The organism is uncultured Maribacter sp., from assembly GCF_947495965.1.
Taxonomy (GTDB): Bacteria; Bacteroidota; Bacteroidia; order Flavobacteriales; family Flavobacteriaceae; genus Maribacter_B.
This window is the reverse complement of sequence record NZ_CANMBB010000003.1, coordinates 1-57,671: the sequence shown is the minus strand read 5'-3', so window position 1 is coordinate 57,671 and position 57,671 is coordinate 1. Positions and strand designations below refer to the sequence as shown.

The 57,671-nt window shown below is 31.1% G+C and carries 61 protein-coding genes and 1 pseudogene; 15 read left to right on the top strand and 47 right to left on the bottom strand.

The genetic code is table 11. From position 1 onward, the window contains the following. Positions 1-51: 51 nt before the first annotated feature. Entirely contained in the window at positions 52-2,214 is a 2,163-nt protein-coding gene (locus tag Q0820_RS08120; RefSeq protein WP_298486825.1) for a TonB-dependent receptor, read from the top strand. A 257-nt stretch (positions 2,215-2,471) separates the two neighbouring features. Here the strand turns inward: Q0820_RS08120 and Q0820_RS08115 are convergent, their stop codons facing one another. From Q0820_RS08115 to metE, 5 genes are all read right to left on the bottom strand, one after another. Continuing rightward, the gene (locus Q0820_RS08115) at positions 2,472-3,308 is read right to left on the bottom strand and encodes a DUF4249 family protein (protein ID WP_298486823.1); all 837 of its coding nucleotides are present in this window, start codon (positions 3,306-3,308) and stop codon (positions 2,472-2,474) included. Between the two features lie 4 nt (positions 3,309-3,312). Continuing rightward, positions 3,313-5,679, bottom strand: a complete 2,367-nt coding sequence (locus Q0820_RS08110) for a TonB-dependent receptor (protein WP_298486822.1) — start codon at positions 5,677-5,679, stop codon at positions 3,313-3,315. Positions 5,680-5,859: 180 nt separating this feature from the next. Continuing rightward, positions 5,860-7,167, bottom strand: coding sequence for a DEAD/DEAH box helicase (locus Q0820_RS08105; protein WP_298486820.1), 1,308 nt, complete (start codon positions 7,165-7,167; stop codon positions 5,860-5,862). 53 nt (positions 7,168-7,220) lie between these two features. After that, positions 7,221-8,774, bottom strand: a complete 1,554-nt coding sequence (locus tag Q0820_RS08100; RefSeq protein ID WP_298486819.1) for an FAD-dependent oxidoreductase — start codon at positions 8,772-8,774, stop codon at positions 7,221-7,223. 82 nt (positions 8,775-8,856) lie between these two features. Further along, the gene (metE, locus tag Q0820_RS08095) at positions 8,857-11,181 is read right to left on the bottom strand and encodes a 5-methyltetrahydropteroyltriglutamate--homocysteine S-methyltransferase (protein WP_298486818.1); all 2,325 of its coding nucleotides are present in this window, start codon (positions 11,179-11,181) and stop codon (positions 8,857-8,859) included. Between the two features lie 155 nt (positions 11,182-11,336). Here metE and Q0820_RS08090 point away from each other — a divergent pair, with 155 nt between their 5' ends. The 12 genes from Q0820_RS08090 (at position 11,337) to Q0820_RS08035 (ending at position 18,202) form a co-directional block, all read left to right on the top strand. Continuing rightward, on the top strand, positions 11,337-11,798 hold the full coding sequence (locus Q0820_RS08090; RefSeq protein ID WP_298486816.1) for an Lrp/AsnC family transcriptional regulator: 462 nt from the start codon (positions 11,337-11,339) through the stop codon (positions 11,796-11,798). Between the two features lie 39 nt (positions 11,799-11,837). Further along, positions 11,838-12,821 carry an SDR family oxidoreductase gene (locus Q0820_RS08085; protein WP_298486815.1) on the top strand — a complete coding sequence of 328 codons (984 nt, stop codon included), beginning with the start codon at positions 11,838-11,840 and terminating at the stop codon, positions 12,819-12,821. Between the two features lie 121 nt (positions 12,822-12,942). Next, complete coding sequence (locus Q0820_RS08080) at positions 12,943-13,359, top strand: DUF2141 domain-containing protein (protein WP_298486814.1); 417 nt, start codon at positions 12,943-12,945, stop codon at positions 13,357-13,359. 34 nt (positions 13,360-13,393) lie between these two features. Further along, on the top strand, positions 13,394-14,017 hold the full coding sequence (locus tag Q0820_RS08075; RefSeq protein ID WP_298486813.1) for a hypothetical protein: 624 nt from the start codon (positions 13,394-13,396) through the stop codon (positions 14,015-14,017). A gap of 10 nt (positions 14,018-14,027) precedes the next feature. Further along, complete coding sequence (locus Q0820_RS08070; protein WP_298486812.1) at positions 14,028-15,362, top strand: 2TM domain-containing protein; 1,335 nt, start codon at positions 14,028-14,030, stop codon at positions 15,360-15,362. Positions 15,363-15,466: 104 nt separating this feature from the next. Beyond that, positions 15,467-15,745, top strand: a complete 279-nt coding sequence (locus Q0820_RS08065; protein ID WP_298486811.1) for a 2TM domain-containing protein — start codon at positions 15,467-15,469, stop codon at positions 15,743-15,745. Between the two features lie 101 nt (positions 15,746-15,846). Then, positions 15,847-16,149, top strand: a complete 303-nt coding sequence (locus Q0820_RS08060; protein WP_298481174.1) for a 2TM domain-containing protein — start codon at positions 15,847-15,849, stop codon at positions 16,147-16,149. Next, positions 16,140-16,478: a 2TM domain-containing protein gene (locus tag Q0820_RS08055; protein WP_298486810.1), complete on the top strand. Its 339-nt coding sequence runs from the start codon at positions 16,140-16,142 to the stop codon at positions 16,476-16,478. Before Q0820_RS08060 ends, Q0820_RS08055 begins: the two co-directional genes overlap by 10 nt. Next, a complete protein-coding gene (locus tag Q0820_RS08050; protein WP_298486809.1) occupies positions 16,478-16,786 on the top strand; it encodes a 2TM domain-containing protein in 309 nt (102 codons plus the stop codon). The genes Q0820_RS08055 and Q0820_RS08050 overlap by 1 nt, the downstream gene beginning before the upstream one ends. Then, positions 16,786-17,094, top strand: a complete 309-nt coding sequence (locus Q0820_RS08045) for a 2TM domain-containing protein (protein ID WP_298486808.1) — start codon at positions 16,786-16,788, stop codon at positions 17,092-17,094. Before Q0820_RS08050 ends, Q0820_RS08045 begins: the two co-directional genes overlap by 1 nt. Then, positions 17,094-17,441 (top strand): 2TM domain-containing protein, encoded by a 348-nt coding sequence (locus Q0820_RS08040; protein WP_298486807.1) that lies wholly within the window; start codon positions 17,094-17,096, stop codon positions 17,439-17,441. The genes Q0820_RS08045 and Q0820_RS08040 overlap by 1 nt, the downstream gene beginning before the upstream one ends. A gap of 5 nt (positions 17,442-17,446) precedes the next feature. Next, positions 17,447-18,202, top strand: a complete 756-nt coding sequence (locus Q0820_RS08035) for a LytTR family DNA-binding domain-containing protein (RefSeq protein WP_298486806.1) — start codon at positions 17,447-17,449, stop codon at positions 18,200-18,202. Positions 18,203-18,479: 277 nt separating this feature from the next. Here the strand turns inward: Q0820_RS08035 and Q0820_RS08030 are convergent, their stop codons facing one another. The 4 genes from Q0820_RS08030 to Q0820_RS08015 form a co-directional block, all read right to left on the bottom strand. Beyond that, entirely contained in the window at positions 18,480-19,664 is a 1,185-nt protein-coding gene (locus tag Q0820_RS08030) for an LETM1-related biofilm-associated protein (protein WP_298486805.1), read from the bottom strand. Between the two features lie 127 nt (positions 19,665-19,791). Next, positions 19,792-22,038, bottom strand: coding sequence for an MMPL family transporter (locus Q0820_RS08025; RefSeq protein WP_298486804.1), 2,247 nt, complete (start codon positions 22,036-22,038; stop codon positions 19,792-19,794). Between the two features lie 67 nt (positions 22,039-22,105). Beyond that, positions 22,106-22,732, bottom strand: coding sequence for a YceI family protein (locus Q0820_RS08020; RefSeq protein WP_298486802.1), 627 nt, complete (start codon positions 22,730-22,732; stop codon positions 22,106-22,108). 88 nt (positions 22,733-22,820) lie between these two features. Beyond that, on the bottom strand, positions 22,821-23,396 hold the full coding sequence (locus Q0820_RS08015) for a YdeI family protein (protein ID WP_298486800.1): 576 nt from the start codon (positions 23,394-23,396) through the stop codon (positions 22,821-22,823). A gap of 113 nt (positions 23,397-23,509) precedes the next feature. On the opposite strand from Q0820_RS08015, the gene Q0820_RS08010 reads away from it, so the two are divergent. Continuing rightward, entirely contained in the window at positions 23,510-26,911 is a 3,402-nt protein-coding gene (locus Q0820_RS08010) for a ThuA domain-containing protein (protein WP_298486799.1), read from the top strand. 58 nt (positions 26,912-26,969) lie between these two features. On the opposite strand, the gene Q0820_RS08005 is transcribed toward Q0820_RS08010, so the two are convergent. After that, positions 26,970-29,162, bottom strand: a complete 2,193-nt coding sequence (locus Q0820_RS08005) for a radical SAM protein (protein ID WP_298486798.1) — start codon at positions 29,160-29,162, stop codon at positions 26,970-26,972. Between the two features lie 93 nt (positions 29,163-29,255). Beyond that, positions 29,256-30,134, bottom strand: a complete 879-nt coding sequence (locus Q0820_RS08000; protein ID WP_298486795.1) for a DUF1080 domain-containing protein — start codon at positions 30,132-30,134, stop codon at positions 29,256-29,258. A 186-nt stretch (positions 30,135-30,320) separates the two neighbouring features. On the opposite strand from Q0820_RS08000, the gene meaB reads away from it, so the two are divergent. Further along, positions 30,321-31,325, top strand: a complete 1,005-nt coding sequence (gene meaB / locus Q0820_RS07995) for a methylmalonyl Co-A mutase-associated GTPase MeaB (protein WP_298486793.1) — start codon at positions 30,321-30,323, stop codon at positions 31,323-31,325. A 3-nt stretch (positions 31,326-31,328) separates the two neighbouring features. Here meaB and Q0820_RS07990 read toward each other — a convergent pair whose 3' ends face one another. The 36 genes and pseudogenes from Q0820_RS07990 to sigZ form a co-directional block, all read right to left on the bottom strand. After that, positions 31,329-32,204 carry an ATP-binding cassette domain-containing protein gene (locus Q0820_RS07990; protein WP_298486791.1) on the bottom strand — a complete coding sequence of 292 codons (876 nt, stop codon included), beginning with the start codon at positions 32,202-32,204 and terminating at the stop codon, positions 31,329-31,331. Continuing rightward, positions 32,201-32,872, bottom strand: a complete 672-nt coding sequence (gene modB / locus Q0820_RS07985; RefSeq protein ID WP_298486789.1) for a molybdate ABC transporter permease subunit — start codon at positions 32,870-32,872, stop codon at positions 32,201-32,203. The genes Q0820_RS07990 and modB overlap by 4 nt, the downstream gene beginning before the upstream one ends. Continuing rightward, on the bottom strand, positions 32,869-33,273 hold the full coding sequence (locus tag Q0820_RS07980; protein ID WP_298486787.1) for a TOBE domain-containing protein: 405 nt from the start codon (positions 33,271-33,273) through the stop codon (positions 32,869-32,871). Before Q0820_RS07980 ends, modB begins: the two co-directional genes overlap by 4 nt. Then, entirely contained in the window at positions 33,266-34,042 is a 777-nt protein-coding gene (modA, locus tag Q0820_RS07975; protein ID WP_298486786.1) for a molybdate ABC transporter substrate-binding protein, read from the bottom strand. The genes Q0820_RS07980 and modA overlap by 8 nt, the downstream gene beginning before the upstream one ends. Before the next feature lie 23 nt (positions 34,043-34,065). Then, entirely contained in the window at positions 34,066-34,746 is a 681-nt protein-coding gene (locus tag Q0820_RS07970; RefSeq protein ID WP_298486784.1) for a mutarotase, read from the bottom strand. A 235-nt stretch (positions 34,747-34,981) separates the two neighbouring features. After that, positions 34,982-35,659, bottom strand: a complete 678-nt coding sequence (locus Q0820_RS07965) for a class I SAM-dependent methyltransferase (RefSeq protein ID WP_298486782.1) — start codon at positions 35,657-35,659, stop codon at positions 34,982-34,984. A gap of 8 nt (positions 35,660-35,667) precedes the next feature. Beyond that, positions 35,668-36,060 carry a VOC family protein gene (locus Q0820_RS07960; protein ID WP_298486780.1) on the bottom strand — a complete coding sequence of 131 codons (393 nt, stop codon included), beginning with the start codon at positions 36,058-36,060 and terminating at the stop codon, positions 35,668-35,670. A gap of 136 nt (positions 36,061-36,196) precedes the next feature. After that, the gene (locus tag Q0820_RS07955) at positions 36,197-36,943 is read right to left on the bottom strand and encodes a DUF6597 domain-containing transcriptional factor (RefSeq protein ID WP_298486778.1); all 747 of its coding nucleotides are present in this window, start codon (positions 36,941-36,943) and stop codon (positions 36,197-36,199) included. 64 nt (positions 36,944-37,007) lie between these two features. Continuing rightward, on the bottom strand, positions 37,008-37,514 hold the full coding sequence (locus Q0820_RS07950) for a cupin domain-containing protein (RefSeq protein WP_298486776.1): 507 nt from the start codon (positions 37,512-37,514) through the stop codon (positions 37,008-37,010). Positions 37,515-37,517: 3 nt separating this feature from the next. After that, on the bottom strand, positions 37,518-38,135 hold the full coding sequence (locus tag Q0820_RS07945) for an NAD(P)H-dependent oxidoreductase (RefSeq protein ID WP_298486775.1): 618 nt from the start codon (positions 38,133-38,135) through the stop codon (positions 37,518-37,520). Positions 38,136-38,193: 58 nt separating this feature from the next. Further along, the gene (locus Q0820_RS07940; RefSeq protein ID WP_298486773.1) at positions 38,194-39,024 is read right to left on the bottom strand and encodes a sigma-70 family RNA polymerase sigma factor; all 831 of its coding nucleotides are present in this window, start codon (positions 39,022-39,024) and stop codon (positions 38,194-38,196) included. Positions 39,025-39,096: 72 nt separating this feature from the next. Next, positions 39,097-40,212, bottom strand: a complete 1,116-nt coding sequence (locus Q0820_RS07935; RefSeq protein WP_298486771.1) for a DNA alkylation repair protein — start codon at positions 40,210-40,212, stop codon at positions 39,097-39,099. Positions 40,213-40,217: 5 nt separating this feature from the next. Continuing rightward, positions 40,218-40,853 (bottom strand): GyrI-like domain-containing protein, encoded by a 636-nt coding sequence (locus Q0820_RS07930; protein ID WP_298486770.1) that lies wholly within the window; start codon positions 40,851-40,853, stop codon positions 40,218-40,220. Positions 40,854-40,855: 2 nt separating this feature from the next. Continuing rightward, entirely contained in the window at positions 40,856-41,530 is a 675-nt protein-coding gene (locus tag Q0820_RS07925) for a hypothetical protein (RefSeq protein WP_298486769.1), read from the bottom strand. An 89-nt stretch (positions 41,531-41,619) separates the two neighbouring features. After that, the gene (locus tag Q0820_RS07920; RefSeq protein WP_298486767.1) at positions 41,620-42,000 is read right to left on the bottom strand and encodes a nuclear transport factor 2 family protein; all 381 of its coding nucleotides are present in this window, start codon (positions 41,998-42,000) and stop codon (positions 41,620-41,622) included. Positions 42,001-42,053: 53 nt separating this feature from the next. Then, on the bottom strand, positions 42,054-42,770 hold the full coding sequence (locus tag Q0820_RS07915) for a YafY family protein (protein WP_298487281.1): 717 nt from the start codon (positions 42,768-42,770) through the stop codon (positions 42,054-42,056). A 14-nt stretch (positions 42,771-42,784) separates the two neighbouring features. Continuing rightward, the gene (locus tag Q0820_RS07910) at positions 42,785-43,090 is read right to left on the bottom strand and encodes a hypothetical protein (protein ID WP_298486765.1); all 306 of its coding nucleotides are present in this window, start codon (positions 43,088-43,090) and stop codon (positions 42,785-42,787) included. Positions 43,091-43,179: 89 nt separating this feature from the next. Beyond that, a complete protein-coding gene (locus Q0820_RS07905; RefSeq protein WP_298486763.1) occupies positions 43,180-43,764 on the bottom strand; it encodes a Crp/Fnr family transcriptional regulator in 585 nt (194 codons plus the stop codon). Positions 43,765-43,857: 93 nt separating this feature from the next. Beyond that, on the bottom strand, positions 43,858-44,430 hold the full coding sequence (locus tag Q0820_RS07900) for a nucleotidyltransferase family protein (protein WP_298486762.1): 573 nt from the start codon (positions 44,428-44,430) through the stop codon (positions 43,858-43,860). Between the two features lie 29 nt (positions 44,431-44,459). Beyond that, entirely contained in the window at positions 44,460-44,813 is a 354-nt protein-coding gene (locus Q0820_RS07895; protein WP_298486760.1) for a DoxX family membrane protein, read from the bottom strand. 25 nt (positions 44,814-44,838) lie between these two features. After that, a pseudogene (locus Q0820_RS07890) lies at positions 44,839-45,102 on the bottom strand (DUF1905 domain-containing protein); the annotation flags it as partial. A gap of 237 nt (positions 45,103-45,339) precedes the next feature. Next, entirely contained in the window at positions 45,340-45,909 is a 570-nt protein-coding gene (locus tag Q0820_RS07885; protein ID WP_298486758.1) for a TMEM175 family protein, read from the bottom strand. A 6-nt stretch (positions 45,910-45,915) separates the two neighbouring features. Continuing rightward, positions 45,916-46,638 (bottom strand): pirin family protein, encoded by a 723-nt coding sequence (locus tag Q0820_RS07880; RefSeq protein ID WP_298486756.1) that lies wholly within the window; start codon positions 46,636-46,638, stop codon positions 45,916-45,918. A gap of 18 nt (positions 46,639-46,656) precedes the next feature. Further along, positions 46,657-46,956, bottom strand: a complete 300-nt coding sequence (locus Q0820_RS07875) for a putative quinol monooxygenase (RefSeq protein WP_298486754.1) — start codon at positions 46,954-46,956, stop codon at positions 46,657-46,659. 292 nt (positions 46,957-47,248) lie between these two features. Next, entirely contained in the window at positions 47,249-47,830 is a 582-nt protein-coding gene (locus tag Q0820_RS07870) for a Crp/Fnr family transcriptional regulator (RefSeq protein WP_298486752.1), read from the bottom strand. A 429-nt stretch (positions 47,831-48,259) separates the two neighbouring features. Further along, positions 48,260-49,654 carry a serine hydrolase gene (locus tag Q0820_RS07865; RefSeq protein WP_298486750.1) on the bottom strand — a complete coding sequence of 465 codons (1,395 nt, stop codon included), beginning with the start codon at positions 49,652-49,654 and terminating at the stop codon, positions 48,260-48,262. Between the two features lie 67 nt (positions 49,655-49,721). Further along, a complete protein-coding gene (locus Q0820_RS07860) occupies positions 49,722-50,513 on the bottom strand; it encodes an AraC family transcriptional regulator (protein WP_298486748.1) in 792 nt (263 codons plus the stop codon). 135 nt (positions 50,514-50,648) lie between these two features. Continuing rightward, positions 50,649-51,821 carry an FAD-dependent monooxygenase gene (locus Q0820_RS07855; protein ID WP_298486746.1) on the bottom strand — a complete coding sequence of 391 codons (1,173 nt, stop codon included), beginning with the start codon at positions 51,819-51,821 and terminating at the stop codon, positions 50,649-50,651. A gap of 75 nt (positions 51,822-51,896) precedes the next feature. Beyond that, positions 51,897-52,361 (bottom strand): RidA family protein, encoded by a 465-nt coding sequence (locus Q0820_RS07850; protein ID WP_298486744.1) that lies wholly within the window; start codon positions 52,359-52,361, stop codon positions 51,897-51,899. A gap of 35 nt (positions 52,362-52,396) precedes the next feature. Then, entirely contained in the window at positions 52,397-52,894 is a 498-nt protein-coding gene (locus Q0820_RS07845; RefSeq protein WP_298486742.1) for a DUF2867 domain-containing protein, read from the bottom strand. Continuing rightward, on the bottom strand, positions 52,895-53,299 hold the full coding sequence (locus tag Q0820_RS07840) for a DUF6463 family protein (protein ID WP_298486740.1): 405 nt from the start codon (positions 53,297-53,299) through the stop codon (positions 52,895-52,897). An 18-nt stretch (positions 53,300-53,317) separates the two neighbouring features. Then, positions 53,318-53,896 (bottom strand): NAD(P)H-dependent oxidoreductase, encoded by a 579-nt coding sequence (locus Q0820_RS07835; protein WP_298486738.1) that lies wholly within the window; start codon positions 53,894-53,896, stop codon positions 53,318-53,320. 419 nt (positions 53,897-54,315) lie between these two features. Then, positions 54,316-54,894: a Crp/Fnr family transcriptional regulator gene (locus Q0820_RS07830; protein ID WP_298486737.1), complete on the bottom strand. Its 579-nt coding sequence runs from the start codon at positions 54,892-54,894 to the stop codon at positions 54,316-54,318. A gap of 169 nt (positions 54,895-55,063) precedes the next feature. Next, complete coding sequence (gene arsM / locus Q0820_RS07825; RefSeq protein WP_298486735.1) at positions 55,064-55,987, bottom strand: arsenite methyltransferase; 924 nt, start codon at positions 55,985-55,987, stop codon at positions 55,064-55,066. A gap of 11 nt (positions 55,988-55,998) precedes the next feature. Beyond that, positions 55,999-56,709, bottom strand: coding sequence for a PIG-L family deacetylase (locus Q0820_RS07820; protein ID WP_298486734.1), 711 nt, complete (start codon positions 56,707-56,709; stop codon positions 55,999-56,001). Positions 56,710-56,773: 64 nt separating this feature from the next. After that, positions 56,774-57,322: an RNA polymerase sigma factor SigZ gene (sigZ, locus tag Q0820_RS07815; RefSeq protein ID WP_298486733.1), complete on the bottom strand. Its 549-nt coding sequence runs from the start codon at positions 57,320-57,322 to the stop codon at positions 56,774-56,776. Positions 57,323-57,671 lie beyond the last annotated feature (349 nt).

The following is a 57,671-nucleotide window of genomic DNA, read 5'->3' as shown; positions in this document are numbered from 1 at the left end:
AGCTATGCCGTTCGCATTTTTGGAGTATCAAAATCAAAAAATCGAACAGTCATGTTAAAACTAGTAACTAATCTTATTTTATTTTTTGCAACTACAGTTGCTTTCTGTCAGACTACAATTTCTGGAAAAGTAGTAAATGAAAAAGGAAATCCTATTGTAGGTGCCAATGTATATTTAGAAGGTACCTATGATGGCGCTTCTACAAATACAGAAGGAGTTTTTTCTTTTGAAACTACATTAAAAGGCTCAAAAACCCTTATTATATCTGCGCTTTCTTATGAAACACACTATGAAATGGGAGAAGTTTCCTATTTTAAAAATATGCGTATTAAAATGCGTGAAGCCATTAATGAACTTACAGGAGTAACGTTAACTGCGGGGACTTTTAAGGCAGGCGATAATTCTAAAGTAGCGGTATTAAAGCCATTAGATGTTGTTACCACTGCAGGCGCTTTAGGAGACTTTGTTGCAGCATTACAAACCTTGCCAGGAACTAGTACAGTTAGTGAAGATGGTAGATTATTTGTTCGTGGTGGTGCCGCAGGAGAAACTCAGGTTTTTATAGATGGTTTACGAGTTTTTCAGCCTTTTAATGCTACAGCAAATAACATTCCTACAAGAGGCAGGTTTTCTCCTTTCTTATTTAAAGGAATAACGTTTAGTACTGGAGGATATTCTGCAGAATATGGGCAAGCGTTATCCAGTGTTTTGTTATTAAATACAGAAGATATGCCAAAACAAGAAAAGACTGATATTTCATTAATGTCTGTTGGAGGAGGTTTGGGGCATACCGAGATTTGGGGAAACCAATCTCTAAGTTTTAATACGTCTTATATTAATTTGGCTCCATACCAAAGTATAATTCCTAATAATCAAGGGGCACGTTGGAATAAGCCTTATGAATCTATTGCAGGTGAAGCAGTTTTTAGAAGTAAAGCAGATAAAAGTATGTTTAAATTATATACAGGGTTTAACCATAGTAATTTAGATATTGAGCAAGAGGATGTAAATTATGAAGACTATGTTCCTTTTCAATTAAAAAATAACAATTTATACGTAAATGCCTCTTACAAGCATTTTTTAGAGAACGAGTGGACCATTACTTCTGGAGCTAGTATTTCATCAGACAAAAATAAAATAGGAATTTTAACCAATAAGATAGATGCGGAGGAAACAGCATCACATGTAAAAGTAAAGGTGAAAAAGAGTTTTAGTAGTAGGTTTCAGTTACACTTTGGAGCAGAATATTTTAGTACAGATTATGAAGATATTTTTACGGAAGAAAGTGGGACTGCTTTTACTAGTGGTTTAAAAGAGAATTTATCTGGTGTGTTTTCGGAGGCCGATATTTTTTTTAGCAATAAGCTAGCAATGAAAGTAGGAGTAAGAGGAGAGTATTCTAAAACGTTGAAAGATTTTAAGGTCTCTCCAAGAGTATCCTTAGCGTATAAGAGTAGTGATAAAGGGCAATTTTCTTTGGCCTATGGCGATTTTTATCAAAACCCACAAACCAATTTTTTAAAGTTTGAGGATAATTTAAAATCTGAAAAAACGGCACATTACATATTTAATTACCAATATTTAAATGATGGAAAAACTTTTAGGGCAGAAGCATACTATAAAGACTATAAAAATTTAGTAAAGTATGATACAGATATGCCCATGTTTAATAGTACGTATAACAATTTAGGAAGTGGTTACGCTTCTGGTATAGATGTATTTTGGAGAGATAATAAGAGTATTAAAAACTTAGATTACTGGGTTTCTTATTCTTATTTAAATACGGAAAGAGATTATTTAAATTTTGAAGAAAAAGCGACCCCCAATTTTGCACCTACCCATAACTTTTCTTTAGTAACTAAATATTGGGTAGAAGATTGGCGTTCACAAATTGGTGCTTCTTATACCTATGGTTCTGGTAGGCCTTATGATAATCCTAATTCTTCTAACTTTTTAGCAGAAAAAACAAAGAGCTATAATAATTTAAGTTTTAATTGGGCGTATTTAATATCGCCTCAAAAAATCTTATATCTATCTGTAAACAATGCTCTAGGGTTTAATAATGTAAGTGGTTATCAATATGCTAACGCTCCAGATGTAAACGGAACATTTAATAGGCGTTCTATAAGGCCAACTGCAGATACATTCTTTTTTGTAGGTTTCTTTTGGACTATTAGTAAAGACAAAAAAAGTAATCAATTAGATAATCTGTAATAACTTTAACCAATAAGCGGACATTCTTTTCTGTTTTAAAATGGTAGTATTAATTACTATTTCACAATTTTTTTAAAATTATTATGTCATAATTAGCATTTTTTAAGGTGTAAAAGTAAAGAACAGCCAAACATTATATTACACATGCTAAAGGGCTAAATAAAATTTTAATTTCTTTTTTTAAGAAATAATATAAAATATAAAAAGGGAGTAGCAACTAGGCTACTCCCTTACCATTAAAAAAAACCAAAAAAATATTATTCAAATGTGTAATTGGTTTTTACAACTTGGGTTAATCTAAAATAGCCATGCGCATAGTTATCGGCATTTGTTTGGTTTATACAATTACCTTTTAAGGCTACGGGAGTAGTGCCAAATAAACCTACACCTTCAGATTGTTCTATTAAGGTTCTTATGTAATTAAAATATGCTTCAGAAATACCGTACATTTCTAATTCTACACGATCTCCAGCAGTAAATTCCCCTTGGTTATCATCTTCATCTTTTTCATACCACCAGTCTACTTCATTTCCATTAATAAACTCATCATCACCATCTTCTAATTCATAAAATAAATCTCCATCTTCTTTAAATCTAAATAGATAAAAATTGTCTTCGTCTGCTGGGTCATTAAAATATGCAACCACCTCTAGTACTTCATCATCAAACCCTTTTTCTGTAGACTGTTCTACTCTAGTAATATCGGTTACAGGTTTTAAATTTTCTGTAGCAGTGTATACTTCATTATTGTATATAACTTCTAGCGTATATGTATTCTCAATAATTGGATTAAATGTGGTAATGGTATAATCCCCATTATTTTGATTTTCAAAAATGAATTCTTCGGTGGTATTTGTATTCGTAACCTTTACCGTAGCATTAGTTACAGGGGAACTTTGGTCTTCTGCAAAATAAGTAGATGAGGTAGATAACTTTATGGTTTGGTTAGCACCTGTTGTTCCTTTTTCCCAGTCTAAAGATGCTTCAATAACCAGCCTTTCTGGAGCGTTTTGTACTTCTACATCAATTACATCTTCACATGAGATGAATAAACTTATGGTTAGTAGAGTTATGAGTTTTATATATAATTTCATCGTATTAAAATTTAAAGTTATAGGTTGCAGATGGTACCATTCCAAAGATGGCAGTTCTTGTAGCTTCATTTACACCAGTTTCTGTGTTTTGACCAAAAGAGATAGAAGCCGCATTTTTCTTATTGTAGACATTATAGATTCCAAAAACCCATTCGCCTTTCCATCTTCTATTTGGTTTTTTGTTTGGCGTATATGTAGCCGATATATCTAGGCGGTGGTACAATGGTAACCTGTCCGAGTTTCTATTAGAGTAACTTGCAATAGAAAGCCCTTCGTATTGGTATTGACCGTTAGGATAGGTAACAGGCCTTCCCGATTGTAAAGCAAAGTTAGAACTAAAAGTCCATTTGTCTGATGCTTTGTAAGATCCTGTAATAGATAAATCATGCAAACGATCGTAAGGTGTTTTGTACCACTCACCATTACTAATTCCAGGGCCTCCAGCATTGGCATCATCTGTTCTTTGTTCTGATCTAGAAAGTGTATAGGCTACCCATCCAGTAAATTTACCAGTATTTTTTCTAAATAAAACCTCTAATCCGTACGCTCTAGATTCACTATTTAAAATTTCTGTTTCTATGGTGTTGTTCCCAATTAAATCGGAACCATCTATGTAATCTATACGGTTATCGGTGGTTTTGTAATAAGACTCTACTTCTAAAGAATATGCTTCATCTTTAAAATTTTTAAAATAGCCTATAGCAAATTGGTCAGACAATTGCGGTTTTACATATTTGCCACTCGGTGTCCAAACATCTAATGGAGTAACCGAAGTTGTGTTAGATAATAAATGTATATACTGTGCAACTCTAGAATATCCTAATTTTACAGAGGAGTTTTCGTTTAACTCATAAGCCATAGAAACTCTAGGTTCTAAATTGCCATAATTTGCAATAGATTCTCCGTTATCATAATTAGTTTCTCCTATTTCCTCACCACGTTCATAAATGCCTAAAACAGGGTTGTAAGCAACAGGCTGGTTATTTGCATAATTATTTAAAGCTTGCCCTCCTAAACGGTTAAAATAGCTGTAGCGTAAACCATATTGCGCGGTTAACTTATCTGTAAGTTTGTGTTCTGCATTAATATATACACCAGTTTCTAAGGCTTTCTTTTTATCTAATTGCCTAGCATTTACAGAGGATTCACTAGAGGTAGGTTCTATGGCGCCTGGATTAAAGTCATAATAAATGGCACTAGCACCAAAGTCTAATTTAAATTTATCATTGAAGTAGTATTTTAAATCGTACTTAGCATTGTAGTTATCTATTGCAGAAATCCAGTTAAACTCGGCAACTCTTATTCCAATGTCGTAATCATAACGGCTATAGATTAAAGATAAATTAGAAAATAAACGCTCATTAAAAATATGATTCCAACGTAAGTTTCCAGAAGCATTACCATAGGTAGTTTCAAAACTACTCCCTAATTTAAATGTGTCTCTTCCAAAATATCCAGAAAGAAAAAGCTTATTATTTTCATTAAAGTTATAATGTGTTTTTAGGTTTAAATCGTAAAAACCAACTCTATTTTTGTTATTAAATGCAGCTAAAAATACATTTACATAAGAGGATCTACCAGCAACAAGAAAAGACCCTTTTTTATTAAATAAAGGTCCTTCTAATGCCAATCTACTAGAAATAAGACCAATTCCTCCAGAGGCAGCGAACCTTTTATTATTACCGTCTTTTTGTCTTACATCTAATACAGAGGAAGTTCTACCGCCAAACTTAGCAGGAATACCTCCTTTGTGTAGTTTAATGTCTTTAATAGCATCTGCATTAAAGACCGAAAAGAAACCTAACATATGCGATGTATTGTAAATAATGGCTTCATCTAGCAACACTAAATTCTGGTCTGCCGCGCCTCCACGTACGTTAAAGCCACTAGAGCCTTCTCCATTATTAGTAACTCCAGGGAGCATTTGTAGAGACTTTATAATATCTACCTCTCCTAAAACCACAGGCATACGTTTTACCGTTTTAATGTTAAGCTTGTTAACGCTCATTTCTGGTTTTCTAATGTTTACATGCTCTTTTTCATCTGCTGTTAAAACAACTTCTTCTAACTGTGTAGCATATTCTTGAATTTCAAAATTTACTTTTTGATTTTGATTTAGAGTAATTTCCTTTTTTACATCTAAAAAACCTACATAAGAGATTATTAAATTGTAATCTCCGCTAGGAGCAGTGATAGAGTAAAAGCCATACTCATTAGTAATAGCACCTATAGTAGTGCCTTCTAAAAAAACGGATGCTCCAAAGAGAGTTTCCCCATTACTGGCATCGGTAATAGACCCGCTGACCGTAAAATTTTCCTGCGCACTTAGGAGCGAAGTGAAAAATAAAAATAGTAATCCTAATTTCTTCATGATTTAATTGTTGTTTTTTGATGGATGTTTTTAATGTATATTTAGTAAAGACAAAAGAAAATAGAATAGGTTGCATATGGTCCTAAAAAAAGATAAAATATTTTTAATGGGTGTTGCTGATGCATAAAAAAAGCCCATTCTATAGGCTAGAACAGGCTTTTTTTAAATAATTATTTTTTTTTAATCTCTCTTATCAGGATTATTTCTGCTAGAGTTTCTATTGTTTTTTCCTCTATAGTTAGATTTTCGGTTTCTATTTGAATTTCTAGAAGGCCTATTATTATTATTATTATTATTTCTAGTTTTATTGTTACTAGGTTTTTGGGGTTTAACTTCGGCGTTTTCTTGTGCATCTTCCATAAAAGGATGTTCTCCCAATCTTGGAACTTGTTGCTTAATTAACTTTTCTATATCTTTTAAATAGGCACGTTCTTCTGCCATGCAAAAAGATATAGCAATACCACTGGCACTGGCACGTCCTGTTCTACCAATACGGTGTACGTAGGTTTCTGGAATATTAGGTAAATCGTAATTTATTACCAAAGAAAGGTCGTCTACATCTATACCACGTGCAGCAATATCTGTAGCAACAAGAACATTAAGTTTACCTTCTTTAAAAGCTCCTAGTGCCTTTTGTCTTGCTGTTTGTGATTTGTTACCGTGAATGGCTGCAGAATTAATATCTGCTTGCGCAAGTTTCTTAACAATTTTATTAGCACCATGCTTAGTTCTAGAAAAAACTAAAACCGATGCCTCTGGTTTTTCTTGTATTAAATGTATTAGTAATTTTGGTTTATTAGCTTTACTAACAAAATAAATACCTTGCTCAACTCTTTCTGCTGTAGCTTGTTTTGGCTTTATAGTAACACGCTCAAAATCTCCTAATATTCTTTTAGAAAGTTCTACAATATCTTTTGGCATGGTAGCAGAAAAAAATAAAGATTGTCTCTTAGCAGGTAATTTTGCAATAATCTTTTTAATATCATGAATAAACCCCATGTCTAGCATTTGGTCTGCTTCATCTAGAACTACATATTCAACATCTCTAAGTGAGATAATTTTTTGATTCATTAAATCTAATAATCTTCCAGGAGTTGCAATCAAAGCATCTACACCTGGGCGTAAAGCATTCACTTGTCTTTGTTGTTTTACGCCACCAAAAATAACCGTGTTTTTAACATTTGTATACTTACTATACGCCGTAAAATTTTCCCCAATTTGTATAGCCAACTCACGTGTTGGAGTAACTATAAGCGCTTTTACGCGTTTTTTTCCTTTTATATGTTCTTGCTTACTATGTAGGTGATGAATTATAGGAATACTAAAAGCTGCAGTTTTTCCTGTTCCAGTTTGTGCAACCCCTAAAAGGTCTTTTTTTTGAAGTAAAATAGGAATTGCTTGTTCTTGAATAGGAGTAGGGTTGGTATACCCTTGTTCGTCTATAGCTTTTAATATAGGTAAAGCTAGACCTAAATCTTTAAATGTCATGTATTGTAAATAAGCGGCGAAGATACAGTTAATGTTTGGATAAAAGGAATGTATTATAATCCAGCAATTGCAGCCTCAGCGCAACGTTCTCCATCCATAGCAGCAGATACAATACCGCCAGCATAACCACCACCTTCTCCACAAGGGAATAAACCTTCAATTTCTGGATGCTCTAATTTTTCATTTCTAGGAATATTTACTGGAGATGAGGTTCTAGATTCTACACCGACAATATTAGCTTCTGCAGTATAGTAACCTCTCATTTTTTCTCCAAAAGCTTTGAATCCGCCTCGTAACCTACTTCCTATTGCTTTTGGTAAAAGAGAATGTAGGGGAGATGATTTTAATCCCGGTTGGTAAGAAGTTGGGTTTAAGTCTGTAGATAAATTTCCTTCCACAAAATCAGTAAGTCTTTGAGATGGTGCAACTTGGCTGCGACCACCTGCAGTAAAAGCTAAGCGTTCTAAACTTTTTTGGTATTCCAAACCTTTAAGAACTCCAAATTTTTCGAACTTATACAAATCTTCCTCGGCATTAATTTCTACCACTATTCCTGAGTTTGCATATAAATTATTTCGTTTAGAGGGAGACATGCCGTTTACAACAACTTCTCCAGGAGCAGTAGCAGCAGGAACAATAAATCCGCCAGGGCACATACAAAAAGAGTATACACCTCTGTTTTTAACCTGTTCTACCAAGCTATAAGAAGCGGCTGGTAAAAGGGAATTTCTATCCCCCTTACAATGGTACTGTATAGAATCTATTATATGCTGCGGATGCTCTACACGAACACCCATAGCAAATGACTTTGCTTTTAGAGCTATCTTTTTATCATTTAGTAAATAATAAATATCGCGCGCAGAATGTCCTGTTGCTAGTATAACTCTATTAGCAATCATTTCATTACCGTTCTGTAATTGTATGGCAGTTATTTTGTTATTTTTAACTGTGAAATCGGTTACACGAGTATTAAAATGAATTTCGCCACCGTGTTCTATAATTTTTTCTCGAATATTTTGAACAATCTTTGGTAGTTTATTGGTGCCAATATGTGGGTGCGCATCTACCAAAATTTGTTCTGTAGCGCCGTGATAAACAAGGCTTTCAAAAATTTTACGAACATCTCCTCTTTTAAGGCTACGAGTATATAGTTTTCCATCGGAATAAGTTCCTGCGCCACCTTCTCCAAAGCAGTAATTACTGTCTTCATTTACTAAATGGTCTTGGTTTATGGCTTTTAAATCACGTCTACGTTCTTGCACTTTAGTACCGCGTTCTAACACAATAGGCTTGTAACCCAATTCTAAACAGCGTAAAGCAGCCCACATGCCAGCGGGTCCAAAACCAATTATATGTATTTCTTTGGCTTTAGAAACATCTTTATAATCAAACGTATAATCTGGTTTTTCTGATGGTTTTTCGCGAATATAGATTTCTAACTTATAATTAAAATAAATAGAGGGTTTACGAGCATCAATAGATTTACGTAAAACTTTTATTGTAATGTCTTTTTCGTCTTGCCCTAGATGTTTTGCAACCTTTTTTAAAAGCATTCCGGGTTGGCCTTCTTCTTTAAGAGATAGTCTATATTGTATATTCCTTACCATAGCGCAAAGCTAAACTACTTTAAGGTATAAAAAAATGCATCTTACAATTTGTAAGATGCATTTTTTAAAAAACTTGATTGTATTATGCTAAAACAGAAATACTTTCTCTACATTCTTGTGCCGCAGCAACCATTTCTATTAATGCCTTTTTGGTTTCTTCCCAATGTCTTGTTTTTAAACCGCAATCTGGATTAATCCATAATTGTTCCAGAGGAATGTATTTGGAAGCTTTATTAATTAAAGAAACCATTTCTTCTTTTTCTGGTACTCTAGGGGAGTGAATATCATACACACCAGGACCAATTTCATTAGGATATTTAAAAGCGGCAAAAACGTCTAAAAGTTCCATTTGTGATCTAGAACATTCAATGGTAATTACATCGGCATCCATATCTGCAATATCGGTTATAATATCATTAAATTCAGAATAACACATATGGGTATGTATTTGGGTTTCGTCTTTTACGCCACTAGCAGAAATTCTAAAGGCTTTTATTGCCCAGTTTAAATATGTTTTCCAATCTTCTTTTCGTAATGGTAACCCTTCTCTTATAGCAGGTTCATCTATCTGTATAATTTGTAAGCCAGCTTTTTCTAAGTCTACCACTTCATCTCTAATAGCTAATGCAATTTGTGTAGCCGTTTTGGAACGAGCTTGGTCATTACGAACAAAAGACCATTGTAGTATAGTAACTGGGCCTGTAAGCATCCCTTTTACTGGCTTTTTGGTTAAAGATTGTGCATAAGAAGACCATTTTACTGTCATTGGGTTTTCTCTAGAAACATCGCCATAAATAATAGGGGGTTTTACACAACGGCTACCATAACTTTGTACCCAGCCAAATTGTGTAAAAGCAAAACCATTTAGTTGTTCTCCAAAATACTCCACCATATCATTGCGTTCAAACTCGCCATGCACTAGAACATCTAAGCCTGCTTCTTCTTGGAATTGTATGGTTTCTTTAGTTTCTTTTTCTAGTAAATTTTGATATTCTTTAGCATTAATAGTTCCTTTTTTATGCTTTGCTCTCCAGCTACGTACCTCTTTTGTTTGCGGAAAAGACCCAATGGTAGTTGTAGGGAATAAAGGTAATTTTAATGCGGTTTTCTGAAGTTTTTGACGAACAGAAAAAGGATTCTCTCTTTTCGAGTCTTTTTCTGTAAGTGCTTTTACACGCTCTTTTACAATAGGATTATGAATTAAAGAAGTGGTTTTTTTAAACTCATGAATTTTAGTGTTTTCATGTAGTTTTACTAAACTTATTTCTAAATTTTCTTGATTTGCTAACTGTTTTAATATGGTAACTTCTTCCAGTTTTTGTTTTGCAAATGCTAGCCATTGTTTTACCTCTTTGCTTAGATTTTTTGAATTTGTTTCTACATCTAAATCGCATGGGGAGTGGAGTAGGGAACAGGAAGGAGAAATAAGAATACGCTCCTTACCAATAGCATCTATTGCTTTTTGAATAAGATTTAAAGAGGCGTCAAAATTATTTTTCCAAATATTCCTGCCATCTACAACTCCTAAAGATAAGTGCGTTTTTTCTTGTAGTTTTCCAGATTGCAAAATGTCATCAAGTTGCAGCGGGCAACGTACCAAATCTATTTGTAAGGTATGTACAGGTAAAGAAAGTGCAGTTTCTAAATTATCGCCATAACAATCAAAATAATTGGCAATAACTATTTTTAAGTTAGGAAAAGCACTTGTAAATCTTTGATATGTGTTTTGTATCGCTTCTTGTTCTTTATTAGATAAATTTGTAGCTAAGTAAGGCTCATCCAACTGTATGTATTCTACTCCTAAATTTACCAATTCTTGTATAATAGTTTCATAAACAGGAAGTAACTTCTCTAGTAAATTTATCCTATGAAAACCATCTTCTTTTTCTTTACCAGATAGCAAAAAAGATACAGGGCTAAGAATAACAGGCTTTGTTTTTATACCTATTTCTAAGGCTTCTTTGTATTCATCCACTATTTTAGAATCATAAACTAAAAAAGTTTGGTCTTTTGTAAACTCCGGTACTAGGTAATGGTAATTTGTATCAAACCATTTTGTCATTTCTAAAGCAGTAACATCAATATTATTTTTTTGATGCCCTCTTGCCATTGCAAAATAAAGGTCCTGTTTAGCAAAGTTTGGGTTGTTTTTAATGGCAGAATACCTTTCTGGGATACAGCCTAAAGTAAAGCTAAGGTCTAATACTTGATCGTATAGAGAAAAGTCGTTAGAGGGAATAATATCTATCCCTTTTTCTTTTTGTAAAATCCAATTTTGATGTCTAATGTTTTTTGCAGTTAATAAGAGAGAACCTAAAGAAGATTTGCCAGACCAGTAATTTTCTAAAGACTTTTTTAATTCTCTTTTACTTCCTATTCTTGGGTATCCTAAATTTGTAGTTTTCATTATGTGTAGATATAAATTCTTTGCAAATCTATAAGTAAAGATTATTTATCCTTTATAATGTTTTTAAATAAGATTATTTAACTACAAAGTGGTATTTTTGAAGATGTAATTTTTATTATTAAGATAAAATATAAACCTTCAAAGAGAATTTATCTATGGAAAATTTAGATGTAACCGATATTCAATTGTTAAAACACCTTCAAGAAAATTCTAATGTTACCACAAAAGAGCTAGCAGCTTTGGTAAATTTGTCTCCTACACCAGTGTATGAACGTGTTAGGAAATTGGAAAAGGAAGGATATATTAAGCAATATGTAGCTTTATTAAATGCTGATAAATTGAATAGAGAACTCATTGTTTTTTGTAATATTACACTAAAGCAGCATACCAAGGCAATTGGTAATAAATTTGTGGAAGATATTGTTGCATTAAAAGAGGTAACAGAGTGTTATAATATTTCTGGCGACTATGACTTTAAGTTAAAGATAATGGTAAAGGACATGAAACATTATCAAGATTTTGTTATTAATAGTTTGGGAGATATAGAAAATATAGGAAGTGCTCATAGTACTTTTGTTATAGGAGTTATAAAACAATCTTATGCGGTTCCTATGTAATCACTGAAAAGAAAATAGTAAAAATAAAGTAGTTAGGGTATGAAAGTTTTGTTTATAGGGGGTACAGGGAATATTAGTAAAGAATCTAGTAAACTAGCTACATGTAGAGGAATAGATTTATATGTTCTAAACAGAGGGAATTCTAAAGTAGATATTGCGGGAGTAAAATCTATTATTGGAGATATAAATAAACCAGATGAATTATTAGAATTACAAAAACACGAATGGGATGTTGTTGTAAATTGGATAGCCTTTACCCCAGAAGACATAGAAAGAGACATAGCTCTTTTTAAAGGTAAAACAAAACAATATATTTTTATTAGCTCTGCATCTTGTTACCAAACCCCTTTAAGTTACCCTGTAATAACAGAGTCTACACCACTTTCTAACAGTTCATGGGAGTATTCTCGTAATAAAATATTGTGCGAAGACCGTTTGCAAAAAGCATATAGAGAAGAAGACTTTCCTATGACTATAGTACGCCCTTCTTTAACCTATGACACTGTATTTCCTATTGCTATAGGAGGTTTTAGACATTATAATACTGTGGATAGAATTTTAAAAGGGAAAGAAATTATTGTACATGGCGATGGTACATCTATCTGGACGGTAACCCATGCCAGTGATTTTGCAAAAGGTTTTGTTGGTCTTTTGGGTTTAATGCCAGCTATAGGGCATGCTTTTCATATAACTTCGGATGAAATACTAAGTTGGAATATGATTTATAAGATTTTGGCAAATGCATTAGGGAAAGAAGCTAATATTGTTCATATAGCTTCGGACTTTATTTGTAAAGTAGAGCCTTCTTTTACTGGAACTTTGTTAGCAGATAAAGCAGAAAGTGTAATATTTGATAATAGTAAAATAAAAATGTTTGTTCCTGGTTTTAAAGCAACTATTCCTTTCTCAGAAGGTATTGTAAAAACTATTAATTGGTTTCATGCTAATCCAGAGCATAAAGTAATTAGTCCAGAAGAAGAACAAAAAATAGAAAACATACTACAGGCATATCATAAGCTATAAGTTTCTAGTAATTCTTTAAGTTATACAATTGGGTACTGTAATATAACAGTTCAGTCTTTCTTTTTTATGTATGGTGTAGGATTGCTTCATCTTTGAAGTGTTAATCAAAAAAACATGCATCATGAAAAAAATTATTACCATCGTATTCGTATTAGTGGCAACAATAGTTGTTGCTCAAGAGAAACTCACTACAATAGAGGTAGAGATACAAGATATTAATAGTTCTAACGGCCAAGTACTTGTTGGGCTATATAACTCAGAAGAGTTGTGGCTTAAAAAAACGTACAAAGGAGCAGTTGCCAAAATTTTGGAAGGAAAGAGTGTAGCAACTTTTATAGATATTCCAGAAGGAATATATGCTATATCGGTTTTTCATGATGAAGATATGGATGGAATATTAAAGACTAATTTTTTAGGAATCCCTTCAGAGGATACAGGAAGTTCTAATAACGCTCCTGCTATGTTTGGCCCTCCAAAATGGGAAGATGCAAAATTTGAAGTAAAAGAGAATACAGTAAAGCAAATCATCAATTTATAATTAATAAAAATCAACAATTAAAAAACGAACAATCATGAAAAAATTAATTACAATTTTAGCAGTATTTATTTCGGCACTAACTTTTGCACAAGACCAATATACGGCAGGAATGCAAAAAGCTTTTGGATTTTGGGGAGAAGGTAAAATTACCGAGGCTTCTAATCTTTTTGAGCGTATTTCTACAGCAGAAATGGATAACTGGTTGCCGGCTTATTACGCTGCACAAGTAAATACAGTAGCGTCTTTTGGGGAAAAGGATAAAGAAAAGCTGGTAAAGCAGTTAGAAAAAGCACAAGAGTTTGTAGATATTGCCAAAGCAATATCACCAAATAATCCAGAAATTATAATACAACAAGCTATGATACATACTGCATATGTAGTTTTTGATGGCGCTAGTTATGGAATGACATTGTCTCCAGAAATAGTTGCTTTATACCAAAAAGCATTAGCCATTGCTCCAGATAATCCAAGAGTTGTTTTTTCTAAAGCAGAATGGGATATGGGATCTGCAAAATATTTTGGACAAGATACTGCGCCTTACTGTAAAGAAGTAGAACGTGCTTTGGAACTTTTTGCTAACTTTAAGCCAGAGTCAGAGTTTCATCCTAATTGGGGAAAAGACAGAGCAGAAATAGTAGCTAAAAATTGTGGAAAATAAAGAAAAATAGATGCAAAATTTTTTAAAACACCTTGGAAGAGCTATTCTTATTGGTACTCTAATATATATAGTTTTTATTGCTATATATTATATTACGGGTTCCATTTCTCCAGAATTTAATGTAGAAATGGCTTGGAGAATGTATTGGCAAAATATGATTTTTTCCTTGGTGCTTTATTTTGCTAATGCTTATTGGATAGAATACCATATTAAAGCTTTTAAAAATAACCTTTTTACTATAAAAAGATTTTTGATAGCTATTTTAGGAAACGTTGTATTTTCTTTATTGGGAGTGTTTGTTTCTGACTTAATTATAGAAGTTGGCATTTATAAGTTGTCTTTTTGGAACTTTTTTGGAGGACAACATCTAGAAGAGTATAGAATGTCTATGTTAATTTCTATAGTTATTTCATTGGTTTTTTATGCTATTTGGTATTATAAGAATAGGCAAGAAAATAAAGTAAAAGAACAAAAAATAATTGCTGGAACGGCATCAGCAAAATTCGATGCTTTAAAAAACCAGTTAGATCCGCATTTTCTGTTTAATAGTTTAAATGTATTAACTAGTTTAATAGAAGAAGACCCTTACCAAGCACAAAAATTTACAACATCACTTTCTAAAGTGTATAGATATGTATTAGAGCAGAAAAATAAAGATTTAGTTTCTGTAGATGAAGAACTACAATTTGCCAAAACATATATAAAGCTTCTAAAAATGCGATTTGAGGATAGTATTATTTTAGAAATTCCTGATAATTGTACAAACCCAGAAGCAAAGATAATTCCTTTGTCTCTACAGTTATTATTAGAAAATGCGGTTAAACATAATATAGTAACTACAGAAAAACCCTTATCTATTAGTGTATATGAAGAAGATGGTAACTTATGTGTTACAAATAATATACAGGAGAAAAGAGTAGTTAAGAAAAGTAGCGGTGTAGGTTTAAAAAATATTCAAGAACGCTATGCTATTTTAACGGATAGAAATGTAGAAATATCTAAAGAAACTATGGAGTTTACGGTAAGACTTCCTATGCTAACTAAAAAGGTTACAACTATGGAAGTACAGGAGTCTTATATAGAGGATAAGCGCTACCAAAAAGCAAAAGAAAGAGTAGAAGCTATAAAAGGCTTTTACGGTAATTTAATAGCATATTGTATTGTAATTCCTATGCTTGTAGTTTTAAATTACAGGACTACAAATTTTCCTTGGGCTATTTTCCCAACATTAGGTTGGGGTTTTGGTTTAGTTGTGCATGGTATGGAAGCTTTTGGTTATAACCCTTTATGGGGTAAAAGCTGGGAAGAGCGTAAGCTTAAGGAGTATATGGGAGATGAGGAATAATGTAATTTTTACAGTTCGTCCTAAGAACTTAACAACTGGGTAAAGCCTATTTAGAAAACAAGCTGTTTTTATAGAAATTTGATGTAAATAAAAAAACAAAAATTATGAAAACATTACATCAAGAGGGTAGGTATTTAAGAGCCAAAGAAAGAGTACAAGAAGAAAAAAGTTTTTACTCTAACCTAACAGCATATTGTTTGGTGATACCAATGTTAGGGTTAGTAAACTTTTATACATCAGGATTTTATTGGGTTGTTTTTCCAGCTTTGGGTTGGGGGTTAGGTCTTATTTTACATGCGATGAAGATTTTTGGATTTAATCTTTTTTTAGGTAGAAATTGGGAAGAGAGAAAAATTGCTGAATATATGAAAGATGATATTTAGTATGTTTTACAACTCAGAGACAAACAACAACAATTCAGTAATTAATATTTAAATTTCAAAGTCTTTATTTAGAATTTAGATGTAATTAAAAAACCAACCTTATGAATGATTTAGATAAAGAAAATAGATATTTAAAAGCAAAAGAGAGAGTTGCAGCGGAGAAGAAATTCTACACTAGTCTAATGTCTTATTTTGTTTTTATACTTTTCCTTGCAGGAATTAATTATTATACAGACAAATTGAATTACCCCTGGTTTTTATGGGCTGCTTTTGGTTGGGGTATTGGGCTGGTTTTTCAGGCTATTAAAGTTTTTGGTTATGGCACTTTTTTCAGCACTAGTTGGGAAGAGCGCAAGATCAAAGAATACATGAATGAAGATAAAAAAAATGACTTATGGAAATAAAAGAGGGAAGTCAAAGAGAAAAGCTACGCAAAGCTAAAAAACGAGTAGCCGATTTAAAAGGATATTACGGGCATCTAACAGCATATATAGGAGTAAATATCTTTATATCGGTAGCTAAGGTAATAGGAGGTATAAATAACGGAGAAACCTTTAGTGAAGCTTTCTTTGACTTTGGAACTTTTGCTACATGGATATTTTGGGGAATAGGGTTGTTTTTTCATACCATAAAAGTATTTTCTCTAAATCCTTTGTTTGGTAAAGATTGGGAAGAAAAGCAAATTAAAAAGTTTATGGACGAAGACCGTAGACAATCTGAAAAATTTAGATAATGGAAAATCAAAAACTACAATTAGCCAAGAAAAAGGTGAAGGCTGTTAAGCATTGGTATATTCTTATTGTATTTGCAATATTAGGTACCATTTGTTTGTCTTGGTTTAGAGTTTATTTAATAAACATTGGAACGCCAGAAAAATGGAGTTGGTTAGTAATGATCGGGCCAGTTATTTGGGTATTTATTATACTTTTTAAAGGATTAATTATTTTTAATAAACTCCCAAGGTTCTTTAAAAATTGGGAAGAACGTCAGTTAAAAAAAATATTAGAAGACGAAGAAAACAAAATTGCAAAATATAAGTAATGGAAAATAATAAAGTTAATAGAGCAAGAAAGAAAGTCAAGAATCTTAAAAATTGGTATTATTTTATAGCTTTATCTACTGTAGGTAGCTTTGTTATGCTATGGTTTTCTTTTAAAATGCAAGATTTTGCAGCTCCAGAGTTTGTTGGGTGGATTTATAGGTTAATTCCAATAGTTTGGTGGTTAATTATTGTTTTGCAGGGATTAGGAATAAGAACTTTGCTTCCTTGGCCTTTTAGAAACTGGGAAGAACGTCAGATTAGGAAGTTTATGAAAGAAGAAGGCGAGAGGCTAGAAAAATATAAGTAATGGAGCGTAGAAGTATAAAAGAAGAAAAGTATGAGAAAGCTATGGATAGGGTTAAAACCGAACGAAAGTTTTACCTTGCTATAGTACGTTTATTAATTTTTTCAATTCTTTTATTTTTCTTGAATGATAGTATTTTACAATTGTTTATTGATAGAGGTTTAGATAATGAGCATATTTTGTATTGGGTAAATTGGAGTTTATGGTGTACACCAGTTATCATTTCTATTATTTTATTAATAAAGGGGTTGTGGTTATTTGTTTTTAAAAATAAACCTCTAAGAAAGTGGGAAGAGCGCAGAATTAAAAAGATAATGAAAGAAGAAGATTCTTTTGAAAAATATAATTAGAACGTATGAATGTAATTATTATAGAAGATGAAAAACCTGCAGCAAGAAGATTATCTAGGCTGTTAAGTGATTTAGGTGTAGAGGTTTCTACCATGTTACATTCTGTAGAAGAGTCAATTTTATGGTTTAATGAAAATGAACATCCCGATTTAATTTTTTTAGATATTCAACTATCGGACGGATTGTCTTTTGAAATTTTTGAAACTATAGAAATTAAGAGTGCTATAATTTTTACAACGGCTTATGATGAATATGCATTACAAGCATTTAAATTAAATAGCATAGATTATTTGCTAAAACCAATTGATGATGAAGAGTTAGAGGTTGCAGTAAAAAAATATAGAAACCTAAAACCAGAACCCGAAAAATTAGCTTTAGATTTTGAGGATATTAAAAAGCTTTTGGTAAACCCATTAGAGCGTGAATATAAAAAAAGATTTACCGCTAGAGTAGGGCAACATTTAAAGATTATAAATGCCGATGAGGTAGAGTGTTTCTATAGCGAAAATAAAGGAACCTATGCTGCAACTTTAGACGGTAGAAATTATCTCTTAGATATTACCTTGGAAAATTTGGAAAACGAACTAGAACCAAAAATATTTTTTAGAGTTAGTAGAAAGTTTTATGTAAACATAAATCATATAAAAGATATTGTTTCTTATACAAATTCAAGACTTCAAATCAAGGTAAATAGGTATAATGAGCAAGAAATTATAGTAAGTAGAGAAAAAGTAAAAGACTTTAAGCTTTGGTTAGAGTAATTTTTGTTAATATTCTGGAAACGTGATTTTTAACAATAACTATAGTTTTTTCTTATAGTGCCTTTTTTTACTGTTTTTTAGGGAAAAAACGTCTTTTTTAAGAAGTTTAAATATACAATTAATTACCTTATAAAAAACAAAGATTTTTAAGCCCTTTTTTTTATGCTTTTTAAAAGGCAAATAAATTAATTTACTGTTAATAATAAATTTATAAACCTTTCTTTTTTTGTGAAATATTGGCAGGTAAAAAAAGGTCTTTTAAAGTAAAAAAGCAATGTTATTCCACTCTGTTTTCATCAAAAGAAGAAGGTAATAATTTAGGTATTAATTTAATAAAAATGGGCAACAAAACCGCTCCTCCAGGAAGCATGAAAATGGCTAAAGATGGTACGCTTTTACAAATGTCTAATAGTTGATTTTGTACCTTTTTCTTCTCTTCTGGACTTAAATCTTTAATGGTAGATTTGGATAATAAAGCAACTAATTCTTTGCTTTCAGAAAGCTCTTTTTGGAGTCTTTTGCTATTTCTAATAATTAATTTATTTACAATTTTAGACATGCTATCATAAAATTGTACCGCTAAATTATTGTCTTTTAAGAAAGGAATTGTACTTGCATTTTTATCAAAAAAAGAGGTAATTTCTTCAATAGATCTAGAAATTTGTTTGTCAGTAAAACCTAGGTCTTTACCAATTCCGTATATAAAAACAGATTCTTTATACTCTAAAGATTTATCTTCCCAAACCGTAAGGCAAGCCATTTCTAAATAATATCTATTCTCCCATTCTATAAAATTATTTAGAATTTGGTCTCTATAAGAGCCGTCAAAATTGTGTTGTTCACCATCAATAAATGTCAAAGAGTTTTTAAATAGTGAGGCTAATTTTTCATCAGATTTGTTTTTTTCTTTAGAATTTAAAGCGTGGTAAATAATATTTATTGCTACATATTCTATGTTCTGAGCATAAATTCTTATGCTATCTGTATTGTTTAAATACCTTTTAAAAGTTAATACATCAATATATAAGAAAGAGTTGGTAATAATACTATTAAATGTTTTGCTAATAACATTATCATCTATATAAACCCTAGAGTCTATTATTTTTTCTAGTTTAGTAGACTCCTTATTGGTGTTTAAAAACTTATCCCAGAAAGAAACATGATTTATCTCTAAATCTTTATAAAACGCATTAATGGTTGTAATAAATAGTGCTGTATCAGTGCTTTTTTTTTCTAATACATAAGTGTAATAGAGGGCATTTAGGAGGTTGATTTTAGCGCACTCATCCTCCGTGAGCTTATGTTCGGCCTCTATTTTTCTAGGTATGCGGATGTTAATACCGTATACAAATCCTGTTTTTTTAAGAACGCCGTACAAATCTCTAAAAGTAGTAAACGGCATAGCATCATCTTTAATAAGATGAAAATACTTGTCTATCCAGCCAACTGAAGATGGGTTCATTCGTTTTTATTGAAATAAAAAGCCAAATTACTATATTTTATAAGACTTTTCTTATAATTAATCTAGCTTTTAAATTTAATGCAATAGATTGTGAAGTATATTTTATTATTGTTAAATCTAATGCGATTTAATTCTTAATCCATTTTCTAATTAGCACCGGTAATAGTAATAAATCTAAAATTAATGCTGTTAGTAGTGTTGCACTTAATAGAAGCCCTATGGTAATACTTGGTAAATGCACAGAAAAAACTAAAACCATAAAGCCAAAAAATAGCAAAACAGTTGTTATTATTAAAGCTCTACCAGTTTCTTTAAAGGTTTTTTCTATTGCTTTTTCCTTATTAAGTCCGTTGTGTCTGCATAGTTTATAGCGCCCTAGAAAGTGTATGGTATCATCCACGGCAATACCAAATACAATTGCAAAAATGATAGATATAGTTGCTTCTAAAGGTATTTCTAAAAAGCCTAGTAATGCGCCAGCAAAAAGTAAAGGCAATATATTAGGAATTAAAGAAATTAAGAGCAATTTTATGTCTTTAAATAAAATAACCATTATAATACCAACAAGCAATAGTCCAATACCAAGACCTTGTAGCAAACTGTTTCTTATGTAGACAGAGTTTTTATCTAATAATAATCCTTTTCCAGTAAGTCTAAATTTTACTAATGAGGTGTCTGTTTTTGTGGCAATAAAGTTATTTAAACTGCCGTATACTCTAATAAGACTATCGGTACCAATATCTAATACTTTTGCAGAAATACGGCCTTTCGTTTCGCTCTCATTCACAAACTTTTTAAGCTGTTTACGAGCAATTTTTTTAATATCTTTCTTATAAGATAAATAAGTTTTATTGTCTTTTGGAAGTGTGAAAAACTCTTTTTTATTTAAGTTGTGAGCTTTGTTAATACCTTTAAATAAGAGGTTTACAGAGGTTACTTCTCCAATGTCTTTAAAGGAGTTTAGTTGCGCTTCCATTTTATCTATTTCTTGAAGCACTTTAAAATCAGTTATCTTATTTTCTCCTTTGGCAATTATTGCAACTTCTAATGGTCTAAAACCAGCGTATTTTTCTTGGTAAAAAGAAAAATCATCGGCAAGTTTACTATTCTTAGGAAAACTAGCCTGAAACTCATAATTAGTGTTTATCATAGATACTCCCCAAAAACATAGGATACCAAATAGAGCTGCGCTATATAGTATAGTTTTGGGTTTTTTACGCGTAAATACATTAATTCGTTGTAGGTAAGAGTCCCATTTTTCTATAGAATTCTTTTTAGATAAAAGGTGTTTTTTATTAATAAGTAACAGTAACGCACTTGTAAAAAATATAACAGTTACATACGCTACCATTACCCCAATGGCAGAGTTTAAACCAAAATCTTTAATAGGCATTAGTTTAGAGGTTACAAGCGATAAAAAACCAATGGCGGTAGTTACGGAGGTTAATAAGGTGGTAAGGCCAACTTCTTTTAAAGTGCTTATTATTGCACTATTTTTATCCATATTTAGGTTTAGTTTCTCTAGATAACTATCCATTATATGGATAACATCTGCAGAACCTACAATTAAAAGTAAAATAGGGTAGAAGGAGGAAAGTGTATTTAATTCTTTTCCTAATATAGATAATACGCCTAAGAATAAAAGTAATGCCATTACAATAGAAGAAAAAGCAAGAGCAACCACCGCTATTTTTCTGTAAATAACTAATAAAACTAGTAAAACCAATAGAGCAGAAAGAGCACTTGTTACTAATAACTCTCTTTTTTGCATGGCTACGAAGGACTCATAAAAATAAGCTCTTCCTAAAAAATGATATTCTTCTATATGGTTGTTTTTTAGAGATGCACGAACTTCTTTTAAAAATAACAGGCAGTTGTCATAATCTAAATTGTCTTCGGTTTCTATTGCAACTACTAAAGATGTGCCTTTGGTATCTATAAGACTATTGGTAAAAATACTATCGTTTTTTATTTTATCCCAATCTTTAGCATATTTTGTACTATCCTTAATATGTATTACGGGCAGTTTTGTATACCCAAAAGAAGTTTTTAATGGGTAAAACATAGTGGTTAAAGAAGAGCTGTTTTTTGTGTAGCTAAACTTTTCTGCATCTAAAGAAAATTGATGAAAGCGCTCTAAGAACTCTTTTTTAAATACTGTGGAGTCATTTTCAACGGCAATTAGTAAAAAATTGTCATCGGTACCAAACTCTTCCATAAACTCTTGATAGAATAATAAATCGGGATCTCCGATAGGAAAAAATTGGTCAAAATCGAACGTAAACTTAAGGTTGCCAAGCAAAAAGGCCGAAATTGCCGCTAAAGCAATAAATACAGTAACAATACTTTTTTTTGCAGCAATTAACTTATGCATAGTTTTTAATTACAACAAAAGGCTACTTTAATAAAGCAGCCTTTTGTTACTAGGATAAATACGTTATTTATTTTTTTTCTAAAAGAACTTGCGCCTGTACAGCAACATCATTCCAAGTTTTGCTAACACCGTCTGCTCCTGTATGTAAAGCTTCACAAGCTTTGTTTATAGAGGCAACAGCATCTAAAGCATTCCAGTTTTCTAAATTCATAACTCCTTTAAAAGTATAAGCATTGCCTGTATTTTCATAGGTTAAAGGGATATTTGCAGTTTCGCCATTTAAAGTAACATCTATAGAGCAAGTATTGTCTGCCGTAGCTTTAAATTCACCTGAAATTAGTTCTGTATTTTTCATTACTCCAAAAAAGAACTCTAATAATTTAGGGTCTCTTGTTCCGGTAGCATCATTAGTAAATAAACTACTTACAGGAATACTAAATTTTGTTCCGTTTAAAGCTTCTAAAGCTGTTTCGCCAGTAGTAGCATTAGTTATATTAATAGAAGTGAATTTACCACCTACAGGCTTTTTTTCTGTAGTTTTGTAGGCCGTAAAACTAACTTTAGTAGAATCTGCTACCAAGCTATACTGTTCTACTTGGGCTTCTTCAGTTTGTTCTTTTTCCTTCTTAGCATCTTTGCAGCTAAATCCTGCAAATACTAATAAACTTAATGTAATAAGAGCTATTTTTTTCATGGACTGTATTTTGACCATAAAAATACATATTATTTGTGCACCTAACAATAAGAGAACAAGTATTCTCTAGGATAAAATGGAAAAATAATTATCTATTTTCTCTAGATTTTATATTGTTCTCACAAAGATTAATAATTTCAGATATTCTTTTAAGTCTTGTAGTCTCTCTTTTTGCTTGGTGTAACCAGTATAGATAGTTTTTTCTATAACTTTTACTAAAAGCGGTGTAGTTTTTAAAAGCAATTTCATTTTGGTTAAAGGCAATTCGTAAATCTTTAGGGATAATTCCGTTTTCCACATTATCTAAGACATTCCAGGATCCATCTTTCTTTGCTTGTTTAATTTTTACTAAGCCACTATCGTGCATTAATTCATTTTTAATAAGCAATTTTATATATGTCTTATTTAGTTTACTCCAAACACTTTTTTGTTTTCTAGGCGAAAAGTATTGTTGTCTTTTGCCATTACCAAGACTCTTTACAGTACTATCTATCCAACCATAACATAAAGCCACTTTTACAGCTTCTTCCCAGCGCATACTTTCCATAGCATGGTCTACTTTATAAAAAATTAAATAAACGCCTTCTGTTCTTGTATAATTTACTTGTAGCCAGGTACGCCATTCTGTGTCATTTTTAAAATAAAGAACTAATTTCTCGGACATAATTTTTTCTAAGTTGTAGTAGTTTTTCGTAAAAAAGCACGAAAATGCACCTTTTTATATGCAATGTTTAAAGTTTTAGATTTATTTTGAGTGATTCAATAATTTAATAAGATATGAAAAAAATTGTAGTTGTCATTTTTATGATTTTAGGACTCCTAGTAACTTCCTGTGCTAAGAAACGAGAAGGGGCGCCAAAAATTTTAGTTTTTTCTAAAACAATGGGATTTAAGCATGCATCTATACCAACAGGTGTTGCTGCACTTCAAAAATTAGGATTAGAAAATGGTATACAGGTAGATACTACAAAAAATGCAGAATTATTTACTGAAGAAAACTTAAAGCAATATGCAGCTGTTGTATTTTTAAGTACAACCGGTAATGTTTTAGACCATTATCAAGAAGCAGCTTTTGAAAGGTATATACAAGCTGGGGGCGGTTATGTTGGGATACATGCTGCAACAGATACAGAGTATGATTGGGGTTGGTATAACAAATTAGCAGGGGCTTATTTTCATAGTCACCCAAAAGGAACTCCAGAAGCAGATTTTATAATAAAAGACCCAAATTTTATAGCAACAAATTTTTTTAAAGATTCTATTTGGCATAGAAAAGATGAGCTATATAATTATAGAAAAATTAATCCTGATGTTAATGTTATTCTTACTGTAGATGAAAGCACGTACGAAGGAGGAATAAACGGAAAGAATCATCCAATGGCGTGGTACCATGCCTATGATGGTGGTAGAGCTTTTTATACAGCAGGTGGGCATACCAACGAAAGTTTTACAGAGGAAATGTTTTTAAAACATGTTTTAGGAGGTATACAATATGCAATAGGGGATAATGAAGTTTTAGATTATAGTAAAGCAACAAGTCAAATTCCACCAGAGATAAATCGTTTTTCTAAAGTAACTTTAAGCTTAGGGAAGTTTTTTGAACCTACCGAGATGGCAATTTTACCTAATAATGATGTTTTAATAGCGCAACGTAGAGGAGAAATATTGTTGTATAAAGAAGCTACCAAAGAGCTTAAGCAAGTAGCTTTGTTAGATGTATATTATAAAGCACTACATACACCAGGGGTTAACGCAGAGGAAGGCCTTATGGGATTACAGAAAGACCCAGATTTTGCAACTAATAATTGGGTGTATGTTTATTATAGCCCTACGGGAGATAAGTGGGTTAATCGTTTATCTAGATTTAAATTTAAGAATGATGTTTTTGATCTAAAGTCCGAACAAATTATTCTAGATGTAGAAAGCCAAAGAGAAATATGTTGCCACACTGGAGGTTCCATAACCTTTGGACCAGATAAACTTTTATATTTATCTACAGGAGATAATTCAACACCTTTTAATGAAAAAGGAGTAAAATATACAAATAATGGTTTTGCTCCATTAAACAATATAAAAGGTAAACAGCAGTATGATGCTCGTCGTTCTTCAGGAAATACCAATGATTTAAGAGGGAAAATTATTAGAATTAAAGTTAATGAAAACGGAACGTATTCTATACCAGAAGGTAATTTATTTCCAGAAGGAACTGCTAAAACAAGGCCAGAAATTTATACCATGGGGCATAGAAACCCGTACAGAATATCTGTAGACCAAAAGAGAAAGTATTTATACTGGGGAGAAGTTGGTCCTGATGCAGGAAATAATCAATATGCAACAAGAGGACCACGAGGATATGATGAAGTAAACCAAGCAAAAAAGGCGGGAAATTTTGGATGGCCATTTTTTGTAGGTAACAATGAAGCGTATAGAGAGTATAATTATGCTACAGGAGAAAGCGGAGACTTTTTTGATTCTAAAAAACCTATAAATAATTCTATTAATAATACGGGGTTAAGAGAATTGCCAGAAGCAATGCCTGCTTTTGTTTACTATCCTTATGTAGAATCTAGTGATTTTCCGCAATTAGGCAGCGGAGGCCGTAATGCTATGGCAGGCCCTACGTATTATTCTGATATGTATGAAGGAGAAAATGAACTACCAAGCTATTATGATGGTAAAGTTATTATTTACGATTGGATGCGTGGATGGATGAAAGCTGTAACACTGTTTGATGATGGAGATTTTAATAAAATGGAACCTTTTGCCTCTGATGTAGAAGTTAATAGTTTAATAGATATGGAAGTAGGACCAAACGGACGACTGTATTTATTAGAGTATGGTAGTGGTTGGTTTTCTCAAAATAAAAACTCTTCATTGGGGTATATAGACTATAATGGGGGTAATAGACCACCATTAGTAGAAGGGTTACATATAGATAAAACATCTGGTAAAACACCATTAGAGATAAATGCAACCGTAAGTGCTAAAGATTTAGAAAAAGATGCACTTACTTATTTATGGAGTTTTGGAGATGGGCAAACAAAAGAAACAAAAGAACCTAAGATTAATTATACCTATTCTAATGTTGGCGACTATAAACTTTCTGTAAAAGTAAAAGATACTAGTAATGAAATTGCAAATAGTGAAGAAATTATCATTGTTGCAGGAAATACAAGACCAGAAGTAACCATAGATTTATTGGAAAGCAATACTACTTTTTATACTCCAGGAAAAAAAATAGCATATAATGTAACGGTAACAGATGAAGATGGTAATGAAGAAATAAACCCAGAGAATATATTTGTTTCTGTAGATTATCTTGAAGGGTTAGATAAGGTGGCAATGTCCTTAGGGCACCAGCAAGTATCTGCGGCAGTTACCGGTAAAGCACTAACACAGTCTATGGATTGTAAAGCATGCCATAAAGAAGCAGAAGCCTCTATAGGACCAATGTATATAGACGTAGCCAAGAAGTATAAAGACGATGAAAATGCAATGGCATATTTGCAAGAAAAAATGAAAAGTGGTGGTACCGGTGTATGGGGTGAAGTAACCATGCCAGCACACCCAAACATAACTAGTGATGAAACAAGCCAAATAGCGCAGTATATTTTATCCTTAGCTAATAATAATGTAAAAAAACAATCTTTACCATCTAAAGGTGCTATAAAAGCAGAAAATAGGAAGCCAGGAAATATGCTAGTTTTAACGGCTAGTTATACAGATGATGGTAAGAATGGAGCAATACCACTAACAGGAACAAAAGCTGTAGTATTAGAAAATAATACCTTTTTAATACATAATAAAATTGTAAATAAAGATTTTAGAAATGTAAAATTTAAAGGAGATGAAGGAATAAGATTAGAAAAAAATAAAGGTTGGTTTATGCTAGAAAATATAGACCTAAAAAACATAAAAAACATAGTAATATCTACTGCTTGGAGAGCAATACCAAAGAATGAGTATACTTTTGAAGTTCATGCAAATACTCCAGACGGAGAACTATTGGGAGAAGCGGTAATGGCACAACCTAATAAAGCACAATCTTATGGTAGTGTTCCTATTCCTTTACAACAGAAGAATAACATAGTAAAGAAGTTATACATTGTGTGTAAAAGAAAAACCAATGGTAATAAGCCAGATGGTTTTATGGCAACTATGGGAGTAACTTTTAAATAAAAATTGGTAATATAAAAAACAGGGTTACTTTAATTAGTAGCTCTGTTTTTTATTAAAACTATATTAATAACAACCCTTTATTTCGTAATTTTTTTATTGGTTTAGAAGCCCAAAATAGTTCAAAATCACTAAAAATAGTTTCGTAATTAGCTTTTAAATCTTTAAAAGTTATGGGTTTGTTGGTATTAGGTTTAAAAAAAGGTAGTTGCTTAGAAAGCCATTCTCCTTCTGGTTTATCTAGGGTTATAGAAAAAGATTCCTCGTGATTATGAAAACCTAAAGTTGCCAATTTCCAGGTTTGTCCTCTTTTTGTTTTAGAACTATATTCTAGAGTAGGTATGCTCCCTAACCAATAAGTTTTGTGCTGTGGTTTAGGTATAATTGGCAGCTCATTTTCTAGACAATTATAAATAAAATCAGGGGGTATTGTAGTGTTTGGAATTTTAAAATTAAACCAATCTTGTAGCGGTAATTCAAAACTAACTCCGTGCATATAATTAAATAAAGATTTTTTTAATCCAAAGCTAAATTTAGAATGATCTATGCCAGTTTGGTCCGTAAAATCGATGTCATTATTAGCAAATGTAATTTCTTTATACTTTGGCGTAATTGCATAGTCTTTTGGATTTATACCAACAGGGCTATGTGCTGTTAATGCAAATTGGTGCCAAAAACCAGATTGTAGAACTCCAATTTCAAAAAGCTGACGTACCATTTCTAAACTATCTATAGTTTCTTGAAGGCTTTGGGTTGGGTAGCCATACATTAAATAGGAATGCACCATAATATTTGCTTCGGTAAAATTGCGGGTTACTTGTGCCACTTGTTCTACGGTTACTCCTTTATCTATTAATTGTAATAACCGGTCCGATGCTACTTCTAGTCCGCCAGAAACAGCAATGCAACCAGACGCTTGTAATAACAAACATAAATCTTTAGTAAAGTTCTTTTCAAAACGTATGTTTGTCCACCAGGTAACGGTAAGTTCTCTTTTAAGTATTTCTAACGCAAGACTTTTCATTAAAGAGGGCGGTGCGGCTTCATCTACAAAATGAAAACCAGTTTCTCCAGTTTGTGTTATTATTTCTTCCATACGGTCTACTAAAATAGTAGCTGTAATGGGTTCGTATAGTTTTATATAATCTAATGAAATATCGCAAAAAGTACATTTTCCCCAATAGCAGCCATGTGCCATGGTAAGTTTGTTCCATCGGCCATCGCTCCAAAGGCTATGCATTGGGTTTGCAATTTCTATAACAGAAATATATTGGTCTAATAATAAATTAGAATAGTCTGGAGTACCTAATTGGTTTTGTTTATAGTCTTGTTGTTTGGTGTCGTTTTTATATGTAACCGTATTGTTTTCTAATAGAAATGTACGTTTGTATTCTCTTTTACTAGTGTCCGTATTTTTTAAATTTTCAAAAAGTAACTCAATAGGTAATTCGCCATCATCTAGAGTTATATAATCAAAGAACTCAAAAACACGAACATCGGTAAGTTGTCTTAACTCGGTATTAGGGAAACCACCGCCCATAGCGGTTTTTATATCTGGAAAATGCGTTTTTATATATTGAGCACAACGAAAGGCACTATACAAATTACCAGGAAAAGGAACGGAAAAGCATACTAATTTAGGGTTTGTTTTTTGTAATAAATCTTCCAGCAGGTCTAAAGTAATACTATCAATAAAAGTTATATGTTGCTGTAATTCATCATAAATTTCATCAAAGTCGTTAGCACTACGACCTAGGCGTTCTGCATATCTGCTAAAACCAAAATTAGAATCTATACATTCTATAATAAAGTCTGATAAATCTTCTAAAAACAAAGTGCATAAATGTTTTGCTTTGTCTTGTAATCCCATGGAACCAAAGGCCCAATCTAAATCGTCTAGTTGTTGAAATCTTGATGCCCTTGGAAGAAATCCTTGGGTGCATACTTGCCTTGCAAAAGTTTGATTTTTCCCTTGTAGAAACAGAATTACATCGTCAATGTTTTTAATATAAGATGCTTTTAATGCATATATGCGCTTTGCGTTATCAGAAACAATAGTGTTATTCTCTTGGGCGGTATTAAAAACTAATTGCAAATATTCTTTTGAAAAGAGTTTAAGGATGACTTCTATCCCTAAATCGGACTGATAACTAGGGATATTTTTAGTGTTTAAAAACCCTTTTAAATAAGCCGTAGCTGGATAAGGCGTATTAAGTTGGGTAAAAGGAGGTGTAATAAGTAAAACGTTTTCCAAATGGCCTATGTACTATTAATATTAGGCGTAAAGGTAATAGAAAATAAGGGGTAATTAAAGAGGAGCAAAGTTACTCCTCTTTTTAAAAAGCGTTTATAGTTGCGCAGCTATTTTCTTAGGAAGTTTCGTAATACTTCTAATTTTTATGTTTTTATAATATACTTCTGCAGCTTCCGACTGAAATTGTATTTTTCCTTTTGTTAGGGGAGTAGCGTTTCCTTCTTTATCATATTCTAAAGAATTTTCTAAAGCCATTACTACTTTTCCATTTACAATGTGGTATGCCTTATCTCCTAAGCAAATTAATTCTAATTTATTCCAATCTCCATGGGGCTTTTCAAAATCTTCTATTCTTCTGCAACGACCATTTGCTCCTGTTTTAAAAGTTTTTAATTCTCCTTTAGGATCATAAAACCAAAACTCTTTACCATTTTCCTCTCGTTTAGTAGCTTTAACTTCCATACTAACACCAGCTAAAGGAAAAAAGTCGCCAGAATCTGTTTCTTGTACTTGCATTTCTGGAGCTTTCATCCAAACATTCCAGAATTGGCCATGAGGTTCTTGCGCATGGTATAAAACGCCACTATCTCTTTTGTCCTTTAAACGTGGTTCCCATTGTTTAGTTCCCCATTTTACATAAAAGACCAAATGGTAATTTTCATATTCTTTTTTAGTACTTAATCCTCCATATATTTCCCCAGAAACATTAAGTACAGGTACATCTTTTTTTGTTTTAGTAACAGTGAAAACATGTAAGGGGTCTTTGTTTAAACCTACAGGAGTACCGTGCATACCATCTCCTTTTTCATAACCATCTAAATTAACGGTAGTATGTGGTACGCCTATAAAAATATCCCATTTACTCAAATCTTTGTCTAATAAAAATTCCCAGTCTTTCTGTTTTTTTTGAGCATTAGTTATAAAACTTATAGAAAGGAGTAGAGTAAATAAAAAAAGGATTTTGGTTTTCATGTGACGTAAATTAAAGTATGGTTTTAAATGTGTTTTAAAAGTAATAAATTAATAGTAAAAATATGGGATTGTGTATTTTAATAGCATAACAATCTAGCTAATTAGTATTACATATGTTCTTATCTATTTCTCCTGTATTATAATAACCAATTGTTATTGCTTATTTTTATATTTAGAAAGGATAGTATGAATAATTATAAACTAAAAAAAAGGTTAACTGCAGCTGCATATATTGAAGGGGTTTTAGCAGGAGATCGCGTTATTTTATCTAGAGCAATTACGATAATAGAGAGTAATTTAGAGAGTGATAAAGCAATTGCAAAAGAGATTATACAAGCTATTTTACCTAAATCTGGAAATTCTATTCGTATAGGTGTTACAGGAGTTCCTGGAGTTGGGAAAAGTACTTTTATAGAAACCTTTGGAAAGCATTTAGTTGCCGAAGGAAATAAAGTTGCCATATTATCTATAGACCCTAGTAGTCAACGTTCTAGAGGCAGTATTCTTGGCGATAAAACAAGAATGGAAGAATTGGCCAATTTAAAAGAAGCCTATATAAGACCATCTGCATCTGGAGATACTTTGGGAGGTGTAGCGAATAAAACAGGAGAAACCATGTTGCTTTGCGAGGCAGCTGGCTATAATGTTATTTTAATTGAAACAGTAGGAGTAGGGCAATCGGAAACTGCGGTACACGGAATGACCGATTTTTTTCTTTTGTTAATGCTGGCTGGTGCAGGAGATGAGTTGCAAGGTATAAAGAAAGGCATTATGGAAATGGCAGATATGGTGGTTATAAATAAAGCCGACGGAGATAATGTTGCCTTAAGTAAAATTGCAAAAAGACAATACCAGAATGCATTACATATTTTTCCAATGCCAAATTCTGGATGGAGCCCAATAGTTAGCACAGCTTCTTCTATACAAAATATAGGTATAGACACAGTTTGGGATAAAATATTAGAATTTAAAAAGCTAGTCAATGATAATGGTTATTTTATAAACAATAGAAAAGAACAGCAAATACAGTGGATGTATAATACCATAAATGAAGAATTAAAGCAATTGTTTTATGGTTCTGATGTGGTTACCAAACAAATAAAGCAATTAGAGAAAGATATTTTAGATTCAAAAGTATCGCCTGTAAATGCAGCACATAGTATTATTGAAGAATATAAAAAAGGGTTTTAATAGCTATTCTATCCTATAAATAATAGGATTAAAGGCTTTAGAAGCAACAATAACTTTGTCTCCCGGATTTAAGTTTTTTACCTCAGATTCTTGGGCTATTATTTTTACTACATCATTAAAAATAAGAATACTAATTACATAAACAATTTCTTCTTTTTCAATTTTTAAAATCTCCCCTTTAAATTTAAACTTACCACTGAGTTTTTTATTTATAAAAACTTCGGTTGGGTTTCCCATTTTTTCAACTACACCATTTTTAAGAACAAAAACCCAGTCCGACAGTTTGTGAATTTCACCAATATCATGACTAATTAAAATAGTGGTTAAGTTGTATTTTTTATGAACCTTTAATAAGTAGTCCTGTAATTTTAATCTAATTTTTATATCTAATGCAGATAAAGGCTCATCTAATAATAGTATTTCTGGTTTTTGCACTAGAGCTCTAGCAAGCGCAACCCGTTGTTTTTGTCCGCCAGAAAGTGTATCCGGTTTTCGGTCTTTTAAAGCATCTAGTTCTATAATTTGTAGTAGCTCTTGAATAATAGCTTTGGATTGATTTTTTTCTAAAGCAAATTCTAAATTTTGAACAACAGTCATATGCGGAAACAAGGCATAATCTTGAAAAACATATCCTATATTTCTTTTTTGTGGCGTCTTATTTATTTTTGTATTGCTATTAAACCAAGTTTCATTAGCAACAGTAATGAGGCCTTTTTCTGCTTGTAGTAAACCCGAAAGTATTTTTAAGGTAGATGTTTTTCCTGCTCCAGATTCTCCATACAAAGTAACTAATTGCCCTTTCTTAATATGTATATCTAAATTAAGAAGCATATCTCCATGCGCTGCTTTTAGTTTTTTTTCAATGTTTATATGTATCATTTCCAAAAACGTTTTAAATACCCTCCATTAACTAAATAAACTACTAACAGAATAGAAAAGGTGATTGCAAAAAGTACTAAAGAATAAAAATTTGCAGCACTATAATTTAAAGCTTCTACTTCATCATAAATAGCAATAGAGGCTACTTTTGTACTTCCAGGAATGTTACCTCCAATCATTAAAACAACACCAAATTCTCCTACCGTATGCGCAAAAGAAAGTACAATACCTGTTAATAATGCTGGTTTTATATTTGGTAAAAGTACTTTGGTTAAAGTTCTAAATTTAGATTTACCCATAACATAAGCAGCATCTTTTAAATTAGAAGAAATACTATTAAATCCAGACTGTATTGGGTGTACCATAAAAGGTAAACTATAAATAATAGATGCAATAACAAGACCTGTAAAGGAAAATACAAGTTTAATCCCTAAGACGGAATTTAACCAATTACCAAAACTATTATTAGGGCTAAAAACAATTAAGAAATAGAAACCTAAAACTGTAGGAGGTAAAACTAAAGGCATACTTACCAAAGTTTCTATAATGGGCTTTATTTTAGATTTAGAAAAAGCCAACCAATAGGCCAAAGGAATAGCCACTAGTAATAACAAAATAGTTGTTACTAATGCAAGTTTAAAGGTAAGTAGTAGCGGTTCCCAAGTCATACTTTAGAAAGCATTATTTCATTTAGTTTCACCATTGCGGTTACGTTTAAACCTTCTTTGAGTAGCAATTGTTCTATAACTTCTGTAGCTAGTATAGCAGAAATATCTCCATGGGGAGTATTTATAAGTACATTACTTAATAAAGTTCCTTTTTTTAACTGTTTAATGGTACCATTAATTCTATTCTGGATACTTACATTAGGTAGGTCTCCAGTGCCTATAATTACTTCTGTTTCTTTAAATAAAAGTGTTATTTTTTTATTAATAACTAGATAAGGAGAAGTCTCTGGAGTTTCTATAACAATTACTTTCCAGATTAGGTTTTTGGCAATTGTAACAGATACAATAGACATCGTTCCGCTTACTTGAACTGCACTTATATGTCCCTTTAGGTTATTCATTTACCGAATATCCGTATTTCTTTATAATTTCTTGTCCTTCTTTAGAAAAAAGATAGTTATAAAAAGCTGTTGCGTTTTTATTTTCTTTAGCATTTTGTTTAATTACAATAATGCTTTGAGCAATAGGGGAGTAGGTAGTAGTATCTACAGCAACCCATTTACCAATATTTTTCATTTTTTTATCTAATACAACAGATAAGGCTGTAAAACCAATAGATGCAGATTTAGATGTTATAAATTGATTGGTTTGGGAAATACTCTCCCCAAACACTAATTTACTCTCTATTGCATTGTATAAGTTATAATTTTTTAAAGATTCTATAGCAGCAGCTCCGTATGGTGCTGTTTTAGGATTGGCAATAGCAATATGTTTTATGTTAGCGTTTTTTAAAATAGATGTTGATGGTGTTATAGTATCTATAGCAGACCAAAGAACCAATTTTCCATACGCATATATTTTTGGAATTGTAAGTCCTAATTTGTGATCATATATTTCTTGAGGATATTTTCTATTCGCAGAAATAAAAATATTGTAAGGAGCTCCTTCTTTAATTTGAGCAGTTAATTTACCAGAAGAGCTTACTACAGTTTTGCATTTTATACCAGATTTTTTAGAAAATGAATTAGAAATTTCGGCTATAGCAGGCTGCATATTTGCTGCAGTAGCTATTATAATTTTGGTATTAGAGGTATTAGAGTTACATGAAGAAATTAAAATGAACAGGAACCAACTTTTAAAAAGTATATAAATGTTTTTTATGGATAACATAAGATTTTAGATAACAAGACTAATTAAAGCGGGAAGGTATAAAGTTTTTGAATTTTTTCTGCTTTCTGATACCAATCATTATACACAAGTTCTAAAGAATCTACAGTAAAAGTACCAAAATCAAAGTCTTTATATGTTTTAAGTAAATTAATGAAGGCAATTTTATCTTTCAGCGGTTTTTGTATTCTAAAAATTGTAGCATGTGCAGTTTGTATCGTATAGCGTTTATCTAAAGATTGTTCTAGAGTTGTATTTTTAAAATTTGTACGTAAAGAATTTCTAATATTATCTAGTGTTTCGTCATTAAAAAAACCTTGTAACATAACACAAGACGTAGAAGCAGTTATGCCTTTAAAGGAAATGTTGAATTTATTTTTTTGATGTAGACTTTGCTTAATTATAGATTGATACTCTGTAGGGTTTATTTGCGAAAGTGTAAAACCATCATAACAAGAAATGATAGACATAACAGTTATATGAATATCGGAACTAGGATAAAAATATTGGTCGGGTTCAAGGACTTTAAGTTCTGAGATAAACTCTTGAATTTTATTTTTTACAGTAGCACTTGGTCGTATTAAAAGCGTTATTCCAAACCTGTTGTCTAACGGAGAATTTATTAATGTATCTACACTATAGTTATTGTTTTTAAGTTTTTTAATTGTACTGTTATACAATAGGTTATAGTGTTCTTTTAAATTCATTACTGTTTTATTAAATCAAAAAAATATGTAATAGATCACGTAGTAGTCTTGCACTTTTTTTATAACTTCTAAATTCGACAAATAATTGTTAGTTAGGTTTTATTTATAAAAGAATTTAAAGTATAATTAATATTTATACTTTATGTTAATCTGAAATAGGTTGACTATTTTATGCTTTGTTTAAATAGCTTTAAATTTAGTTTTTTTCTATAAATCTTGTTCTGTATTTAAGGTTTTAAATAGACAAGGATAAGTTTTTTCTCATTCCTAGTTTTTTTAAAGTAAAATATTGAGAAGATAGATTCTGAATTTGCCCATTAAAAACAATTGAGGGTTCAATTTTATCAATCTTTCCAATTATTTTAAAATCTGTTTGTTGCATTAAAGCCTCAAAATCTTCTGCTCTATATTCTTTAAATCCATATTTAGTAAAGTCAAGTGTTTGCCCTTCAATAAAAGGTCTGAATGAAACAATTAATATGCCATTTGGTTTTAATACTCTGTACATTTCTTTTAGTGCAATAGATGGATTTTTCCAAAAGTAAATGGTATTAATGGTACATATCTTGTCAAATGTTTCATCCCAAAATGACATTTTTTCAACATCTGCCTTAAATAAATCAATATGATTTGTGTCTAATAAATGCCTGTTAATTTTTTTAGCTTCAGTTATCATAATTTCTGAAATATCAATACCAGTATATGAAATACTATTTCCATAAGCTAAAATGCTTTCAATGAATTTACCATTACCCAATCCAATTTCTAGAACACTTTCGGCATCTTTAATTTGTAATAAATCATAAGTTGTTTTACTTATAAATGCATTCATTGTATTCATTCCTAATGCTACATTTACCCCAAATTTACCTGATGGATTTGCTAGCTGCTTAGCAATTTTTTCAAAATCCATTTTCAGATTTATTCTGGAGTTTCAGAAAAGGTTAAAACAAACCCATTTATATCCAGTATAGCAAATTCATTGGTGCCGTAGAAAGTTTTGTTTATTGGTTTTATTACCGTAACCTTATCAGAGATTTTACTATAATAATCCTGTATGTTTTTTACCCGAATGTAAAAGGTTAACGCACCTCCAACATGCATTGGTTCTATTTCTTTATATTCATTTTTTAGTGATTTTTCTTCTTGGAACATAAGGCCTACATTATCTAACATAACATAACCCCATTCATATTCTCCTTTTTCAGGATTCGTATCAATCAATTTAAAACCTAGTTTATCTATGTAATACCCCAGTGTTGTATTTACATCCTTAACCATTATATTAGGTGTAAGAGACTCTAATTTTGACATTTTTTTGTTTTTAGTTTGTGAATGAAGATTGTATGAGAAACCAATAAAAATAAGTATTAAAAAGTATTTTCTCATTTTGTTTTCAAACAAAAGTAAAAACAACCAAAGCTCTATACTTTGTAAAAAAACGACAGCATTAAATTTCTGATGGATTTAAGCCCGACATTTTGTTAATCTCTTTAGTGAGATGAGAATGATCAAAATACCCCATATCAAATGCAACATGTAGTAAACTTGTATTAGGGTTTGTAGAAATGTATTTCATTGTTTTGTTAAATCGGGTTATGGCATGATATTCCTTCATGGTAACTCCAACTATTGCTTTAAAACGTCTTTCTAACTGCCTTAAACTTATAAGATGTTCTTTTGCAATTTTAGCAAGGTCAATATCTTGAAAATTAGTTTCAATAGACTTACAAACAGAAAGTTCTAACTTGTTTTTGTTTACCTTATTCCATTGAATAATATTTGTTATAAAATCATTGACAAGCATTATTTTTCCAAATTGATTTTTACATTCAATGAGCTTGTCTAAAATAGAATAATTAAAGTGCGGAAAGATATCTGAAGCGCTCAATGTTTCATTCTTTAACTCTGAAACAGGAATGTTTGAAATTGTATTAAATTGACCAGCTTTAAAACGTACTCCTATGGTTTTTGAGTTTTTTTTTGAGGTTACTTTTTTATAAGTGGTCATCATTCCTGAAACTCTAATTTTATTCTTTGAATAATTGTAAGTTTCTTTATCTAGCTCAAAAATAACGTCGATATGACCATCAGGAATTATTCTTGATTCAATTTCTTGATTAAAATTTGTGGCTAGCCAAATTGTATCAACAATAGAATTTAAATTATTATATGGTATGTATTCTTTATATTCCAATTAACAACTAAAATAGGAAAAGCAACTTTAGTCCCCAGTTAAAGCTGCTTTGATTTTTTAAAAATTATTTCCTTATTGGGATCATATTAGAAGTATCTACAGGGAAACTATCATATTTATTGTATAGTTTTAAATATTTTTCGGGGTTAATAGGTACTTCATTTAAGGTTTCGTGTAAGCCTTTAAAAAAACCTTCTCGTTTTTGAGATGGATTAAAAATTAAGGTTAGTTTTACAGTTTTATCCGTGTCATTTTTAAATCCGTGGGGTGTAAATCTTGGAACATAAGCAACAGTTCCTGGTTTGGCTTTGTATTCTTCTTTGCCAACTTGCATGGTTAACTCTCCTTGGTTTACAATAAAAGTTTCGTCCATAAATCTATGGTAATGCAATTTTGCACCAATTGCCATTGGCGGAAGTGTAATTTCATAAACACCTAATTGGTCATTAGACATTTCACTAGTTACTTTAAATGTTATTGCAATGGTACTTAACTCTAATTTTTCTCCTTCATTAGGCTGTATAATAGATGCTTTATTTTCAAGCTTGTCATTAAAGTAATCTGGTTTCATAGATTAAATATTTTGTAAGGTCATTAAAATTTTTTCCTGTTGTATTTTATTATTCTTTTCTAGAAGCTCCGGATAAGCTGTTCCTTCAAGAGAAAAAATAGCTTTAAGCTCTAAATTGATAAAACCGAAAATTGTTTTGAGGTATGGTTCTTGAAAATCTAAAGAAGCCATTGTTGTACCTTTATATGTTTCGCCTTTAGTTGTAATTACATATGCTTTAGTGTTTTTGAGTAAACCTTGATAACTACCATCTTTATTTACTCTAAATGTATGTCCAGATCTAATGATGTGATCTAAGTACGATTTTAAAGTGGATGGGATATTTAAATTATACAAAGGACTACTAATAAGTACATAGTCTGCAGATTTTAGTTCCGAAATAAGTTTGTCAGATAAACTTGTAGCTTGTTTATTAATCTTGTTTTGCTCTTTTAGAGGAATATGGAATGCTTCTACTGTTTCATTCTGCAAGTGAGGTATTTCAGTTTTTGTTAAGTCTTTATAAATCACTTTTCCTGTAGGATGGGCTTTTAGCCAATTTTTTTCAAAATAATTAGCTAAGTGTCTGGAGTGCGAACCTTCTTTTCTTAAGCTGGCATCTATTCGTAATAATTTTTTCATCTATTGCGTATTTATGTTCAATAGTATGACAAAACCAAAAGAGAAAACGTGACAAATTTTAAAAGGAAAGTGATTTTAGTTTATTTGGATCAACAATAGAGTAAATATTTACAATCTTATTTTTTTCTATTTCAAATATCTGACAATTTTTAAGTACCTCATTTTGATAAAATAGAATAGCAGGTTGGTGATTTATGATGGAGTGTTTAATCTCTAAACCAGTTAAAAAGGCTTTGTAAACATATAGCAATAGCTTAGAAGTGTTTGTTATACCGCTTGTTAATTCTCTAACTACTTTAATGTTTTTCCCTCCATCTGCGGCTAGTAGTATGTCTTTAGATAGTAGTTTTTCTAAAGCAGACAAGTTTCCATTTTGCATTGCTTCAATGTATTGCTTCAATTTTTGGGATTCATTTTTGGGAATACTATTGTTTTTTGTTTTGCTATTATTCAGTTTAATTTTTGCTCTACTTAATAATTTTCTTGAATTTTCAATTGTAAAACCAATGGTTTCAGCAATTTCTTTATGAGAATAATCAAAAGCTACTTTTAAAATAAAAACAGCACGTTCTTTTGCTGTTAATTTCTCCAGAAGCGTAAGCATTGAATAAGATAAAACCTCATTGTGATTGATGTTGTCATCTGCATTTTCAGTGGAAAGTGGCTCTGGAAGCCAAATACTATCAGTTCCTATTGCTTTTTTCTTCTTTTTTACATTAATTGATTGATTGATAACAGACTTGATTAAATATCCAATTTCATTCTTAATATGCTCTTTGTCAATTATCAAGTACTTTACAAGAATATCTTGAATAGTATCTTTTGCATCTTCAGAAGAACCAAGAATGTTATATGCGAATGGAAACAATATGTCGTGATAATTTTTCAAAATCTAATTATTATGTTTTGAAGGTATGACAATTTGAAAAGTGAAAACGTGACATTTTGTAATGGCATTTTTCTATTCAATTAGTTCAAAATTTCTTTTTTCTAATTCGCTTCCATTTATTATAACGGATACTTGATGTTTTCCGGTGTGAAATTTCCTAGTAGTGATCCGTTTAAAAGATTGTTTTCTATTAATACTGGTTGTCGATTTTGGAGAATATTCTTTCTCACTTATCTTAAACACTTTTTTCGATAAGGTGCCATTGAGTTTTTGATAGTATAAGCCATATTCTAATCTAATTTTTGATGTTGTATTATTTGTGTTTATTAAATCAAACGAAAAATCTAGATGAGTTCCAATTTTAACCTTAGTTGTATTAATTTTAAAATTAGAAAGTTTAAACTTGTCCACTTTCCCAAAGCCAAACAATGCCATAATTTCTTGATTGCCTTGTTTTAATAAGGTACGACAAGCGTGTTTAACCACCCAATCGGTTTCTTTTGAAATACCTTTCCATTGTTTAGCTATTTTAATAACTACTTCTGGGTTGTCCTTAGCAATATCGTTTAGGTTATTAGCAACACTTCTACGGACATATTCTGACGGGTCTGTTTTTAGTTTTTCCAATATAGGCAAAATAGGAGCAGGGTCTTTCTTTAAAACAGGAAGTGCCATTGCCCAAGGTAAGCGTGGTCTTGAACCTTCTGATGCCAATCGTCTAACATGCAAATTATTATGTGACGCCCATTGAAGCATTTGTACCATGCTTTTTTCTGGGTATTTTATAATAAAAGGGCGTATTGAAAATTCACAACTCGCAAATGCTGTAATCGCTTCTGTGGCATTCATCGCCAGAGTATAGTGTTCTATGCCATATTGCTCTAAATAGTCGGGTAAAAAGATAAACGCTAAACCATCATTTGGGCTAACTTTGGTTTCTCTGCCTTTCCACAAGGTGATAAAACGAAGAATATCTGCAACATCCTTTTCAAAGTTACCTGAAAGTTGCCGATGTAGAGTATTTGTGGTATGGCGCATCCGCTGTTTTAACTCTCGATTTTCCCATTCATCATCAAAAATGTCATTTAAAAATTCTTTGGTATTGAATGAGGGTACTACCTCTTTAAAAATTGAGGTAAAGACTTCAAAAAAAGTGTGATTGTATATGTGTTTAAATAAGTCTGCCATACCTACTAATTTTTTAATTGAAATCGTAAAACCGTTTTTAGTTTTTCAGGTGCTACTTTTCTAAAATCGGATAAATAGATTTCCCTATGTGCTTTCGACAACCTTTCTACGCCTTGTTCTAATGCAAATTGCTCCATTAGTTTAAAACTTTTGGGTTCATCATCGTAATGCCCTATATGCATCATTTGTATGCATTTCCCATCTGTAATGGTTTCAAACTTTAAGTTTTCCAAAAGCGAGTGTGGTTTTTTCTTTTTGGTAAGAGCTAGCATTTCACTAAAAAAATCTTGAGATACGAAATCTGGCTGACGAATCATAAGTTTAAATACCAAATCATCTTTATTTAATGTGCCGTTATATCGTTTTTTTGCTTCTTCATTTAAATCCCAAAGACCTTCTAAGGGATATACAGTATAATCAAAATACCCAATAGATGGTTGTTTCATTTTTTTAGCGTTCATTTTAATTGCATACGAGATTGGGTATAATACCGACACACAATTTGCAAAATGTTGACTATTCGGGTTTCCTGCTCCTGAAATAGTAATGAATTTTTGCGCCGAAACCTCTATTAATTCGGGTTTAGTTTTGGGTAAATACAGTGCTTTTTCGGCTTTTCGCCATTCGTGTTTTGTTGGCATATCTATTGTTCTGTGTCAATTGCTATATCAAAATGTATAAATTCTGAGTTAGCCTCATCGGTCATCTCGAAGAAAGTTTTGCAAACTTCGCTTTTCATTACTACTGCTAATGCACTTTTTGCTTTTTCTAGGCTTGACCAATACAAAATATCCATCCATTGTCCATCTGTAGTAACTGCTAGTTTACGACTTATAAAACCATCTAATTTCTTTAATATTGGGTTAATAGCAATAGCGCTTTTTGTTATCTCTTCTTTGGTAAATTCTGGTTTTGCCTTGAATAGAGCCACTTCTACAACTCCTACTTTTTCCTGTTTTTTAGGGCTTATGTATACAGGAGAGCCTATTAACATTTTTGTTAAATTAGATTCTGGTAGCATGGTGGCAAAAAACTTTAGACATGTTTCACTTTTAAGTTCTATTTCAGTTGCTTTTTCAAAGGATTCAATATCTCTGTAATAAACGGCATCACCCATCAATTTTGGGTTTTCAATTCCAAAAATCATCTTTCGTCCATAATAGCCATCAAAAGTATCTACCATAGGGTCTATAGCTCTGGATAGTTCCAACACTTGTTCTTTAGAATATTCTGGGTTTTGTTCGCCTAATACTAATACAACTGTCCCTATTTTAGGCGCTATTTCTGCTTTAGAATTTACTGTGTTTGCTTCGTTCATTTTTTTTGTTTTATGTTGGTTACAACCAAATATGAATATTACACCTATAACTATTAAAATATTTTTCATCATCATTTTGTTTTCTAGTTTTAAATAATACTTTGATAGTATATTTTGTCAATTAGCCATTCATTCCCTTTTTTAACAAGCAATATATAATCGCTTCCTTTTATGTTTTTTATCCATTCTAACTCAATTTTTACAAGTGCTATTTTATCTTGGATATCAATTATTTGAGATTTTATATGAATATCGGGCATACTATTTTCCTTATTATGAACGGTTACCCATTTTTTGATTTCTTCAATATTAGCATTAGTTAATTCACCCCATTTCTTTGTTTCGTAATCGTATAAGACCCCTGTTTTAGAGGCGTTTTTAGTAAAATTTTTGTCAATTAAAGAGGTGTCCATTAATTTAAAAGCTTCAGGATATGACTTTACCACAGTCATAATTTTGTTTTGTTCCATTGTATAGTTTTTTTAATAAAACAAAAATATAATGAAGGGGTGACAACCCTATGTCAACTTATATTATAAAGATTTTGAAAATATTTGGTTAGATTAAAAACTTCCTGATATTCAGGTATTTGACTAGTTGTATTTGACTCTAAAAATCGGTCTAATCTAAATTCTCGTAATTCTTTTCTCAATCTACAATACGCAATAACCACCCAAGCTTTCTCTGTAAAATATATTCCTAAAGGTTCTATTTTTCTTAGGGTTGTTTCATCTTTATATAGCGAATGATATTTAATTTGTACAACTACATTATTGGTTATTGCTTTTTGAATTACGGATAATGAATTACTTTTAAACGTATCTTTTTTATAAGAAGGAGAGATTCTATTTTCAAGTTTCGTAATCTTATCTTTTTCAAGGTTTCTTAATACTGATTTGATCTTAAATAGTACGGAGTTGAAATCTTTTTTTAACGAAATATCTCCTTGGTTTAAAATGAATTTTTCAGAAATAATTAATGCATTAGCTTCTTCTTCTGTAATCATAACAGGAGGCAAAGAATATCCATCAACAATAAAATAACCAACTCCGTTTTCTGAACCTATTGGAATACCAGCATCTTGTAACGTTTTTATATCTCTGTAAACAGTACGTAAACTAATTTCAAATCTACTAGCAATTTCTTTCGCGGTTACAACCTTTTTAGATTGTAATTGAATTAAAATAGCTGTGATTCGTGTAAGTCTGTTCATTTTAATAAGTACTATTGTATGAGTTATATATTGTAAAAATATTAATTATTAAAAATAGAAGTTTCTAAGACCTCATAGTTTTTCATTGTTAAACTATTTGCGTCTGTTAAACTGGCAAATTTCATGGCATCTGTATCTTGCATAAATGTTTCTTGAACTTGTTCAACTGCCTCTTTGCTTTTCCAAACAAAGATATCCATGTAACCGTCTGCTGTTTTTAAGAATTGTCTACTAATTAGACCTTTACATTTAGAACAATACTCTTTATTAAATGCTTTTGAAGCTATTAAAAGCTCTTTGTGAGTTACATTTTCTGCTGCTTTGTAAGTGGTAATTTCTACTATCATTTTTTAACTATTTATTTTAAATTATTGATTGCAAAATTACTTTTAGAATTTTGCGCACAACAATAAGATAGTTTAAGAAATTACCTTTTTTACAGCTGTTTTTTTCTTATGGTGCTTAAAAATTCAGGGGTAACACCAATATATGAAGCAATCTGGATATTTGAGATACGGTTTGATAAGTCTGGATACTTTTTTAAAAAATATAAGTATCTCTCATGTGCTGTAGAGCTGATATGCTGTAAAACTCTTTCTTGTTGTTCTATAAAGGCTTCTTCAGTAACAATTCTCATGTTTCTATCAAAAAGTGGGGAGTTGTCATATAAATGAAAAAGGTCTTCATTTTTAATTTGTAGAATAGTTGCAGGTGTCATAGCTTGAATATAAAGTTTGCTAGGAATGTTATTATACAAACTATTAAAATCAGTTAACCAGTTATTTTCTGCAGTAAATTTTAAGTTATGTTGGTTTCCTTTTCTGTTCACATGATAAGTCTTTAAAATTCCTTTTGTAACAAAGGTTAAGTGGTTACATTTTTCTCCTTCTGTTAAGATGTTTTCTTTTCTCTTAAGTTTCCTTTTAGTTACGCATTTATCAAGCATTTTTACGGTTAATTCTTCAACAGCCCAATAATTGTCAAAATAATTTAGAAGATGTTGTATTTTAGTAGAACTCAATTTTTAGTAATTTAAAATGTTTTTTATTAGATATAACGTTATACACGCAAAAGGTATAATAAAGTAAAGATTTTAGGTTAAAAAGTAATGAATCTATTTATCAAATTTATCGTTATATCTAGTTTCTATTTCTAATTTACTCCATTTCTCTTTCCACCTCTTATTTTTTATTCTAGCATGGTATATAGTCAAATTAAATTTAGGTGTTGGTCTAACCAAAAGATTAAATAAGTCTTCTAAACCATAAGGAGCTATAAATTCAACTTTATTTTTATTATTAAGCCTTACAGCTATTGCAGTTGCTGTTTCAGGCCAAAAAGAAATAGCATGTTTACAATTAGTATAGGGTTGGTGCCCATTTCTAATATGCATTCTTGCCTGATTTTTAACAGACCAGTTTAGATTAGAATTAAGTTTTTTTAATTTGTTTTCTATTTGCAAGTCATATTTTTTACTCGGGTTTAATTTGTCAAAATGTATTACATCAATATCATTAAGTTCCGTTCTGTATTTCCCATGTTTTTTATCCCAAATTTTGTTTCTAACAAAACCAGCTCCAATCCAACAATCATTTAAGTTTAAATCTCTAACAATTTTCAAAATGTTAGTCATCCAAATATCATTTTCAATGATTTCTATTAGGTTGTTTTCTAACTCTTGGGGCATTTTTTCTATAACTATTTTTAGATTGAGTTTTATGAAAAAGCAATATAAATAAGTTCTGTAAGAATGGCCATGTTTTTCGCAAAATGCATACTTTCTAGTAATTTTGATTGACTATCCTTTTCTTTCCAGAACTTATGAAGACTAAAAGACGCAATTATAAGAAAAATAGAAAGCCCAATTACCCCATAGAATATTAAAAAGTTAAACATTAGGGTAGTGCCACCAAAAATAAGAACAACACTACTTAGTTGAACCATTAAGCGAGGAGAAACGAGCCCTCTTTTTAGAGAGTATTCTTCATAGATATGTGTATTTATTAAATGGTTAATACCATTGAGAATAAAGAAAAGACCTAAAAGAATTAGTAAAATAGTTTTTAACATAGTTACATTTTTTATAGAGGTTTAGTTACACTAATAGGGTTACTTGTAGTGTTTGGTCTTTTTTAATATTTGTTTTTCTTCTAATTTCTGCTTTTACGGGTAAAATGTAGCAGTTTATTTTGGTGTCAAACCAAATGGAAGTATTCCAAGTTATATTTTTTACTATAACAGAAGCTTTCATTCTTCCCCAACCTTCCTCTTGCCATTGAAGGTTTTTTCTAATTTCTTTAGAAAACGCTTTAGGGATAGTTATAAAATGCCAGCCCCCTTCAGAGTTGTGTTTCCATAAGTTTGCAGAGAATTCATATTTTACCTTTCAATGGATTTGAATTTATTATATATTGCTAAAAATAATAAGAATAGAGTAAAACCTTACTACTCCTTTTTAGTATCTATTTTCCATGGCTGGTTTAGTCTGTTTTCTCTACTGTAAAAAGGTATTAATTGGTTCCAATCAAATCTTTTAATTTTGCCTCTATCCAAGGCAGAGAGGGCATAGTAATTTGGTTAAATTCATTTTTTTAATTTAAAATATACGTTCAATTCTTTTTTCTGGAATTAACCATATTAAAGCAACAATAAAATAAATGCCTAAGCTTACTTTAGGAAAGTATAGAGAAATTCCTATTCCTGCAATATATAGAAACAATGAGAAATTACCTTTAGGGTCTTTTTTTAAGGCTTTATGTACAATAGAGTTTTTGTTTTCATTCTTTAGAATGCAATATATTAACAGTTTATATGCTAATGAGGCTAATAATAGTATAATTCCATATAAGGCTACTGGGTTTTTATTAAAATTATTTTCTCCCATCCAACCAGTTACAAACGGAAATAAAGACAACCAAAATAAAAGGTTTAGATTAGCCCACAATATTTTTCCGTTTACGCCATTCGCGGCTTGAAATAAATGATGGTGGTTGTTCCAATAAATTCCTAGATAAAAAAAGCTTAATACATATGATAAAAACAATGGCACTAATGGTTTTAGAGTATCTAAACTTGCTCCTTGAGGAATTTTCATTTCTAAAACCATTATGGTAATTATAATGGCCAATACACCATCACTAAAAGCTTCAAGCCTTCCTGTTTTCATTGTTACTTATTTTGGAAGTTCCATTGGTACTTCCATTAATAAGAATTCTGAATCGCTATTTGCTTTAATAACTACCTCACTGATATCCCAAATACCAAGACCATCTCTAGTTGTTAATTCTTGTCCATTTACTTCAATATCTCCTTTTAGGTTAAAAAGGTATAATCCGTTTCCTTTAGATTTAAACTTGTATTCTGATGAAAATCCACTTTCAAAATTTGCTAAATGAAACCAAGCGTTTTGATGTATCCATACACCTTCATCATTAGAATTAGGAGATAAAATTTGCTGGAAAGTATTTAATCTATCTTTTTTATCAAGAGAAATTTGATCGTACCTAGGAGTAACATTTTCTTTATTTGGAATAACCCAAATTTGTAAAAATTTTACTTGGCTGTCCTTATTTTTATTAAACTCGCTATGTTGTACACCTGTTCCGGCACTCATTACTTGTACATCTCCATAGTGTATTGTAGTTGTATTACCCATACTATCTTTATGCTCTAGATCTCCTTCTAATGGAATAGATATAATTTCCATATTTCTATGCGGGTGTTTACCAAATCCCATTCCTGGAGCCACAGTATCATCATTAAGAACTCTTAGTACACCAAAATTCATACGTTCAGCGTTATGGTAACTTGCAAAACTAAATGTGTGATAGCTCTCTAACCAACCGTGGTTTGCATGTCCTCTAGTTTCTGCTTTGTGTAATACTATGTTTTCCATTTAATTTAATTTTGTTTGTTATAATTTTGTTTGTTTATTGGTGTTGTAAACTGTAATTATTGGTGCCGATTCAAGCATTTTCTCAGATGCTTTCATAAATGCTTTAAAATAATCTTGAGAAACGTGAAAATCTATGGCTTCTTGATCTTTCCATTCTTCAAAAAACATAAAAGTATTTTCCTCTATTTTTATTTCAGAAAAGCGAAAGCTAATATTCCCAACTTCTTTTCTTGATTGAGCAACTGCTTGTTTTCCTAATACAATAAAATCATTATAATAGTTTTCTTTTATTTTCCAGATGCCAGATATTATTTTCATGTTTTTATAAGGTTATATTATGTTGTTGATTTTTTATTTCTGTTTAGTACCTTTTGTAACACCTTTTAAAGTGGTTGAATTTGTAATTTGACCAATGAAAAATTCATCAACCAAATCAAACAGGTTTTTCTGCTTTTTTTTCGTATTAATATCCGTACCAAAAGTCTCTTTTTTAGCTCTTTTACATGATATTGACCTAAATAACCAGTTGCTCCTGCAACTAAAGCCTTCTTTTGCATATTTATTTTTTTACAAATTTATATGCTATCTATATGGTTTCTCTTGACTATCGTCAAGAAAGACTTTTATGGTATACTCGTTTTTTAATTCTACTAAGTGTTTCGGGTGAAACCCCTAAATAAGAAGCTATATATTGTTGTGGTACCTGTTGAAATAACTCCCTTTGAGTGTTTAATAAATCCAAATACCTTTCTTCTGGGGATTTTGTAATAAAACAAGCAATTAGTTTTTGACAAGTAATAAGTTCGTTTTCGGTAGCAATTCTTGCAATAACCTCCATTTTAGGCACTTGTTTTAGTAATTTTTCAATTTTCGATTTGGTAAGTATAAATATTTCTGTTTGACTAATTGCCTGATAATTTTCTGCTGCTGGAATATTATAGGTATAACTTTCCCCAGCGCATATGTATTGTTCAGCACTATAGAAAAAAGCTGTTTTATCTTTACCATCAACATTATAAAAAAGTCTAACACATCCTTTATTTACAAAATAAATTTCATTAGCTATTTTACCTTCAGAGAAAATTATTTCATTTTTATGATATTCTTTTTTAGTTATAGCGTCTTTTAAGTATTCTATTTCTTGTTCGGAAAGTGAGATATAGGTGTTGATTGTGTTTATTATTCTATCCATTTTTTGTTTAGTCGTTAATGAATTATCCTGATATAGGTTTATAAAATGAAGCTTTTAGGGCTACATTCTTACCCATTAAAAGGAGCGCTGATGTAAGAGTAAAACTCTTACAAATCACTGAATATTATATGTTTTATGCCTTGTTGTATTACTTATTATTTTTATATGAAAGGGAATTTCTGACTTTTATCAAGAATGCTTTTGACGGATTAACGCTTATCAATACTTTGAACTTATCCTCTGTAAATACATGTGATTTTAGCTTTGGATAGAGTTTTTTAAAAATATTTGTATATAGTTTTGTGTGTTTTAAGTACCTAATATAGCAAATACAAGCCGAATAGACTTTCAAAACGCGAGTTCCTAAGCCTCAGGATTCCTAAGTAGGTTCTAAATTGCGATGAATTATATACGCCGTTACCATTAGTTTTATTCTACCTTCTCAAATGCGTTCACATTTCCTAAAGACATATATTTTATTTTTCCGCTTTCATCTTTCTTAAATCCCATGATTCTTTTACCATCATAACTTTTGAATAGTAAAGCATCTACTTGATAAAATTTTCTGCCAAATCCAGATAATGTGTTATCATCATTTGCGGTAAGTTTATAAGTTGGTTGCTTTTCAATATTTGTACAAGTATAACAAGTAGACATCCATTTATAATTACCAGAAAATATGGAAATGTCATTGTGTAACCTTTTTGGGTTGAGATTACTTATGTTTTTAGTTCCAAAATGTTCTAAAACTAGAGATATAACTTTAGTTCTCAAATTTGTATTCTCGTGATGGTGTACAACAAAAACCCCCAAATTAATTTCTGGAACTAACGTTATGAAAGAACTATAGCCTAACATATCTCCTCCATGATTAAATGCTTTAAGTCCAAATTGATTTTTTTCGTAAAAACCATATGCGAAACCAAAAACTTCTTTGTTGATAGAAAGTTGTTGCGTTTGCATTGACAATGCAGATTCTGATTTTAAAATTCTATTGTCATTAAATTCGCCCAGATTAAGATGCATTTGTAGATACTTTCCCATATCTGCGGTTGTACTATTAATTGAAGATGCAGGATAAGTATGATACCATTCCCAAGATTGTGGTACATTAATACCATTTTTATATTCATAACCAATTGATAAACTATTTTCTTGGTTTTGGGGTAATTCTATACTCGTCATTGACATACCAAGCGGTTGCCAAATATTCTTTTTCATATATTCTTCTAGGGTTAGTTCGCTAATGTCTTGAACTAATAATCCAGCAAGTGCAACTCCGAAAGTTGAATATGCTGCGACTGTACCAGGTTTTCTTAGTCTTATTAATTTACCATCAAGAAAATTATCTAAAGGTAATTGTTGTTTTTTTTTATAAACCACTCTACCTCTTAATTCATCAAATCCCGCACTATGAGTTAAAAGGTTAGAAGCTGTTACTGGTTCATCATAAGTTGTTGGAACTTTTACGGATTTTAAATATATATTGACATCTTTATTTAAGTTAATTAAGTTTTTATCTTTAAGTTGAAGAAGTGCAGTAGCAGTAAAGGTTTTTGTTATTGAACCAATTCTAAAAACTGTAGAATCAGGATTAACAGGTTTTGAATCTTTTCCTAAAGTCGTATATCCATAACCTTTTTTTAGTAATGTTTTTTTATCTTTTATAATGATATATGAAGCACCAGGAATATGTTCGGATTCCATTGTATTTATAATCAAAGAATCGAGTTTGATCTCTAAATCTTCAACATCATATTCTTTTTTTTGTGAGAATGTAATAATTGATATTAGTACAAATATTATTGAAAGATAAATTTTCATTTTTTTTGGTTTTAATATAAGCAAAGATGAAAATTTAAAATTCGTTTCCATTGTAAAATATTGCAAACTAAACTATAAGAACAGCATTTTGGAATTCCAAAGGGTTAACCCCAATGAATCGCTTAAAATTTTTGTAAAAATGCGAATTATCGTAAAATCCACAGTCGATAGCAACATCAAATATTGAGTTGCCGTTTTTCAGCATCTCTTTACTTTTTTCTATTTTTTTTAAGAGAATAAAATTATTGGGTGTTAATCCTGTTTCTTGTTTAAATAGTCGTATAAACTTGTATTTGCTCATTCCAAATTGCGAAGCTGTTTTACTTAAAGAGAAAGTATTAATAGGTGTATTACTGACAAAACTTTGAAAATGATGTTTTGTTACGTTATTAATTTCTTTGTGGGATGAATATTCTGAAATTAAAGAGGTTAATACTGATTTTAACCTTTTTTCAAACTGAATATTACTTTTTTTGAAGTTGAGTGATAAAAAATAGAGTTCGCCAAATATTTTTTGGTTATAGATTATGTTGTCTTTAAAAAAAAGCACTTGCCCATTGTTTATTTTTTTAATTACATCTAGCGAAACATAGAAAGTGAAAAATGAATTTCCAATATAATTATCGCAAGGTGTAGCGTGGATTTCATTGGCATTAGTAATGCAAATTGTTCCAACAGGCGCTTTTAAAAATCTATCAATAAGTTTGGTATTAAAAGTATTTTTTAAAATTAATGAAATGTTTAATGTTTCGTGAGCGTGAAAAGGAAAGTCAAGTGTACAAGAATTCGCATTTAGTAACTCTATTCCGTCCAGAATAGGAAGACGATAGTATTTATTTATGTTTGTTTTTTTATTCAACCTATTTCAAGACGGGTTAGCTTGCTCACAACAGTTGGTTTATAGTTTGTTGTGTTGGTAGTAAAATTAACAAAAAGGGACGAACCTGAGAAAAAATTGTAGAATTTCCGATTTAGTACAAACGCCCTATGTTTTTTATACCTTGTTGGCAATAGTTTTATCCAAAGAATACAATTCAATCATTTGCTTTTTCATATAAGATTCAGGTGTTTTTTTGAGAATAAAATTCCTTATTTTTTCTATAAATTTATTTGTTATTGCAATTTTTGATGTAAGTCTAGATTGTTTAACTAATTTTTCAATTTTAGGCTTTCTATAATTATAGAATTTATAATATGCCGTTTCTAAGTTATCATATTGGGGTATGAAATTAGATAAATAATATGCATCTTCTATTGCCTGAGCTCCACCTTGTCCTAAATCTGGAGTCATACTATGCGCAGCATCTCCAATTAGACAAATGTTTATGGAGTTCCATTTATTAAGTAATTCTAAATCGGAAAGATCTCCTCTGAAAATTTTATTTTCAGGTGTATTTACAATTAGATTATTTACAAGAGGATGAAATTCTGAAAACATATTAGTTAGCTCTTCTTTTAATCTTTCTTTATCATCAATTAAATTTGGTTCACTCAATTTTACAGCAAACCAGTATACTTTTCCTTCTGAAATTTTTGATACACCAAACTGTAATTTTTTACCCCATAGCGTAAAGCCAACCGATGCTAATTCATTTTCGATATTATAATCTGAAATCCCTCTCCAGCAAGTTTGTCCAGAATACCTAATCTTACTTTTAGGGAATAATTGTTTTCTCACATTAGAATTTATGCCATCAGCACCGATGATAGAATTTGTGTTTACAAAAGATCCATCTGTAAAATTTATTTTTAGCGATTTGTCTTTATTCTTGGAATAAGCTTTAAAAGTTCTATTCAACTCAATTTTTTCTTGTGCTACATATTTATATAAGATTTGTTGTAGTTTCCCTCTATGAATTGCCATTGTTGTGTAACCAAATTTTTCTTGAACAAAACTTTGACTAGAATCAGAAATTGGGTTTAGTCTATGGTCAGCTACTAAAATCCGGTTGAAAATATTTCCAGCATCTTGAATTTCCTTTAACATTTTAGGATTAATCCATTCTAAAACCTGAAGTGCATTTGGTGATAACCATATTCCGGCCCCCACTTCTTTTAAAGATTCTGCTCTCTCATATAATCTATAAGGTATATTTAGTTTATCAAAAGATAGTGCTGTAACTAGCCCTCCAATTCCCCCTCCAATTATTGAAATATTATTTGTCATATTTTTATGATTATTAGCGATTAGATTATCCTTATTTATTGCTGCGTTTCCGTATTGAAATTTACTAATATTATGTTAAATGTCGTGTTTTATTGTAAATGTAGTTGTCAATCCAACACTAAAATTTCTCGGTAATTTTTCAACCCCGAAAATAGCTCTCGAATGTTTACCTTTTTCTTCTAATACTTTCACAAATAAATCCGAAGCTCCGTTTACAATAATAGGAGAGTCGTCCCAATTTTCTTCTGATTGAAAATAAGCATCAATATGATTTAGTCCTACAATTTTATCAAATCCAATTTTATTTTCCACTTGGGATAAAACATTCAATGCACATAATTCCATAGCTTTATAGCCTTGTTCTGTTAAGATTTCATTTCCTAATCTTCCTTGATAAAGGAACTCTTCATTTAATATTGGAAATTGGATTGCTATATATGCAATATTTTCTCGAATATTGACTGAAACATAATTTCCTCCTGGCATTGATACTTTTGGAAGCTTAAGGTTTAGATTTTTAAGATTTTCTTTGGGAGTCATATTTTCAAATTCTGTTTTGTCTACTGTCTGTTCATTTATTTACTTTCTCTAAATGCGTTTTTAACCATTCTTTTGAGAACTTGTTTATGAAATGGTTTTATTATTTTCATATATATTTTTCCCTTAAGATTATTGTATTCGACTAAAGTAATTACTTTAATGTTGTTTGAATTAGATTTATCATTATTAATCACCGCTCGAAAGTTTAAATGCGAGTCATCTATTCCCAGAATAACTTCGCTATCTGATATTGAGAATATCTTAAAGAATTTAATATATCCTCCTACTTTGTATTGCTCATTGTAATCATTTGGAATTTCCATTTTTAAACCAAACAAGCCTACAATTTTATTCCGTAGAGCAAATAATGAATTAATCCATTTTGGAGTTATGTTAAAAACAAGCTTTGTAATTTCTTCAATATTGTTTATGTGATTAGTTGTGGAAAAAGTGTCCGAAAAATCAATTTTTGGAAGTATTGTTTTTTGATTATCATTTAACTCCGTTTTTTCTTCTTTTACTTTTTTCTTCATTTAGGACTCTTTTTGTTTATTTCTCCGAATTAACATATAGATTGCTTGAGGTAACATTAAAAACGTCATTCCAGAAAGAGGTATCATGTAAACACCAATGAGTACCACAAATAAATAGGTGTATAATAAATGCCGTGGTATATAATTATTTGTTTTTTCAATATGGTTAATTGCCATGCCAAACGGAATGAGTAATAAACCAAAATATACGAACCAAAAAGCCGCAAAATATTCATAGTTCATTTGGCCGTTAAAAAAGGGGAATTCCAAGAGCCCCTCACTAATTCTAAAGAAAAATTTGGAGTAAAATACGTTAAATTGTTTTCCAAAAGCCAATGGAGATATTCCTAATAGAAAATGTGAAATACCAAGAAATATTAGAATTTTACCGTTGTTAATTTTCATAATATAAAAATATTAATTCTACCTGTTTTTTTGTCCAAGTTTTTCTACTTTATTCAACCATTTTGTCCTAAATTTTTCTTTAGATAATCGGATAGGACCAATAGTAGTAATTCGTACTTTTTTTACACCTATATAATGTAATGTACCTTTCTTTATAGCATTATGACTTGGGCTTTTGTAAACCAAACTATAGTACCAAGGCGGTTGATCAAGAGTACAAATTATTCTAGCAGATTTGCCAGTCAAGAATTTGTCTGATAATAATGAATTTTCTCTCTTTTTAAATGCAAACCCTGGGAGCAGAATACGGTCTAAAAAACCTTTCATAATTGCGGGTACAGAACTCCACCAAACAGGGTAAACCCATACTATGTGATTTGCCCAAATTAATTTTTCTTGAGCAGCTATTAAATCAGGTTCTAGTTCCATTCTTTTTCGATATCCGAACTGAAGATTAGGGTTAAAATTCAATTCTCTGATATTTATTTCCTTAACATCTGCACCTGAACTGATTGCTCCTTTTTTATAAGCATCCGATAAAGCATAATTGAAACTCTCTTTATCAGGATGGCCGTTTATGATGAGTGTTTTTTTCATTTTTAACACGATTTATACAATGCCACTACAATATCCGTTTCAATTTTTGCTCAAAACTTGTATTGGTTAGATTATTGACACTAAAGAATTTGAATAAAATAAAAATGATAGGGACAGTCAGGAAAATAACACAAATTAAAAATGTACCTACGCTGCAAAATACATTGAGAATTTGGGTGCCTATATTTCCGATATATGATGAAATAGTATTCTGTTGTTCTGTAAAATATTGCTGGACCGAAATAAAATATTCGTAAAATCGAATAGTGGTTTCATAGGTGAACCATATGCTGTAAAACCATTTTCTTATGGGTTCCCACCATTTCCCCCAAATAGAGTATTGCTGATTAGTATTTTCTTTCATTGTATTTCTTTTTCACAAAGGTCTATCAATAAAAAAGAGTGTCATTTGATATAAATCAAATTCGGTTCTTTATGTTGCGAATTCTACTTAATGTTTCAAGTGTAATTCCTAAATAAGAAGCAATATGAGTTAGTGGTATTCGGTTAGTTATATTTGGATATATGTTTAAAAGATAGTCGTAACGCTGTTCTGCCTTGTTAAACTGGATACTATGTAATCTTTCACATAAACCTAACATAGTTTCGGTAACGACCTTGCTGATGAAATGCTCAAAATCATGATGCTTTTTAGAAAGCATATTTACGGTTGATTCGTTAAATTCATATACTGTAGAATCTTCAATAAACTCAATATAATGTGGACTTGGTGCTTCACTAAAAAAGCTCACAATAGATGCCATAAATTGATTTTCAAAGGTAAACCAATCCGAAATGTCTTTTCCATCTTTTAAGTAGTATGCCCTAGCACAGCCTTTCTCAATTAAATAGGCTTTTTTTGCTAACTGCCCTTCACGAACAACAATTTCTCCTTTTTTAAACACTTTAATTGTAGAATGTTTAAAGAAATCTTGTTGACATTCAGATGATAGAGGTGTATAGAAATTACTTATTGTATCTAGGATGTTTTCGTTCATTTTTTAATTGTTGCCAAAGGTATTGTATATGAAAAGTTGCGTGTAAATAAACGCAACTTTTCGGTTTAATACTGACTATAAATATATGAAAAGCCAATGAATTAAGTACTTGATAGTAATTTTTATATACGTCTTTGTTAGCTGCTGAGCTTTCCGCACTCTTTTTTAATCAACAACAACCTGTTCCTCCGCTTGATTCCGTTCCACAACAACTTACACTTTCCAATGTCTCACTTTCCTCACTTCCACAACATCCGTTATCTGTTGTTTCGCAACAACTGCCTTCGTCCAACTTGTCGGCATAGATAGTTACGCTATAAATTCCAGAATTTGATTCTTTGAATTCTGTTAATTCTTTCGGATTTAGATATTTGGACAACAAGTCGTCTGACAGGTCTATTTTGCGTTCTTTCTTAATTTGGATATTCTTAAATCCTGCCGATTTGATAATTCCTAAATATTCACCCTTTTCACTTGCTCCTGCTACGCAACCTGAATAGAGTTCCGCTGCCTCCAAAATTTCTTTTGGAAGTGAACCAATTGAAACTATGTCGGAAATACTGAAATGTCCGCCAGTTTTCAAAGTCCTGAAAACTTCGTTAAATGCTTTTTGCTTGTTCGGTACAAGGTTCATTACGCAGTTACTTATTATTACATCTGCAACTGAACTCGAAATAGTCTTCATATTTTCGATTTCGCCTAATACGAATTCTACATTTTGATAGCCTAAATTTTGGTTGTTTTGTAAGGCTTTAATAACCATTTCAGGTGTCATATCAATTCCGATTACTTTTCCTGTTTTGCCAACAATTCTACGAGCAACAAATGCATCATTTCCAGCACCTGAACCAAGGTCGATAACCGTATCGCCTTTGTTTATGTTTGCGGTTTCGGTCGGAATTCCGCAACCTAAGGATAAATCCGATTTTTTTTCGTAGCCTTCAATGTAATTATAGCTTTCAGCCATTGAAGTGCTAAATTTGTCTGTGGTGCAACACGCTGTATCTGTTGAACAGCAACCTACTTGAATATCGCCTTTAGCAATGTCTCCATAGGATTTTTTGATTTCTTCTTTAATTGTTTCTGTTTTCATTTTTTTGAAATTTAAATTGTTATGGATTCAGTTATCGAGGAAAGTACTTTTTTATAGTTTTCATCTTCAAGTTCAAAATGCGTTTTGCTTCCAATTCTTTCGATAACATTTGTGGTTTTTACCATTTCTTGATAGGTGTCGTAACAAAGCAATGCGTTTTTCATTGCCATTATGTTAGATTCGTCCAATTGAACGGTAACTGCAATATCTTTTTCTTTTGTCCAAGTTACTCTTGGAATACCGCCTTCAAAGAACATTGGTTTTCCAGTATCGATTACAGTAAAATAAGCCAGTCGTTTCCAAAATTTCAGCGTGTCTTTTTTATCGAAATAAAGCCTTTTAATTATGTGGTGTAAGGCAATATGGTCGTGATGCCCACTACCTCCGTGAACGGGATATGTAATGACTACATTGGGTTGGTAGTGTTGCAACCATTTTAGTATTTCGCCTTCAAGATATAGAGGGTTGACTTTTGCAAGTCCGCCATCTTTATAATCTAAAATGTTCATTTCCGAAATACCTAAACTTTTTTGTACTTTCTGCATTTCTTTTTCTCGTACTGCTCCCATTTCTTGAATGGAAAGACCAAGATTATGTCTTACTTTGGTAGCTCCACCTTTTGTAAGTGTTAAAAGAATAACCTCATTGCCTTCTTTAATTTGTTTGTCAATTGCTCCAGCAGGTCCAAATGATTCATCATCTGGATGCGGAAAGATGTACATAATTTTCATATCGTCTTTTGATTTGTTTATATAAACACGCAAAACAGATAAAAAAGACGCAAAATTAGGAACAACCACAATTTTTATCTTCTGTGTCTCTCAAGTTTCCATAACTGTCGCTTGGAAAATTGCAACAGGCTAATATGAGTTCTTTAAGCTTTTCTTTACCTCTCTGAACTCTCGATTTTGCACCTGAATATGAAATGTCCAGTTGTTCTGCCAATTCTTTTTGGCTGACGTTTTCAAATTCCGTTTTAGTCAATGCTGCTTGATATTTATCTGGTAGTTGCTTGATAAACGGTTTGATGCAGCAATTTGCAATTGTGGTATTTAAAGATTGTGTTTCTCCTTCTGTAAAAGGCAAGAAGTCGTTTTGAATACCCGCGTTTTTTGCTATGTTTCTAAAGTGGTCGTTTGTTACATTTCGGGCAATCGCATAAATGTAATTCTGTAGACTTGTCGCTTTCTCTATTTTGTCCGAGTTGTCGATTATTTTAATAAAAACATCTTGCAAAATGTCATTGGCGATATTTTCGTCCTTTACCTTTTTTTGGATGAAGTTTTTTAATTCTTTGTGGAAGTCGTTCCAAATATTTTCGATTAATTCATTCATTCAATTTGTAAATTTTGTTCCTTTCTTTTCCTAATGACGCAGAAAAGTTTAAAAGGACGCAAAATAGCAGCATTCATAATTAATGGCAACGGCTTTGGCTATGATTAGTGTGGAGGCAAGGAATCTGTAAAGATTCCGTCTTCGCGCTAAGGCAAAGCTTATTGTTTTGCTTTTTCTTTTTTTGTTCCAAAGCTAAATCCATAAGATTTAGCGACAATATAAATATACGCAGACCATTCGATTTAGCCCAAAAGTCCGCATTACGTTTAGGTATTGTGTGTGCCCAGCATGGGCATCTTTAATTTATCGAAAGATAACTAATTCATCTAGAGGGTGCAAGTCCCTTATG

What these genes read in the sequence shown, in the direction of transcription:
- Q0820_RS08120 (WP_298486825.1), top strand. Translation starts at nt 52, where the DNA reads ATGTTAAAACTAGTAACTAATCTTATTTTATTTTTTGCAACTACAGTT.
- Q0820_RS08115 (WP_298486823.1), bottom strand. Translation starts at nt 3,308, where the DNA reads ATGAAATTATATATAAAACTCATAACTCTACTAACCATAAGTTTATTC.
- Q0820_RS08110 (WP_298486822.1), bottom strand. Translation starts at nt 5,679, where the DNA reads ATGAAGAAATTAGGATTACTATTTTTATTTTTCACTTCGCTCCTAAGT.
- Q0820_RS08105 (WP_298486820.1), bottom strand. Translation starts at nt 7,167, where the DNA reads ATGACATTTAAAGATTTAGGTCTAGCTTTACCTATATTAAAAGCTATA.
- Q0820_RS08100 (WP_298486819.1), bottom strand. Translation starts at nt 8,774, where the DNA reads ATGGTAAGGAATATACAATATAGACTATCTCTTAAAGAAGAAGGCCAA.
- metE (WP_298486818.1), bottom strand. Translation starts at nt 11,181, where the DNA reads ATGAAAACTACAAATTTAGGATACCCAAGAATAGGAAGTAAAAGAGAA.
- Q0820_RS08090 (WP_298486816.1), top strand. Translation starts at nt 11,337, where the DNA reads ATGGAAAATTTAGATGTAACCGATATTCAATTGTTAAAACACCTTCAA.
- Q0820_RS08085 (WP_298486815.1), top strand. Translation starts at nt 11,838, where the DNA reads ATGAAAGTTTTGTTTATAGGGGGTACAGGGAATATTAGTAAAGAATCT.
- Q0820_RS08080 (WP_298486814.1), top strand. Translation starts at nt 12,943, where the DNA reads ATGAAAAAAATTATTACCATCGTATTCGTATTAGTGGCAACAATAGTT.
- Q0820_RS08075 (WP_298486813.1), top strand. Translation starts at nt 13,394, where the DNA reads ATGAAAAAATTAATTACAATTTTAGCAGTATTTATTTCGGCACTAACT.
- Q0820_RS08070 (WP_298486812.1), top strand. Translation starts at nt 14,028, where the DNA reads ATGCAAAATTTTTTAAAACACCTTGGAAGAGCTATTCTTATTGGTACT.
- Q0820_RS08065 (WP_298486811.1), top strand. Translation starts at nt 15,467, where the DNA reads ATGAAAACATTACATCAAGAGGGTAGGTATTTAAGAGCCAAAGAAAGA.
- Q0820_RS08060 (WP_298481174.1), top strand. Translation starts at nt 15,847, where the DNA reads ATGAATGATTTAGATAAAGAAAATAGATATTTAAAAGCAAAAGAGAGA.
- Q0820_RS08055 (WP_298486810.1), top strand. Translation starts at nt 16,140, where the DNA reads ATGGAAATAAAAGAGGGAAGTCAAAGAGAAAAGCTACGCAAAGCTAAA.
- Q0820_RS08050 (WP_298486809.1), top strand. Translation starts at nt 16,478, where the DNA reads ATGGAAAATCAAAAACTACAATTAGCCAAGAAAAAGGTGAAGGCTGTT.
- Q0820_RS08045 (WP_298486808.1), top strand. Translation starts at nt 16,786, where the DNA reads ATGGAAAATAATAAAGTTAATAGAGCAAGAAAGAAAGTCAAGAATCTT.
- Q0820_RS08040 (WP_298486807.1), top strand. Translation starts at nt 17,094, where the DNA reads ATGGAGCGTAGAAGTATAAAAGAAGAAAAGTATGAGAAAGCTATGGAT.
- Q0820_RS08035 (WP_298486806.1), top strand. Translation starts at nt 17,447, where the DNA reads ATGAATGTAATTATTATAGAAGATGAAAAACCTGCAGCAAGAAGATTA.
- Q0820_RS08030 (WP_298486805.1), bottom strand. Translation starts at nt 19,664, where the DNA reads ATGAACCCATCTTCAGTTGGCTGGATAGACAAGTATTTTCATCTTATT.
- Q0820_RS08025 (WP_298486804.1), bottom strand. Translation starts at nt 22,038, where the DNA reads ATGCATAAGTTAATTGCTGCAAAAAAAAGTATTGTTACTGTATTTATT.
- Q0820_RS08020 (WP_298486802.1), bottom strand. Translation starts at nt 22,732, where the DNA reads ATGAAAAAAATAGCTCTTATTACATTAAGTTTATTAGTATTTGCAGGA.
- Q0820_RS08015 (WP_298486800.1), bottom strand. Translation starts at nt 23,396, where the DNA reads ATGTCCGAGAAATTAGTTCTTTATTTTAAAAATGACACAGAATGGCGT.
- Q0820_RS08010 (WP_298486799.1), top strand. Translation starts at nt 23,510, where the DNA reads ATGAAAAAAATTGTAGTTGTCATTTTTATGATTTTAGGACTCCTAGTA.
- Q0820_RS08000 (WP_298486795.1), bottom strand. Translation starts at nt 30,134, where the DNA reads ATGAAAACCAAAATCCTTTTTTTATTTACTCTACTCCTTTCTATAAGT.
- meaB (WP_298486793.1), top strand. Translation starts at nt 30,321, where the DNA reads ATGAATAATTATAAACTAAAAAAAAGGTTAACTGCAGCTGCATATATT.
- Q0820_RS07990 (WP_298486791.1), bottom strand. Translation starts at nt 32,204, where the DNA reads ATGATACATATAAACATTGAAAAAAAACTAAAAGCAGCGCATGGAGAT.
- modB (WP_298486789.1), bottom strand. Translation starts at nt 32,872, where the DNA reads ATGACTTGGGAACCGCTACTACTTACCTTTAAACTTGCATTAGTAACA.
- Q0820_RS07980 (WP_298486787.1), bottom strand. Translation starts at nt 33,273, where the DNA reads ATGAATAACCTAAAGGGACATATAAGTGCAGTTCAAGTAAGCGGAACG.
- modA (WP_298486786.1), bottom strand. Translation starts at nt 34,042, where the DNA reads ATGTTATCCATAAAAAACATTTATATACTTTTTAAAAGTTGGTTCCTG.
- Q0820_RS07970 (WP_298486784.1), bottom strand. Translation starts at nt 34,746, where the DNA reads ATGAATTTAAAAGAACACTATAACCTATTGTATAACAGTACAATTAAA.
- Q0820_RS07965 (WP_298486782.1), bottom strand. Translation starts at nt 35,659, where the DNA reads ATGGATTTTGAAAAAATTGCTAAGCAGCTAGCAAATCCATCAGGTAAA.
- Q0820_RS07960 (WP_298486780.1), bottom strand. Translation starts at nt 36,060, where the DNA reads ATGTCAAAATTAGAGTCTCTTACACCTAATATAATGGTTAAGGATGTA.
- Q0820_RS07950 (WP_298486776.1), bottom strand. Translation starts at nt 37,514, where the DNA reads ATGAAACCAGATTACTTTAATGACAAGCTTGAAAATAAAGCATCTATT.
- Q0820_RS07945 (WP_298486775.1), bottom strand. Translation starts at nt 38,135, where the DNA reads ATGAAAAAATTATTACGAATAGATGCCAGCTTAAGAAAAGAAGGTTCG.
- Q0820_RS07935 (WP_298486771.1), bottom strand. Translation starts at nt 40,212, where the DNA reads ATGGCAGACTTATTTAAACACATATACAATCACACTTTTTTTGAAGTC.
- Q0820_RS07930 (WP_298486770.1), bottom strand. Translation starts at nt 40,853, where the DNA reads ATGCCAACAAAACACGAATGGCGAAAAGCCGAAAAAGCACTGTATTTA.
- Q0820_RS07925 (WP_298486769.1), bottom strand. Translation starts at nt 41,530, where the DNA reads ATGAACGAAGCAAACACAGTAAATTCTAAAGCAGAAATAGCGCCTAAA.
- Q0820_RS07920 (WP_298486767.1), bottom strand. Translation starts at nt 42,000, where the DNA reads ATGGAACAAAACAAAATTATGACTGTGGTAAAGTCATATCCTGAAGCT.
- Q0820_RS07910 (WP_298486765.1), bottom strand. Translation starts at nt 43,090, where the DNA reads ATGATAGTAGAAATTACCACTTACAAAGCAGCAGAAAATGTAACTCAC.
- Q0820_RS07900 (WP_298486762.1), bottom strand. Translation starts at nt 44,430, where the DNA reads ATGCCCCAAGAGTTAGAAAACAACCTAATAGAAATCATTGAAAATGAT.
- Q0820_RS07895 (WP_298486760.1), bottom strand. Translation starts at nt 44,813, where the DNA reads ATGTTAAAAACTATTTTACTAATTCTTTTAGGTCTTTTCTTTATTCTC.
- Q0820_RS07885 (WP_298486758.1), bottom strand. Translation starts at nt 45,909, where the DNA reads ATGAAAACAGGAAGGCTTGAAGCTTTTAGTGATGGTGTATTGGCCATT.
- Q0820_RS07880 (WP_298486756.1), bottom strand. Translation starts at nt 46,638, where the DNA reads ATGGAAAACATAGTATTACACAAAGCAGAAACTAGAGGACATGCAAAC.
- Q0820_RS07875 (WP_298486754.1), bottom strand. Translation starts at nt 46,956, where the DNA reads ATGAAAATAATATCTGGCATCTGGAAAATAAAAGAAAACTATTATAAT.
- Q0820_RS07870 (WP_298486752.1), bottom strand. Translation starts at nt 47,830, where the DNA reads ATGGATAGAATAATAAACACAATCAACACCTATATCTCACTTTCCGAA.
- Q0820_RS07865 (WP_298486750.1), bottom strand. Translation starts at nt 49,654, where the DNA reads ATGAAAATTTATCTTTCAATAATATTTGTACTAATATCAATTATTACA.
- Q0820_RS07855 (WP_298486746.1), bottom strand. Translation starts at nt 51,821, where the DNA reads ATGACAAATAATATTTCAATAATTGGAGGGGGAATTGGAGGGCTAGTT.
- Q0820_RS07850 (WP_298486744.1), bottom strand. Translation starts at nt 52,361, where the DNA reads ATGACTCCCAAAGAAAATCTTAAAAATCTAAACCTTAAGCTTCCAAAA.
- Q0820_RS07845 (WP_298486742.1), bottom strand. Translation starts at nt 52,894, where the DNA reads ATGAAGAAAAAAGTAAAAGAAGAAAAAACGGAGTTAAATGATAATCAA.
- Q0820_RS07840 (WP_298486740.1), bottom strand. Translation starts at nt 53,299, where the DNA reads ATGAAAATTAACAACGGTAAAATTCTAATATTTCTTGGTATTTCACAT.
- Q0820_RS07835 (WP_298486738.1), bottom strand. Translation starts at nt 53,896, where the DNA reads ATGAAAAAAACACTCATCATAAACGGCCATCCTGATAAAGAGAGTTTC.
- Q0820_RS07830 (WP_298486737.1), bottom strand. Translation starts at nt 54,894, where the DNA reads ATGAACGAAAACATCCTAGATACAATAAGTAATTTCTATACACCTCTA.
- arsM (WP_298486735.1), bottom strand. Translation starts at nt 55,987, where the DNA reads ATGAAAACAGAAACAATTAAAGAAGAAATCAAAAAATCCTATGGAGAC.
- Q0820_RS07820 (WP_298486734.1), bottom strand. Translation starts at nt 56,709, where the DNA reads ATGTACATCTTTCCGCATCCAGATGATGAATCATTTGGACCTGCTGGA.
- sigZ (WP_298486733.1), bottom strand. Translation starts at nt 57,322, where the DNA reads ATGAATGAATTAATCGAAAATATTTGGAACGACTTCCACAAAGAATTA.